We start from the raw sequence: 57671 nt of genomic DNA, 5'->3' as shown, positions 1-57671 counted from the left end.
GTCGCTGCGCCACGCGCTGCCCGTGATCGGCAGCGGCTGGCCGCCCCATTCGTTGAGCTTGCGCACCGCGTCGATGGCGTTCATCTCGAATTGCAGCGTGAGTTCGGCGAACGGCTGCGGCAATACCTTCAGCGACACTTCCAGAATCAAGCCCAGCGTGCCGAGCGAGCCAGCGAGCATGCGTGAGACGTCGTAACCGGCGACGTTCTTCATGACCTGTCCGCCGAAATTCAGCACGTGTCCGCGACCGTCCATCAGCTTCGCGCCGAGCACGAAGTCGCGCACCGACCCGACGGCGCTGCGACGCGGGCCCGCAAGTCCGGCGGCAACGGCGCCACCAATGGTCGCGCCCGGACCGAAGTAGGGCGGCTCGAACGGCAGCAACTGATTACGTTCGGCAAGCGCGGCTTCGATCTCGGCCAATGAGGTGCCGCAACGCGCGGTGATGACCAGCTCGGCCGGGTCGTACGCGACGATGCCGCTATAAGCACGCGTGTCGAGGACTTCCCCCACACGCTGCTGGCCGTACCAGGCTTTGGTGCCGCCGCCGCGCAGCTGGAGCGGTGCGCGGCGTGCGGTGGCTTGTTCGATGACGGCGCGGAATTGCTCGATGGTGTCGGTCGTGTCGGTCATCAGCTCGGTTCGGGCGGCGGGGTGGAGTCAGTCTGGTAAGGTCCGAGTTCGCTGCCGCAATGCTTGCAGAAGCGTGCGTCGGGGTCGTGTCCTTCGGTCTGGCACTGGCGGCAGGTGCGCGTGGTCACGGTCGTGCGGCGCATGGCCGAATGAATCTCCGCACCCATGATGCCCGTGGGAATCGCAATCACGCTATAGCCGAGCAGCATCACGAAGCCGGTGATCGCTTTGCCCAGCCCGGTGACAGGCACGACGTCGCCGTAGCCGGTCGTCGTCAACGTCACGATGGCCCAGTAGATGCCGACCGGAATGCTGGTAAAGCCGTGTTCGGGGCCTTCGATGATGTGCATGAGCGTGCCGAAGATCACCACGATGATCGAGATGAACCCGAGAAACACGAGAATCTTGCGACGCGCGTTGTACAGCGCAATGCTCAGCACGCCCGCCTCGTTCACGTAGGCCGTGAGCTTCAGAATCCGGAAGGCGCGCATCAGTCGCAGCAGACGCACGTCGATCAGCCCATGCAGCTCCGGCACGAGAATCGCGAGATAGGTCGGCAGGATGGCGAGCAGATCGATGAGACCGTAGAACGACAGCGCGTAGCGCAATGGTCGGTGTGCGCTGACCAGTCGCGCAATGTACTCGGCCGTGAAGAGCAGCGTGAAGAACCATTCGAGAATGGCCATCGGCAGCGGCATCGCGGCCTGCACCGCCGGTACGCTGGACACCACGACCGTGAGCACCGACAGCACGATGGTGATCAGCAGGGCGATGTCGAACAGCTGACCTTCGCGCGTGTCGGCTTCGAAAATGATGATGTAAAGACGCTGCCGCCAATCGTGGGGCAGCCACTCCGACAGCGGACGCATGTCAGAACCTCGGCAGATCGGGGTGCGGCAGCAGACCCCCGCGCACATGCTGCTTGCCGTATTCGGCACAGCGCGCACGCGTGGGAATGCCCTTGTCCGGGTTGAGCAGCCCGACCGGATCGAACGCGCGCTTCACGCCGAAGAACGCATCGCGTTCCTGCGCCGAGAACTGCACGCACATCGAGTTGATCTTCTCGATGCCTACGCCGTGTTCACCCGTGATCGTGCCGCCAAGCTCGACGCACGCCTCGAGAATGTCGCAACCGAACGCCTCGGCGCGATGCCATTCGTCCAGATCGTTGCCGTTGAAAAGAATGAGTGGATGCATGTTGCCGTCTCCCGCGTGAAAGACGTTAATACAGCGCAACCCATATTGTTGTTCCAAACGCTCGATGCGTTTGAGTAATGTCCCAATCGCACGGCGTGGAATCGTGCCGTCCATACAGTAATAGTCAGGCGAGATGCGCCCTGCGGCGGGGAAGGCGTTCTTGCGCCCCGACCAGAAACGCAGGCGCTCTTCTTCGCTGCGCGAAATCTGCAAACGCGTCGCGCCCGAGGTGCGCAGCACGTGTGAGATGCGCAGGATCTCTTCGGTGACTTCTTCCGGCGTGCCGTCCGATTCGCAAAGCAGGATGGCAGCGGCATCCAGGTCGTACCCCGCGTGAACGAACTCCTCGACGGCTTGCGTGGCTGGCTTGTCCATCATCTCCAGTCCGGCAGGGATGATGCCTGCGGCGATGATCGCGGCGACGGCGTTGCCGCCGGTTTCCACGTCGTCGAAGCTCGCCATGATGACCTGCGCCGTCTGGGCTTTGGGTATCAGCTTGACGGTAATTTCGGTCACGACACCGAACATGCCCTCGCTGCCGATGAAGACCGAGAGCAGATCGAGTCCGGGCGCGTCGGGGCCGAGCGAGCCGAATTCGATGGCTTCTCCCGACATGGTGATGGCGCGCACTCTCAGCACGTTATGCACCGTCAGACCGTACTTCAGGCAGTGCACGCCGCCGGAGTTTTCCGCAACATTGCCGCCGATGGTGCAGGCGATCTGCGACGACGGATCGGGCGCGTAGTACAGCCCGTAGGGCGCAGCGGCTTCCGAGATCGCGAGATTGCGAACGCCCGGCTGCACCGTCGCCGTGCGTGCATACGGATCGACTTCGACGATTTTCTTGAACTTCGCGAGCGAGAGTACCAGGCCGTCCGAGATCGGCATCGCGCCGCCGGACAGGCTCGTGCCCGCACCGCGCGGCACGACCGGAATGCCGAGCTGATGGCACGCCTGCAAGATGCGCTGTACCTGCGATTCGGATTCCGGCAACACGACCGCGAGCGGCACGCGGCGATACGCGGCGAGGCCGTCGCACTCGTAAGGCGTGGTGTCCTCGCGACGATGGAGGATGCAATGCGGCGGCAGGATTCTGGCGAGCGCGTCGAGCAACTGGCGCTGACGTGCAGCCAGCGCTTCGGCGTCGACAGGCGCGATGCCCGCCGGGGTTTCACCGGACGGGTTGGGCTGGCCTTGCGGGGTCACGGGCGCGTTCATGCGGCGCTCAGCCCGCAGCACGCAACCGGAAAATCTTGCCCGGATTGAGCAGATTGTGTGGATCGAGCGATGTCTTGATCGCGCGCATGACGTCGATGGCGTCTTCGCCATGTTCCGTCACGAGGAAACCCATCTTGTGCAGACCGACACCATGTTCGCCGGTGCAGGTGCCACCCATGCGGATGGCGCGCTCGACAATGCGTTGATTCAGGCGCTCGGCTTCTTCGATGTCGGCCGGTTTGTCCGGATCGATGAGAATCGCGACGTGGAAATTGCCGTCGCCCACGTGGCCCACGATCGGGCACGTCAGATAGGAGCCTTTCAGGTCTTCTTCCGTCTCACCGACGCACTCGGCCAGACGCGAGATCGGCACGCAGACGTCCGTCGTCACCGCGCGGCTGCCCGGCTGAAGCTGGAGCATCGCGAAGTAGGCGCTGTGGCGCGCGCTCCACAGACGGTTGCGGTCTTCGGTGCGCGTGGCCCATTCGAAGCCGGTACCGCCGTTGTCCTTGGCCAGTTCCTCGACCGTCTGCGCCTGTTCTTGCACGCCCGCTTCGCTGCCGTGGAATTCGAAGAACAACGTCTGCGTTTCAGGGAGGTCCAGCTTGGAGTGCTTGTTGATGGCACGCACGGCCAGCGCGTCGACGAATTCGACGCGTGCGACCGGTACGCCCAATTGAATCGTCTGGATGGTGCAGTTCACGGCGTCCGTCATGCTCGGGAACGAGCAGATCGCCGCCGAGACGGCTTCCGGCTGCGGATAGAGTCGCACCGTCGCTTCGGTGATGATGCCCAGCGTGCCTTCGCTGCCCACGAACAGGCGCGTGAGGTCGTAGCCCGCCGACGACTTGCGTGCGCGCGTGCCGGTGTGGATGATGCGGCCGTCGGCGAGCACCACGGTCAGGGCCAGCACGTTCTCGCGCATCGTGCCGTAACGCACGGCGTTGGTGCCCGAGGCACGCGTGGCACACATGCCGCCGATGCTGGCGTCCGCACCCGGATCGATCGGGAAGAACAAGCCGGTGTCACGCAGCGCTTCGTTCAGCGCTTTGCGCGAAATGCCGGGCTGCGTGGTGACGGTCAGGTCCTCGGCGTTGATCGAGACGATCTGGTTCATCTCCGACAGATCGAGCGACAGACCGCCTTCGACCGCGAGCAGATGACCTTCGAGCGACGAACCCGCGCCGTAAGGGATGATGGGGACGTTGTGTTTCGCACAGAGTTTGACGATCTGCGAGACCTCTTCCGTGCTGTGCGCGAAGGCGACCGCATCGGGCAACATCGGGTCGAACGGAGACTCGTCCCGGCCGTGATGTTCGCGCAGCGCTTCCTTGGTGCTCACACGCTCGCCCAGCAGGGCTTGCAACTCGGTGAGCAGGGTGTCGGGGAACGGACGCTTGGCGGCGAACGGCAGATGGGGATGATTCACGGCTTTCTCCTTCGGGTCTCCGGACCGCCTTCGCCGGTGGGCGTGGGCGGACACCATATCGGGCGGGGTCTCGGGCGCGCGGTGCACGCCCTGACACCTCATGAGCGGGGATTTTACGCTGTGACGGCGTTTTTCCCCACACTTTGCGTCATATCATACGGACTTGCCGTGTATCAGCGTCATCGGAATTGCCTGAAAAATAGGCAGACGATGGCGGTGCGGTCAATTTCAATCAAAAAGGCAGGTCGTCCGGTGCCCGAACAGGCACCGGCGGGCAAGATGTGCCGCAAGGGGTGGGTGTCAGAAGATGGGGAATCGTTTGAGCAAGATCGTCACGCGTACCGGTGACGGTGGCAAGACCGGCCTGGGCGACGGCGCACGCGTCGACAAGTTCAGCCTGCGCATCGTCGCCATTGGCGAGATCGATGAGACCAATTCGCACATCGGCGTGTTGCTGTGCGAGGACCTGCCGCAGGACGTGCGGGCCATGCTGCTCGATATTCAGCACGACCTGTTCGATCTCGGTGGCGAGTTGAGCATGCCCCGTCACACATTGCTGACGGACGCGCAGGTGGCCAAGCTCGACGAGTGGCTGGCGCACTACAACGCCGAGCTGCCGCCGCTCAAGGAATTCATTCTGCCGGGCGGCACGCGCGCCGCAGCACTCGCGCACGTAGTGCGCACGGTGTCGCGTCGGGCCGAGCGGGCGATGGTGGCGTTGGGGGCCGACGAGACTGTCGCACCCGCCCCGCGCCAATACGTCAATCGCTTGTCGGATCTGATGTTCGTGCTGGCCCGTGTGCTCAATCGCGCAGGTGGCGGCAGCGACGTGCTCTGGCAACGTGAGCGTACGACGGGCGAAGCCGAGTAAGCGCGTCGGGCATTCACGCCGTTGACGGCATGCGCAGGATGCAAAAAGGGCGGCCGATGGTTCATCGGCCGCCCTTTGCTTGCTTACGACTTCGCTAACTGACGTCGATCAGTTGCCAGCGCCGCGTGCCACGCGGCGGGCACGCACGGCGTCGGCCAGCGTGTCGAGCACCTTCAGGCTGTCTTCCCAGTTGATGCAGGCGTCGGTAATGCTCTGACCGTAGGTCAGTTCCTTGCCCGGCACGTGGTCCTGACGACCGGCCACGAGGTGCGACTCGACCATCACGCCGATGATGCGATCGTCGCCACCGGCGATCTGGCGGGCGATGTCGTCGCACACCGGGATCTGGTTCTCGTGTTTCTTCTGGCTGTTGGCGTGCGATGCATCGATCATCACGCGCGCGGCCAGCCCCTGCTTGGCGATGTCGTCGCAGGCGATCTGCACGCTGGCGGCGTCGTAGTTCGGCGCTTTGCCGCCGCGCAGAATCAGGTGGCAGTCTTCATTGCCTGCGGTCGACACGATGGCCGAATGGCCGCCCTTCGTCACCGACAGGAAATGGTGCGGCTGCGATGCGGCCTTGATGGCGTCCACGGCAATCTTCACGTTACCGTCGGTGCCGTTCTTGAAGCCGACCGGGCACGACAGACCCGACGCGAGTTCGCGGTGCACCTGCGATTCCGTGGTGCGTGCGCCGATGGCGCCCCACGACACGAGATCGGCGATGTATTGCGGGCTGATCATGTCGAGGTATTCCGTGCCAGCGGGCAGGCCCATCTCGTTGATCTGGGCGAGCAGTTCGCGCGCCAGACGCAGACCGTCGTTGATCTTGAAGCTGTTGTCCATGTGCGGGTCGTTGATCAGACCCTTCCAGCCCACCGTCGTGCGCGGCTTCTCGAAGTACACGCGCATCACGATTTCCAGCTCGCCCTTCAGACGTTCGCGTTGCTCGACCAGACGCGCCGCGTATTCCAGCGCAGCCTTCGTGTCGTGAATCGAGCACGGGCCGATGATGACGACCAGACGGTCTTCCATGCCGTGCAGCACGCGATGAATGGCGCCACGCGAGCGATGGATGAGATCCGCGCTCTTTTCCGAGCACGGGTATTCGCGGATCAGGTGCGCCGGGGGCGTCAGTTCCTTGAGTTCGCGAATACGGACATCATCGGTGTTGTGGGGAGGCATGTTTTTTCTCCTGGGCAGTTCGGACTGCGGTTCGTTTCTCGGGATGCGGGTCAAAAAAAAACCGCCAGACTCGCTGGCGGTTTTTCAGGATTCGTTCGGTGCTTACTGCTGCAACTGTCCCTCTCCATCCGCCAGCGGTGTGAGATACGCAAAAAAGTAAAAGTAAAACTTATTGGCGGTCATGAAGGATGTCTTGGACATTGCTTTGCAGGCGGTTTGCCGTGCACAGAAACAACTTTATACGCCTAATCGAATGACGCTGCAACCGCGTGGGGCCGCTGATCGGCGGGAAAACGCGCGGAATTACCGTATTTTTGTGTGGCGTTTTGCGTCAATAAATCACGTTTTTTGAAAAGCATGCGAAAACGCCCGGTTTGACCCGGGCGCTTTGCTAAGCTTTACGCATTTTTTGCAGTGCGCAAACTGTATCGATCAGGCGGTACCGCCGACCGTCATGTTTTCGATGCGCAGCGTCGGCTGGCCCACGCCCACCGGCACGCTCTGGCCTTCCTTGCCGCATACGCCCACGCCCGAGTCCAGCGCCATGTCGTTGCCGATCATCGTCACGTCCTTGAGCGATTCCGGGCCGTTGCCGATGAGCGTCGCACCCTTGACCGGGTACGTGATCTTGCCGTCCTCGATCATGTACGCCTCGGACATCGAGAACACGAACTTGCCGTTGGTGATGTCGACCTGACCGCCGCCGAAGTTCACGGCGTACAGCCCGTGCTTGACCGACTTGATGATTTCCTCGGGGTCTTTGTCACCGCCGAGCATGTAAGTGTTGGTCATGCGCGGCATCGGCAGTGCGGCGTACGACTCGCGACGGCCGTTGCCCGTGACCGGCATCTTCATCAGGCGTGCATTCAGGCTGTCCTGCATATAGCCCTTGAGAATGCCGTCCTCGATGAGCGTGGTGCACTGCGTCGGGTTGCCTTCGTCGTCGATGTTCAGCGAGCCGCGGCGGTTCGACAGCGTGCCGTCGTCCACCACCGTGACGCCCTTGGCCGCCACGCGCTCGCCCAGACGTCCCGAGAATGCCGACGAGCCTTTGCGGTTGAAGTCGCCTTCCAGGCCGTGGCCGATGGCTTCGTGCAGCAGCACGCCAGGCCAGCCCGGGCCGAGCACGACGGTCATCGCACCGGCCGGTGCCGGGCGGGCGTCGAGCTTGACGATGGCGCCGTCTACAGCTTCCTTGACGTACTTTTCGAGCAGATCGTCGGTGAAGTAGGCGTAGTCGAGACGGGCACCGCCGCCGCTGTTACCGATTTCGCGACGGCCGTTGGATTCGACTATGACGGTGACGGACACGCGCACGAGCGGGCGCACGTCGGCGGCGATCACGCCGTCGCTGCGGGCCACGAGCACGACGTCGTACTCACCGGCCAGACCGGCCATGACCTGCGACACACGCGGATCGCGCGCACGGGCGAGCTTCTCGATACGTTCGAGCAGCGCGACCTTGCCATTGGCGTCGAGCGAGGCTAGCGGATCGGACGGCAGGTACAGCCCGTGGCCGGTGGCGCTGGCCAGCTTGCTGCCGACCTTCACGCGCCCGCGTCCGGCCGTGGCGATGCTGCGCGTGGCCGCTGCGGCATCCTTGAGCGCGATCTCGGAGATGTCGTCCGAGTACGCGAACGCGGTGCGGTCGCCCACGATGGCGCGCACGCCCACGCCCTGATCGATCGAGAACGAACCCGATTTGACGATGCCTTCCTCCAGACTCCACGCCTCGCTGCGGGTGTACTGGAAGTACAGATCCGCGTAATCCACGCGGTGCGTGAAGATGTCGCCGAGCGCGCGTTGCAGATGGCTTTCGTCGAGGCCGTACGGCGTGAGCAGCAGCTCGCGGGCCGTGGCCAGGTTCTGGATGCCGGTGTCGATGATTTTCATGCGGTGTCAGGCCAAGGAAATGTATTCGGTAGATGAGGGCGAATTCGTCGAAGTCAACATGGCGAAATCAACGCGACGCGGGGTGCAGGTGCGGGACATATCGGTCAGCCCTGCAGCACGCGGTGACGCCACGCGGGCAGACTCTGGCGAACGCCGGCCAGCCGGGCCGGATCGATCTCGCCCACGACCACGCCAGCGCCTTCCGCCTCGCGCTGGGCGACGATTTCGCCCCACGGGTCGATCAGCATGGAATGCCCCCAGGTGCGCCGCCCGTTCTCGTGGTGCCCGCCCTGCGCGGACGCCAGCACGTAGCACTGGTTCTCGACGGCCCGCGCGCGCAGCAGCAATTCCCAGTGCGCGCGGCCCGTGGTGTAGGTAAATGCGGCGGGTACGACCATGAGCGTACAGTCGCCCATCGCCCGGTACAACTCGGGAAAACGCAGGTCGTAGCACACTGACAGGCCCACACGCCCGAACGGCGCTTCAAACGTGCGTACGGCGTCGCCGGGACGAATGGTGCGTGCTTCGTCGTAGGCTTCCTCGCCTTTGACGAAGTTGAACAGGTGGATCTTGTCGTAGCGCGCGGCGGGGGCACCGTCCGGTGCGAAGACCAACGTCGTGTTGAGGACGCGCTCGGGCTCCGGTGCGGCCAGCGGCAGCGTGCCGCCGATCAGCCAGACGCCGTAGCGGCGCGCCGTTTCCGCCAGAAAGTCCTGAATCGGACCACTGCCCGGCGTTTCGCGCAGCGCGAGCTTGTCGGTGTCGCGCTGCCCCATGTAGCAGAAATACTCCGGCAACAGCACCAGCTCGGCCCCGGCGTCCGCTGCCTCGGCCACCAGACGGGCGGCTTCACGCAGGTTCCGGTCGACGTCGGGCGCGCTCACCATTTGCGCGGCAGCCACGCGAACGGGCGCGCCGGGCGCACCCGTCGGGTCGGGCTGGGCGGTTGACTTCGTATCGGGACTCGTCATGGATCGCTGATGTCGGGGGCGGTAATGGTTTTAGCTGGGTCGTGCGGGGTTGCAGTCGGTCTTCCGGGGGGCTCAGTTGCCGTGCATACCGGCCGGGGCGGCGACGCCCGAGGCGTTGTTGAGCGCTTCCGGCCGGGTTTCCGGGGATGCATCGATCTTACTCTTATTGCCGGAGGCCTGTCCGATGACCGGATTGTCCCAGGAGCCGGTGACGTGATACGTCGTCGAAAGCGTACGCGAGAGCTGATCGCTCAGTGCCAGTTGCGCGAAGAACGAGCCGATGCCCAGCGCCGGGTTGATGATCGCAAACGCCAGCGATGCCGACGCTGCGTTGATCTTCGGCAGCACCAGCGCGTTCAGGTCCTGCGTCTCGCGGGCGAGATCGGTGTGGCCGTCGATCTTGATGGTCGCCATGCTGGCGTTGATCGTCAGATCGTTTGTATTTGCCACGCCGCCCTGCATGGTGACGTTGCCGTTGATGCTGTCGAACGGCAGGCCGCTACCGATCACGCTGTTGAAGTCGAAGGTCAGGATCTTGGCGAGTGTCTGGACCGACAGAATGCCCAGCAGCTTCGCCAGCCCCGGATCGGCCTTCAGGATCTGCCCGCGCTTGAGTTCGATGGCTACGCGTCCGCCCAGCGTCGGGTAGTCGATGGCGTCGGGGCCGCCGCGCCAGCCGAAGCGACCGGAGACGGTGCCGGAGCCGTCCTTGAGCGTTTTGGGCAGGCCCAGACGGTCAAGCAGACCGCCAGCGTCCTTCACGTCGAGGTTGAAGTCGAGCACCGTGCGGCGCGGCACGTCGTCGTCGTCCTTGCCTGCTGCGGCGGTCACGGCGGCACGACGGCGCGACGTACGCCAGTTGCCCTTCACATCCAGCGTGGCGGCGCTGTTGCTCAGCGACAGCTTGGTGAGTTGCCAGACGGGCACGCCGTCCTCGATGTCGTTGTGTGCGTTGAGTTGCAGACGGCCGAGCGGCTTGTCACGCAGCACGAAATCGTTGGCGACGACGTCGATGGCGGGGAATTCGTCGCTCGGCTCGTCGAGCACTTGCGTGAGCACGTCGCTGCCGTGGTCTTCGCGCGGAATTACGAGCTTCGCGAGGCGTGCACGGATCGCGCCCGAAGGGTTCTTCTCGTCTGGCGCATGCCATTCGGCAAATCCGGAGACGAGTTCAGACGCGAGGCTCACCTGCCAGTCGCGGTCGTTACGCTGCGCGCCGACCACCAGTTCGGGCCACTGACGCGACAACAGGCGAACCTGCTTCGCATGCAGGGCGAGACGCGTCGGCAGGTACGGCGTGAGTGCACCGAATTCGTCGCGCGCGGCGGCGGCCGTCGTGGCAGGGGCGGGCGGCGTGCCCTGCGTGCCAGGCGTGACGGCAGTGCTGCTGAGCGACGCGATCACGCTGCGCCACGCATCCACGTCGAGCGTATCGAACTGGGCGCTCGCCTGCACACCTTCACGCGGGGCGGGCACGGGCTGGTTGATGCCGATGCCGCCGCGCAGCACTTCCACGCGTCCCCCCGTCGCACCGTTCGTCCCGTTCGTGGCGCTACGTTGCTGGACATAGTTGCCCTGCACGCTGCCCACGGCAAAGTCGAGCGTGTCGGTGCGGCGTCCGCCCGGATTCATCTGCGGACGCATCGTGAAGCGCGCAGGCAGCGACGTCTCTGCGCTCTTGCCCAGCGGCGCGGGCAGGTTCACGGCGAGACCGGCCAGCGTGGACTGTACCGCCAGATCCGTCATGCCCTGACGCACCGTCACCGTCGCCGTATAGGGTGTGCTGCCCGTCATGCGCTTGGCCAGTTGCGCCAGCGTGGCGTTCTCGCGATTCTCGCGCAGGCCTTGTGCGCTCATCTGACCGTTGACGTTCAGGACGATGGTGCCGTCATCGCGACTGCCGCCCGACGCACGGACGTCGCCGCCCAGGAATGTGCCGCGCAGGTTGTCGAGCGAGATGCCGCGCTCGGTGAACGCCAGTTCGCCGTCGACCGCGCCGAACATCGGTAGTCCGTTGATGAGCGTCACGTCGTTGCGCAGGAAGCGCGCGCGGCCGGTGACTTTTGAGCGGTCGGTGTGATCGAGCGGCATCGACAACTGCATGGCGAGCTGTGTGTTGCCGTTCGCGCGCGTCTCGTCGGTGAAGTCGCCGATCCAGTGCCCCACGGGGCTGGTGTTCAGATACTTGACGAAGTCCGCCGCCGGCCCGCGTGCATCGCCCTTGAGCGTGAGCGTGGAGTCGTCCTGCCCGATGTCGTTGATGTCGCCCTGCACCTGCGTAAGCGTCACGCCGTACACCGAGCCGCTGTCGATGGCGATGTGCAACTTGTCGGCGTCAAAGCGAAGATTGCCGCGCACCTTCTCGAACGCGGGCCAGACTTCGGTATGACCCGGGCGTAGCGGCGACGGATTGAACGTTACGTCCACGAGCGGGATGTCGATGCGGAACTTGCCGCCGCCCTTACCGTACGGGAAGTCTTCGAGATCGCCCTGCACCGCGAACGGCGCGTTCTGCACGGTCCCGGCCATCAGCGCGCGTTGCAGATAGTCGCGCACGCCCGCGCCGATATCGGTGGGCAGGTAGCGCGGCACGGCGTTGGCGTTCGCGCGCACGATATTGCCCTTCAGATCGACGATGCCGTTGCCCTTGCCGCCGTTCTGCCATGTACCGCTCACGTCGCCTGTCAGTTCGGCGTTTTGCAGATGCACGGCATCGACACGCACCTGCACGTTCGCCGGGGCGTCGCGCTTGGTGGCCGAGTGCGACACGCGCCATGACGTGCGTGCCGTGAGTGTATCGAGGTCGAGACGCGGCTGGTCGAAGCGGCCGGGGAAGTCCAGCGTGGCGTTCTTCGAATTGAGCGTGAGGCTGCCGCGCGACTGATCGGCGTCGATATGACCGCTCAGATTCGCGAAGCCGGGACGTCCTGCGTTAGGCGAGTTCGGCCGTGCGGGCGGATGCTGGCTCGGCGCACTGTCGATGCCGAGACTCTCGAAATCGGCGACGACACGGTAGCGGTCGCGCTCGGGCGGGAGTTGCTTGATGCCCGGCAGGTCGCGCCAATTGCCCGGCCCGTGCGGTTTAGGTGCCTGATAGCTGACGTCGAAACGGGCGAGTCGCCCGCGTGGACGGAAGCTGGCGAGCGTGTCGCGGGTTTGGGCGTCGATGGGCAGCGATGGCACGAGCGCCATTGCGGCACCGATGTCGAAGCGCTGACCGGTGATTGCGACTTGCAAGCTTTGGTCGTCGCTGGCAGGTATGTATTTGGCGCTCAGGTCCGGGACGTCGAGCGTCGGACGTCCGGCCGCCTGCAAGGTGAGTTCCCGTGCGTGCAGGTTCCAGCCTGCGTCAGCCTGCGCGCCGATACGGGTGACGTCGATACGACCTTGCGTGGCGTCAAAGGTCAGCGGCGGCAGGTTGTCCGCCAGTTGCGCCGACGTATTGGCACCGGCTGCGCGCAGCGTCGCGCCGGTGATGGCGCCGTTGTCGAAGTCGACCCAAGCGCGTGCCGCGACGCGGCCACGCGAGTCTTTGCCCGGCAGATCGACGTAACGCGCCAGCTCGGACAGGTCGAGCGTGCCGACCTCGCTGTAGATCTGGCCGCGCCAGCGTTTGACTTCGCCGGGGCGGGCGAACAGCGGATTGGTGAAGCGCGCGCGTATATCCAACGGTGCGACGATCCCGTGCGGCGGGTTCGCCTGCATCCCAAAGCGGTGTTCGAAGCCGCGATTGCGCAGCATGGCGTTGACCTGCGTGACGACCACCTCGGGCACGTCGCGCGTGGCGTCGCGCCAGCGCACGGTGCCGTTGCGGATCACGACGCGCGCCTGACGCATGATCCAGTCGGCCCCCTGGGTGTCGCTCGTCTTGCCGCTGCCCGTCACGGGCATCCCGGCGACGAGGATGGAGCCGTCGGCGCGGCGCTCGATGGTCAGATCCGGCTCGTGCAGCGTGAGGTTCGACAAACGCAGGTCGAAGTGGATGAGGCTGGTCCAGGACAGCACGGCATCGAGCCGGTGCAGCGTGAGGCTCGGTTCCACGGGCGGCGGCGCGCCCGGCGGGGCGTAGCTCACCGGCGGGTTGTCCGCGGCAGCGGTTGGGGCAGAGGAAGCCGTGGCGGCGCTGGCGGCCTTGCTCCGATGCAACGGGGCGACCACGCGGGCAATCGTCGATGCCTTGGGCGGGGTGCCTTGCGCCGGGGGCGTGATGCGTACGTCTTCCAGCGTCAGGTAGGGGTGCCAGCCGCGCCAGACGGCGTCGATGCGCCCGATCGTGACCGGCAAACCGATGGCGCGCGTGGCCGCCGCCTCGATTTGAGGGCGATAGTCTGACACACGGGGAAGGATGACGTACCGGGTCGCGAGGATGACTGCGCCAAGACCGAAATAGACGATGACGACGAGCGCCAGCAGCCATTCCAGACCCAGTCGCAAGCCACGCGGCAGTGACGAGAACCAGGACCGGGTCGCGGTGGGCGAGGCGGGCGGCTTACGGTCGGTCATGCTGCGCGTCTACGAGGGAATGTGGTAGTTTCTGTGGCAAAGACTGTAACACAAGCCCAAGGCCCTCCGATGGCCCGGCCGTAGGAGAAACAGACGTGTGATCCGGCGTTTCATCGCGTCCGGGTAAGCATGCGAAAGTCTCTTCATTCTCATTGCAGACCGGAACCCCGCCAGTGAGTTCATCCGAAATCCCCATCGATATTCAGTCCTACTCGCGATATGCCGCGCGCATGCTGGCGTCCCGCCCCGCGCTGGCCGAGGCATTGCCGACGCTCGCGGAGCACCCCGTCGACGCGCGCTGGCTCGCCCGCCGCTTCGAAGCCATCACCGGCACACTGCTGACGCCACCGGACCAGCCGTCCGGCGTTGCCGGTGTGGACGAGGCTGCGCTCGCACGCGCCTTGCGCATCCTGCGGGTCGAAGCGCTGTGCGCCGTTATGCAACGCGATCTCGACGGCCGTGCTGAGTTGTCCGAAGTGACGGAAGCCATGTCGGCGCTCGCCGAGTTCGCCGTGCAGGCGGGCATTGCGGTGCTGTCGCGCGACCTCGAAGCCATTCACGGTGTGCCGCGTAATGCGGAAGGGGAGCGTCAGACGCTTGGCGTCGTCGGCATGGGCAAGCTCGGCGGCCGCGAACTGAACGTCTCGTCCGACATCGATCTCATCTTCCTATATGAAGACGATGGCGACACAACCGCGCCTGACGGTGCCGATGCGGCCACCGCCGGTCGCCTGCGTCTGCTGTCCAATCACGAATTTTTCACGAAGCTCGGCCGCAAGCTGATCGGACTGATTTCGGAACTCACACCGGACGGCTACGTGTTCCGGGTGGACATGCGCCTGCGCCCCAACGGCGATTCGGGTCCGCTGGTGTGCAGTCTGCCGATGCTCGAAGAGTATTTCTATGTGCAGGGCCGCGAGTGGGAGCGCTATGCGTGGATCAAGGGGCGCCTCGTGTCCGAAGTCGCGAGCGAACCCGGCCGCCGGATCGAGCGACTGCTGACGTCGCTGGTGCAGCCGTTCGTGTTCCGTCGCTACCTCGATTACGGTGTGATCGGCGCGATTCGCGCGTTGCACGAGCAGATTCGCCATGAGGCGGAGCGTCGTGCGCGGGCCAAACCTGCGCGCATCAACGACATCAAGCTCGGACGCGGCGGGATTCGCGAAGTGGAATTCTCGGCGCAGGTCTTCCAGTTGATTCGCGGCGGACAGGAGCCGGAGCTGCGCGTGCGGCCGACGCTCGCCGTGTTGGGCGTGGCTGCCCGGCGCGGGTGGCTGGCGCAGAACGTGGCGGAAGAACTGTCGAATGCGTACGTCTTCCTGCGCAAGCTCGAACACCGCATTCAATATCTGGACGACGCGCAGACCCATATCCTGCCGTCTCCCGGCGACGACCGCCTCGCGGTGGCGCGCGCGATGGGCTTCCCGGACGAAGCGACCTTCATGACGGTGCTCGACGAGCATCGCGAATTCGTCGCCGGTCAGTTCGACGAGATTTTCGCGGACAAGGCCAACGGCAGCGGACAGAAGGGTGGAGCATCGGGCACGGGCGACTGCGAATGCCCGCCGGAGCTGTGGAGCGAATGTCTGGCCGACGAAGCGCAGACGGGCGACCTCGGCAATCAGCTCACGCGTCTGGGCTTCAACGACGCCGAAGGCGCGCTCGACCGGTTGCGCGCCGTGTGGACGTCCTCGCGCTACAAGGCGCTCGGCGAGATCAGTCGGCGGCGCTTCGATCAACTCGTGCAGCGCGCCGTGGAAGGTGCGGCAGGCACCGGCGAGCCGGACGCTGTCCTCGGCCGCATGCTCGATCTGCTCTCGACCATCAGCCGTCGCAGTTCGTATCTCGCGCTGCTCACAGAGTATCCGCGCGCGCTGGAGCGTGTGGTCAAAGTGCTCGCCGGATCACGCTGGGCGGCGGGTTATCTGATCAGCCATCCGCAACTGCTCGACGAACTGCTCGACGACGAAGCGCTTGCCGCGCCGTTCGACTGGCCGTCGTTCAAGACGCAATTGCTGCTGAGCCTGAACGCGGCGGGCGCGGCGGGCAACGTCGAAGTGCAGATGGATATTCTGCGTCGCGCGCACCACGCCGAAGTCTTCCGCATTCTGCTGCTCGATTTGCAGGGGACGTTGTCGGTGGAGGCCATCGGCGACCGTCTCTCGGAGCTGGCGGACATCATCGTCGACGTGACGATCTCGACGGTCTGGCCGCACGTGGCGACGCGTCATCGCGAGGTGCCGCGCTTCTCGGTCATCGCTTACGGCAAGCTGGGCGGCAAGGAACTGGGCTACGCGTCGGACCTCGATCTGATCTTCCTTTACGACGATGACGACGACCGTGCGCCGGACGCTTACGCCGCGCTCGCCCGCCGTTTCGTAACGTGGCTGACCACGCATACGGGCGCGGGCATGCTGTTCGATGTCGATCTGCGACTGCGCCCGAACGGCTTGTCGGGCCTGCTGGTCACGAACATCGAGAGCTTCCGTCAGTACCAGTTCCGCGAAGGCAATGCCAACACGGCGTGGGTCTGGGAGCATCAGGCCCTCACGCGTGCGCGTTTCTGTGCGGGCGACGAGACCATCGGCGCGACGTTCGAGAATATCCGTGCGCAGGTGCTGGCCACGCCCCGTGAGGCATCGGCGCTGGCACAGGAAATCGTGGCGATGCGTCGCAAGGTGCTCGAAGGGCATCCGAACGGGACGAAGCTGTTCGATCTGAAGCATGACCGGGGCGGCATGGTGGACATCGAATTCACTGTGCAGTATCTGGTGCTGCTGCACTCGGGCGCGCACCCGGCGCTGCTGCGAAATGCTGGCAACATCGCCTTGCTGCGCGAGGCGGCGCAGTTGGGGTTGATCGATACCAAGCTCGCGGAAGACGCAGCAGCGGCGTATCGCTTGTATCGCAAGCGTCAGCACAAGTTGCGTCTGGACGGCGTGGAAGCGGCGCGCGTGCCGGGCGCGGACGTCGAGGCGGAGCGTCAGGCCGTGATGGCGCTGTGGGATTCGGTGTTCGCAGACGCGGGGCCGGTTTGACGATCTGACGCGTGGACGTCGCTTGAACGCACACGCTTGAAAAACAACGGGCGGCCGATGATGGGCCGCCCGTTGTTTATTGGAGAATGTCGATGTTGTCGACGACGCTCAGAGCGCTAGCATCTCCCGCGCGTGCTTGCGCGTCGTCGCCGTAATCTCCACACCACCCAGCATCCGCGCGATTTCCTCGACGCGTTCGGTGCGTCCCAGCGGCTCGATCTCGCTCATCGTCGTATCGCCGTCGCTGCGTTTGCTCACCCGCAGATGCTGATGGCCGAGGGCGGCGACTTGCGGCAGGTGGGTCACGCACAGCACCTGACGTCCCTGACCCAATTCGCGAAGCAGGCGACCGACCACTTCGGCCACCGCGCCGCCAATCCCGGAATCGACTTCGTCGAAGATCAGTGTTGGCGTGAGACTCGCGCTGCTGGCGATCACCTGCAAGGCGAGGCTGATGCGGGCGAGTTCGCCGCCCGAGGCGACTTTGGCGAGCGGACGTGTCGGCACGCCCGGGTGTCCGGCGACGAGAAATTCGACCGTCTCCAGCCCGAACGACTGTGGCTCGGGCGTTGCCGTGAGCGCGACTTCGAAGCGTCCGCCCGGCATCGAGAGGTCCTGCATTGCCCGGGTCACTTCGCGCGAGAGCGAAGCCGCCGCTTTAGCGCGCGCCTTCGACAAGTCCTTCGCCAGCTTGAGAAATTCGGCCTGCGCCGCGTCGGCCGCAGCTTGCATGGCGGCCGTGTCGGCTGACGCCGTCAACTCTTCCAGTTGCGCGCGACGCTCCGCCAGCTCGGCGGGCAATTGCTCGGGCGTCACACGGAATTTGCGCGCGGCTGAATGCAGGGCATCGAGTCGTTGTTCGACAACCGCCAGACGCTCCGGATCGAGATCGATGCGTTGCGCGTAATGCGTGAGCGAATGGACCGCTTCGCGAAGCTGAATCTCAGCGGGTTCCAGTGCGGCGAGCGTGTCGGCCAGCCCGGCGTCGATCTCAGCGAGTTCGCGGATCTGATGCACGACATGCCCGAGCGACGGGACGATGGCCCCGTCGGCTTCGGCGAGTGCGTCGAGCGCACCTTGCACGCCGTTGATGAGACTCGCCGCGTGAGAGAGCCGCCGATGCTCGGCGCTCACGTCGTCCCATTCGCCTTCCTGCGGGCCCAGCTTGTCGAGTTCGGACGTCTGCCATTCGAGACGTTCGCGCTCCAGTTGCAGTTCGCGGTCGCGTCCGTGCGCTTCCTCGCAGCGCTTGACGAGACGTCGCCACTCCTTGTGAGCGGCAGCGGTATCGGCAGCGAGGGTGGTCGCGCCCGCGTGCGAGTCGAGCAGGCGGCGTTGCGCGTCCGGGCGCAGCAACTGCTGGTGCGCGTGCTGGCCGTGAATGTCGACGAGCATTTCGCCGAGTTCGCGCATTTGTGTGAGCGTGGCGGGTGTGCCGTTGATGAAGGCGCGTGAGCGACCGCCAGCGTCGAGCACACGGCGCAGCAGCACCCCGCCGTGTTCTTCGAGCGAGAGCGCCTGCGCTTGCAGCCAGGCTTCGAGATCGGGGCGTGCTTCGGCATCGGCGGCGAATTCAGCAGTGATGTCGGCGCGCGCTTGTCCGTTGCGCACCATGCTGGTGTCGCCGCGCTCGCCCATCGCGAGCGCCAGCGCATCGATCAGAATCGATTTGCCCGCGCCGGTCTCCCCCGAAAACACGGTGAAGCCGGCGGAGAATTCCAGATCGAGACGATCGACGATCACGAAATCGCGAATCGAGAGACTGCGTAGCATGGGATGTCGGGTGAGGCGTGGAGTCAGTTCTGCGGCGTATCTTCGTCGGAGATATGCTCGTTCCAGTGCAGCTTGCGGCGCAGCGTCGCGTAGTAGTTGTAGCCGACCGGGTGCAGAAACGTCACCTGATGCTGGGAGCGGCCGACCAGAATCTGGTCGCCCTGACGCAGTTCGGCAAACGACTGCATATCGAAATTGGCGCCGACTTCGCGACCGCCGGTAATCGTGATGACGATGTCGCTCGAATCCGGTAGCACGATCGGACGATTCGACAGCGCGTGCGGTGCGATCGGCACGAGCACCACGCCACCGAGGCGCGGATGCAGGATCGGGCCGCTCGCCGAGAGGGCGTAGGCCGTCGAGCCCGTGGGCGTCGCGACGATCAGGCCGTCGGAGCGCTGCTTGTACATGAAGCGGCCATCGACGTCGACACGCAACTCCACCATCCCCGAGATCCCCGAGCGGTTCACGACCACATCGTTGAACGCCAGCGTCTCGAAGAGCGTCTGGCCGTCGCGTTCGATGCGTGCGGCCAGCAGGGTGCGTTGTTCGGCTTCGAAGTGTCCTTCGAGCATGGCGGGCACGACCTGACGCATCTCGTCGAGCGGAATGTCGGTGATGAACCCGACGCGGCCGTGGTTCACGCCGATGAGCGGCACCTTCGAGGCGGCCAGCTGACGGCCGACGCCGAGCATCGTGCCGTCGCCGCCGACCACGACGGCCACGTCGGCTTGCGTGCCGATTTCCTGGATGTCGAGGGTGCGGTACGGATCGGCACCTGCGCCGATGTTATGCGCAGTGTCGCGCTCGAAGACGACATGATGCCCACGCTGGGCGATGCATGCCGCGAGCGTGAGCAATGGTTCGGCGACGCCGTCGGCGTGGTACTTCCCGACGAGCGCCACGGTCTTGAAGGGGCTCCCAGTTTTCATGCCGCCATTACACCATAAGTCGATGACAGCAACCATCGCCAACGCACGGCCTGCAACGGTTCCTCTGGCCAGGTAACGCGAGGCCCGATTTAGGGGGAACAGAGCCCACGTTTCGCGTTACAATTTTTGCCATGCTAGATCAACGTGCGCAAACGCTTCTCAAAACCCTGATCGAACGGTACATCGCAGATGGCCAGCCGGTCGGCTCGCGCACGCTCTCACGCTTCTCGGGCCTCGACCTGTCGCCCGCGACGATCCGCAACGTGATGTCCGATCTCGAAGCGATGGGTTTCGTGGCCAGCCCGCATACGTCGGCCGGTCGCGTGCCGACGCCGCGGGCGTACCGTCTGTTCGTCGACACGATGCTGTCGGTGCGCCCGCTCGAAGAGGCCGTGCACCAACTGGCGACGCAGGTGCAGACTAGTCTGCAACCGGCAGGCCCGCAACAGTTGATCGCCTCCGCCGCACAGGTGCTCTCGCATCTGTCGCAGTTCGCGGGCGTGGTGCTCACACCGCGCCGCAGCCAGACCTTCCGTCATATCGAATTCCTGCGTCTGTCCGATAAGCGCGTGCTGCTCATCATCGTCACGCCCGACGGCGACGTGCAGAACCGCATCATCCTGACGGAAAAGGATTATTCCCCAGCGCAACTGGTCGAAGCGGGGAACTACCTGAACGCCAACTTCGGTGGTCATAGCTTCGACGACGTGCGCACTTACTTGCGTGGCGAACTCGATGCGCTGCGCTCGGACATGAGCGCGCTGATGCAGGCCGCCGTGCAGGCAGGCAGCGACGCCATGGCCGACACTACGCGCGAGAGCGTGCTGATTTCGGGCGAGCGCAACCTGCTGGGCGTGGAGGATCTGTCGTCGAACATGGAGCGTCTGCGCAAGCTGTTCGACGTGTTCGAGTCCAAGACCGGCCTGCTGCAACTGCTCGACGTGTCGAGCCGCGCACAAGGGGTGCAGATCTTCATCGGCGGCGAGTCGAGCCTCGTGCCGATCGAGGAGATGACGGTCGTCACGGCCCCTTACGAAGTCGACGGCGAAGTCGTCGGTACGCTCGGCGTGATCGGACCGACGCGCATGGCGTACGAGCGTGTCATCCCCATCGTCGACATCACCGCCAAGCTGCTCTCCAACGCGCTCAGTCATCACTGAGCGGCAGGCTGGCGCGTTCGCGCAGTGGCCGATTCGTCCATTCCCGGTTACAACCCCGTAGCATTCCTTTACACGCTGTCACACACGGCAGGCTTAGGCTTGAAGCGTCACTTGCGGCGAGGTCGTTCGAGTTTGTCATCGGACTCGCCGGAGGATTCGGACAGAACAACAAGGTGGCTGATCGCCAACGCCTGCAAGCCGCGCACGGCATGCCCACCGAAAGGGCCCGGAGTGTTTATGAAATCCCTGATCTCCTGGCGGACGACGGTCCGCTCCCTTGGCGTCGGGCTGGCGCTGGGTCTGCTGGGCGCCGTCGGTGCGCCAGGACTGGCACAAGCGCAGAGCGCCGATCCGCCGGGGCGCGTCGCGCGTCTCTCCGAGTTCGACGGCACCGTCACCTACGCCCCCGCAGGCACGAGCGAGTGGCGCTATGCGGACCGCAACCGTCCGCTTACGACGGGCGATGCCATCTGGGTCGACCGCAACAGCCGGGCCGAGATGCACGTGGGCGGCACGGCGGTGCGTATGGGCGCGTCGACCAGCCTGACGCTGTCCGCCGTCACCGACCAGAATGTGCAACTGAACGTAACGCAGGGCACCGTCGGTGTGCGCCTGCGCAGCTTCGATCCGAATCAACCCTACGAGATCGATACGCCGAATCTGGCGTTCGTGCCGCAACAGGCCGGTGAATATCGTGTGGACGTCGATCCGAACGGCGTCACGACGGTGAGCGTCTCGCGCGGTGCGGGCACGGCGTACGGACAAGGGGCGTCGGTCCCGCTCCAGCAAGGGCAACGGGTCGCGTTCGTCGGTCAGAACCTGACACAGCAGCAGACCGGCCCGCTCACGGCCGACGCTTTCGATCAGTGGATGCGCGATCGCGACGCACGTGAAGACGCCTCCGTCTCCGCACGTTACGTGCCGCGCGACATGACCGGCTTCGAGAGTCTGGACGACTATGGCTCGTGGCAGGAAACGCCGAGCTACGGCGCCGTGTGGGTGCCGTCCAACATGCCGTCGGGCTGGGCGCCTTACCGCACGGGCCACTGGGTCTGGGTCGACCCGTGGGGCTGGACGTGGGTGGACGATGCGCCGTGGGGCTTCGCGCCGTATCACTACGGACGCTGGGCTTACGTGGATGCCCGCTGGTGCTGGGTGCCGGGGCCGGTGGCGGTGCGTCCGGTGTATGCCCCCGCGCTGGTTGGCTGGGTCAGCGGTAGCAGCGGCGGCAATCAGTGGGGGGTGTCGTTCGCGGCCGGGGGCGTGGGGCTCGCGTGGTTCGCGCTTGGGCCGCATGACCCGTACCGTCCGGCGTATCACGCCAGTTCGTCGTACATCACGAACATCAATCGCTCGACGAACATTCGTACGACCAATATCACCAACAACATCAACACCACCACCATCAACAACGTCTATGTGAACCGCAACGTGCGGGGCGCTGTGTCGACGATGCCCGCGCAGGCCTTCGTGCAGGGACGCCCCGTGGGCGCACCGACCGCGCTGGCAGCCCCGCGCGGTGCGCAGACGTGGCGCGTCGGCAATACGCCGGGCGTAGCCCCGGTGCAGCAAAGTGTGTTCGGTAACAGCCGTCCGGCAGCAGGGGCGCCGCCCGCAGGTGTGTTCAACCGGCAGGTGCTGGCGACGCGTGCGCCGGTCGCCCGCGGCATGCCGTCGCGTGAGCTGACGAGCCAGTTGCACGCCGTGCCGAACGCGGGCGGTGCGCCGCTGGTGTTCGGTCAGAACGGGCAGCAAGTGCGCAATCTTGGCGCGGGCGGTCCGAATGGAGCGAACGGGACGAATGCTCCGAATGGCCAGCCACGCATCGCGCCCCGTGTGACGGTCGTCAGCACGCATGGGCCGGTCGGTGCACCGATTGGCACGAACGGTGCGATGCCCGCGCAGCCTGCGCTGGGCGCGACCGGTGCCGCCGGGGCGACAGCAGGGCATGGCGGCTTGCCTGCGACCGGCGCTGTGCCGCCGATGCACGGCGCGCCGGGGGTGCCCGGACAGCCGGGTGTCCCGGGAGCACCGGGGCATGCTGGCGTACCGGGGCAGCCCGGTGTGCCGGGAACGCCGGGGGTTCCGGCGGAACCTGCCAATCCCGGCTATCCGGGACACGGCGTTTATCAGAATCGTCCGGGGCAATCGGCGGTGCAATCCCAACCCGCCGAGCGTCAGCCCGCGCCCTCAGGTGTTCCGCATCCGCCGGGTGTGAACGGTGCGATTCAGGGGCAGGGGCAGCCGTCGCCACGCGGCGAAGCGCCGCAAGCCGTCCCACAGCCGGGGCATGACGCCGCGCAGCGCGAGATGCAAATGCGTCGCCAATCACCGCAATCGCCCCAATCACCTACTGCACAGCCGGAAGCGCGCGGCGGACAAGCGACGCCCGCACCGCAACGTCAACAGCAACAACCGGAGGCGACCGAACCGGCCCGCCGTCCGCAGCAATGGCAGACGCAGCCGCGCCCGGAGCCGCAGCAGTTCCAGCAGCCACGGCCGCAACCGCAGGTGGAACGGGCGCAGCCGCGTCCCGAACCGCAGCCTCAGCAGCAGGCGCAACCGCAGCCACGTCCGCAGCCGCCGGTGGAGCATGCGCAACCCGCACCGCGTCCGCAACCTCAGCAGGAACGTCCTCAGGCGCAGCCGCACCCGCAACCCACGCAGCGTGAAGGCAAACCGGAAGGGGCGCGCGCGCCCGCGCATGAGGAACATCCGAGTGCCGAGCATCGGTCGTCTCACGACGACGAGCATCGGCACGGTTGATGGCCCACCTGCCCAGATGACCGTCATGCCCCTCCGTCCGGCTGTGGACTGGCCGACGGAGGGTGCATTCCGGCGGTATCGTCAGGCATGACAGACGCCGGATGCGCCCCGTGTTTGCGGTAAAGTACGTTCCATGCGCTTCGATCCCGAACCTATTTCGCATGGCCAGTCCGGCAAGACCGCCGTACTGCTGATCAACCTCGGTACGCCCGACGAGCCGCGTCCTGCGGCCGTACGCCGATACCTGCGCGAGTTCCTGTCGGACCCGCGCGTCGTGGAAATCCCGTCGCTGGTGTGGCAACCGTTGCTGCGGCTGGTGATTTTGCCCTTCCGCTCACGTCAGTCGGCGCAAAAATATGCGACGGTCTGGACCCGTGACGGCTCGCCGCTCAAGGTCAACACCGAGCATCAGACGAACGCCTTGCGCGCGCTGCTGCATGCGAACGACTATGACGTCGTGGTCGACTACGCGATGCGTTACGGCAATCCGTCGATTCCCGAGCGCATTCGTGCGTTGCGCCAGAACGGTGTCGAGCGGATTCTCGTCCTGCCGCTCTATCCGCAGTATTCGAGCAGCACCACCGCCACCGCGAGCGACGCCGTGTTCCGCGTGCTTGGCCGCCTGCGCAATCAGCCCGACGTGCGTACGGTGCGCGACTATCACGATCATCCCGCGTACATCGAGGCGTTGCGTCAGCAGGTCGAAGGCTATTGGCTGCAAAACGGTCGACCGGACTTTGCTGCCGGTGAGCGTCTGCTGCTGAGCTTCCACGGGGTGCCGCGCCGCACGCTCGATCTCGGCGATCCGTATCACGATCAGTGCGTGAAGACGGCGCGTCTGCTTGCCGCCGCCCTCGGTCTGGACGAGACCACGTGCCGTCTCACTTTCCAGTCGCGCTTCGGCAAGGCCGAATGGCTCCAGCCATACACGGCGCCGACGCTCGAAGAACTCGGCCGGGGTGGCACGCCGCGAGTCGATGTGTTCTGCCCGGGTTTCACGTCCGATTGTCTCGAGACGCTCGAAGAAATCAATATGGAAGGACGTCAGGCTTACCTGACGGCGGGCGGCAAGTTATTCCACTTCATTCCTTGCCTGAACGGTGCGAGCGCCTGGATTACGGCGCTCGGCGAGATCGCGGCGCGTCATCTGCAAGGCTGGCCGGTGCTCTCGCCTCAGGGCGAGGCCGATGCCTCGGCGGCTGCGGTGGCGTCGACGCGTCAGCGTCAGGTGGCGGCTGTGGCCGCGTTCGAGGAAGCCAGTGCGGCCGCTGCTGCCGCCGCGCAGGCGCAAATGCAGACCCAGGCGCAGACAGCCTCGCCGTCTGAAGGCGCGCACGGAGAAGCGGGAGCACGGTCGTGACGGTCAAGGTAGACGATTCTCCGCACGCCGCTACGCGGATCGACAAATGGCTGTGGGCGGCGCGTTTCTTCAAGACGCGCTCGCTCGCCACGCAGGCGGTCGACCGTGGCCGCGTGCTTTGCAACGAAGCCCGTGTGAAACCGGCGCGCGATGTGCGTCCCGGCGATGTCGTGTCGGTCGACAACGGCAGTACGCGCTGGGAAGTGAAGATCAAGGCGATTGCCGAGGTCCGTGGCTCCGCGCCGGTCGCGCAGTCGCTGTACGAAGAGACCGAAGCGAGCATTCGGGCGCGTGCCGACGAGAGCGAGCGCCGACGTCTGTTCCAGGAACCGGCGGCGCAGATGCACGGACGTCCGACCAAGCGCGACCGCCGTCGTCTCGGTGGTGTTGGCGAGTAAGGGGCGTCCGTCCCGTCCCTCAAGCTTTTCAACGCCTGAATGAACGCCGCCGCTGGCATATTGCACAGCGGCGGGCAGGGGGTGGAGCGTGAATCAGGTGTTCCGTCTCAGTCGACTCAGGCGAATCGAGCGACTCAGCTGGAACCGTCCGGGGAACGGCACCGAGCACGACCGCAAAGGATCGTGCACCCCGGGGGGCGATCAGCGTGTTGGGATTCCGGTATTCGAGTTCGACGAATGCCCCGTCAGGCCCGGCACTTCCACATAGTGATGCAGCACCGCCCGCACGCCACCGTACTCGGTGTCGCGCCGGGTGACTGCGCCGGACAGGCAAATCGTAATCGTTACCGTCGTCACCAACGCAAGGATGAAGACAACAGCCAGTGGCAGCTTCATGATGCGCTCCTTAAGAACACTTCACCGGACGGGGGGTGTCCGGTGAGCGGCCGGGTCCGTCGAATGGTCAATCGGATAGGCACATCCATTCGTCGGACCGTAATTCATGTTAGGTCGCAGCAACGGCCGATACAATAGAGGACTCGTAACGCGTGTAACCGGATATTTACCGGCACGCCGCGCGCACCGATGTGGCGCACAGAATGCCCGCCCGCTCTTGAAATCGGTGTGAACGCCCCTACTATCCAAAGGGATTTGAACCGGCGGCGCATCGTCGTGGTGCGCTGCAAGAACCTTTTGACGACTCAACTCATGACTGAACAGCAAAACACCCCCGACCAGCCGACTCCGTCCCAGGCCGAAGCGGCCCCGACCGACGCTGCGGGCGCGAACGACGCGCTGCCCTCGGTTGAGGCGCAACTCCAGGCGGCTCAGGCAGAAGCGGCGGCCATGCGCGACGAGGCGCTGCGCGCCCGCGCCGAGATGGAAAACATCCGCCGCCGTGCGGAAGAGGAAGTGTCGAAGGCGCGTAAGTTCGCCGTCGAAAGCTTTGCCGAGAACCTCCTGCCGGTCATCGACAGCCTCGAAGCGGCCGCCGCCGACAAGAGCGGCGATGTGGCCAAGCTGCAAGAGGGCGTGGCGCTGACGCTGCGTCAACTCGTGTCGGCGCTGGAGCGCAGCAAGGTGTCGGTCATCGACCCGACGGGCGCAAAGTTCGATCCGCATCAGCATCAGGCGATCTCGATGGTGCCGGCCGAACAGGAGCCGAACACGGTCGTGGCCGTGCTGCAAAAGGGTTACCTGATTGCCGACCGCGTGCTGCGCCCGGCATTGGTGACGGTCGCCGCAGGCAAGTAATTCGACGTCATCCGGCCGAGGCGGGTGATGTAACCATTCCATCATGGAAAGGTTGCTCGTCCGCCGTCGGGCCGTATGACCGGGCGCGGATAGCGGCGTCGGATGTGGCGGCGCTGCACGCGCAGAGGCATCGATTCAAAGGCTTACCATCATGGCAGGCGATCCTCCGGGCATGAAAGGGGTGGACGGCACGGCGTTCGAGGCGTTCTCGATGCATGAGCTGACCGCCGCGACGTTCGACGAAGGGCTACGCACGGCGGGGGACGACCTCGCCGTAGTGTTCTTCTGGGGCGTCGATTGTTTCAACTGCGAAGTCGCCAAGAAGACCATGCTCGCGCAGCGCGAGGCCATCGAAGCCCTCGGGCTGCGCTGGTTTCACGCCAACGTGTACGCCGATATGGCGCTGGGCCGCCGTTTCGCGCTGCACGGGGTGCCGACGTTTTTCTTCTTCCATGCAGGGAAGAAGCTTGGCCGGGCGACCGGCTGGCAGGGCCTGCCCCAGTTCCGGCTGGCGGTGGCCGCCGCACGCGAGAAGATCGTGGCGGCGGGGGGCAAAACCGGGCTGCAAGAAGGGTCTTGAAATGTTCCCGGCTGCACCCATATCCCGTGCAGATCAATGAATTGAATGGGCGACACGCCCGACGGAAAGACGCAAAGGACGCTAGGAGAAATTTAAATGGGCAAAATCATCGGTATCGACTTGGGCACCACGAACTCGTGCGTGGCCGTCATGGAAGGGAATCAGGTCAAGATCATCGAAAACGCGGAAGGTGCTCGCACCACGCCGTCGATCATCGCCTACATGGACGATGGCGAGATCCTGGTCGGTGCGCCGGCTAAGCGCCAGGCCGTGACCAACCCGAAGAACACGCTGTACGCCGTCAAGCGCCTGATCGGCCGCCGCTTCGAAGAAAAAGAAGTGCAGAAGGACATCGCGCTGATGCCCTACAAGATCGTCAAGGCCGATAACGGCGACGCCTGGGTTGAGGCACGCAACGAAAAGCTGGCCCCGCCGCAGATTTCCGCCGAAGTGCTGCGCAAGATGAAGAAGACCGCCGAGGACTACCTGGGCGAGCCGGTCACGGAAGCCGTGATCACGGTGCCGGCCTACTTCAACGACAGCCAGCGCCAGGCCACGAAGGACGCAGGCCGCATCGCCGGTCTGGAAGTCAAGCGCATCATCAACGAGCCGACCGCTGCCGCACTGGCTTTCGGTCTGGACAAGAAGGAAGGCGGCGACCGCAAGATCGCGGTGTATGACCTGGGTGGCGGCACGTTCGACATCTCGATCATCGAAATCGCGGATGTGGACGGCGAACACCAGTTCGAAGTGCTGTCGACCAACGGCGACACGTTCCTGGGCGGCGAAGACTTCGACCAGCGCATCATCGACTACATCATCGGCGAGTTCAAGAAGGAACAAGGCGTCGATCTGTCGAAGGACGTGCTCGCGCTGCAACGCCTGAAGGAAGCCGCTGAAAAGGCCAAGATCGAACTGTCGTCGAGCCAGCAGACCGAAATCAACCTGCCGTACATCACGGCGGATGCCTCGGGTCCGAAGCACTTGAACCTGAAGATCACGCGCGCCAAGCTCGAAGCGCTGGTCGAAGAGCTGATCACGCGCACGATCGAACCGTGCCGCACGGCGATCAAGGATGCCGGCGTCAAGGTCAGCGACATCGACGACGTGATTCTGGTCGGCGGTATGACGCGTATGCCGAAGGTGCAGGAGAAGGTGAAGGAGTTCTTCGGCAAGGACCCGCGCAAGGACGTGAACCCGGACGAAGCCGTGGCCGCAGGTGCCTCGATTCAGGGCTCGGTGCTGTCGGGCGACCGTAAGGACGTGCTGCTGCTCGACGTCACCCCGCTCTCGCTCGGTATCGAAACGCTGGGCGGCGTGATGACGAAGATGATCACGAAGAACACCACGATTCCGACGAAGCACTCGCAAGTGTTCTCGACGGCGGACGACAACCAGCCGGCCGTGACGATCAAGGTGTATCAGGGTGAGCGCGAGATGGCCGCCGGCAACAAGTCGCTGGGCGAGTTCAACCTCGAAGGCATTCCGCCGGCAGCACGCGGCACGCCGCAGATCGAAGTGACCTTCGACATCGACGCCAACGGCATTCTGCACGTCGGTGCGAAGGACAAGGCCACCGGTAAGGAAAACAAGATCGTCATCAAGGCGAACTCGGGCCTGTCGGATGCGGAGATCGAGCAAATGGTGAAGGACGCCGAGCTCAACGCCGAAGAAGACAAGAAGGCACGTGATCTGGCCGACTCCCGTAACCAGGGCGATGCGCTGGTGCACAGCACCCGCAAGGCGCTGACCGAGTACGGCGACAAGATCGAAGCTTCGGAGAAGGAAGCGATCGAATCGGCGATCACGGCACTGGAAGCATCGCTGCGCGGTTCGGACAAGGCCGACATCGATGCCAAGGTCGAAGCACTGGGTACGGCAAGCCAGAAGCTCGGCGAGAAGATGTATGCCGACATGCAGGCGCAAGCCGGTGCTGCGGGTGCCGCAGGTGCCGAGCAGGGCAAGTCGCATGACGACAACGTCGTCGACGCCGAAGTGAAGGAAGTCAACGACAAGAAGTAAAGCGTGCATGGCGCGCGGGGCATCGAAAGGTGCACCGCGTGTGGGCCGGGTATCGAGGTTCTCCGCAAGGGGAATGTCGACCCGGCTTTTTGCCTGATGGCGACATGCGCCAACATTGGAAAGAGTTATGGCCAAACGTGATTACTACGAAGTCCTTGGCGTCGCCAAGAACGCCTCGGACGAAGAGATCAAGAAGGCGTATCGCAAGCTGGCGATGAAGTACCACCCGGACCGCAATCCGGACAGCAAGGACGCCGAAGACAAGTTCAAAGAGGTCAAAGAGGCCTACGAGATGCTCTCCGAGCCGGAGAAGCGCGCGGCGTACGACCAGTACGGTCACGCGGGCGTCGACCCGAGCATGGGCGGCTTCGGCGGTGCGGGCGGTCAGGGCTTCGGCGGCTTCGCAGACGCGTTCGGCGACATCTTCGGCGATATCTTCGGTCAGGGCGGCCCCGGTGGCCGTGGTGGCCGCGGCGGTCCTCAGGTGTATCGCGGTGCCGATCTGCGCTACAACATGGAGATCACGCTGGAGCAGGCCGCGAACGGCTTCGACACGCAGATTCGCGTGCCGAGCTGGGACGAATGCGAGATCTGTCACGGCAACGGCGCAAAGCCGGGCACGAAGCCCGAGACCTGCCCGACCTGTAACGGGGCGGGTTCGGTGCGCATGTCGCAGGGTTTCTTCAGCGTTCAGCAGACCTGCCCGAAGTGCCACGGCACGGGCTCGTACATTCCTGAGCCCTGCACCAACTGCCACGGCTCGGGCAAGATCAAGAAGACCAAGACGCTGGAGATCAAGATCCCGGCGGGTATCGAAGACGGCATGCGCATTCGTTCGTCCGGCAACGGCGAACCGGGTGTGAATGGCGGTCCTGCGGGCGACCTGTATGTGGAAATCCACATCAAGGCGCACAACGTGTTCGAGCGCGATGGCGACGATCTGCACTGCCAGATGCCGATTTCGTTCGCGACGGCGGCGCTCGGCGGCGACATCGACGCACCGACGCTGCACGGCAAGGCCACCTTCGAAGTGCCCGAAGGCACGCAGACGGGCAAGACGTTCCGACTGCGTGGCAAGGGCATCAAGGGTCTGCGCGCGAGCTATCCGGGCGATCTGTACGTGCACGTGCAGGTGGAAACGCCGGTCAAGCTCAACGATGCGCAAAAGCAGATGCTGCGCGACTTTGACACTTCGCTGAAAGAAGGCGGTGCACGCCACAGCCCGCAGTCGAAGGGGTGGTTCGACCGCGTCAAGCAGTTCTTCGAGTAATTCCATGCAAAGTGAAGCGCCCCTGGCCGCGTTCGCGCTGTTGGACGACAGTGCGGATCCGGCCGGTGGGGCGCGTCTGTACACCGGGCTCGTGCGCGAGGTAACTTGCGACGAGCCCGTTGTGCTTTCCGACGCGCTCCGCGAAGTAGAAGACGCCACGCGTCACGGCCTGCACGCCGTGCTGCTGGCCGATTACGAATTCGGTGTGCGCCTCGGTGGCGTGCATACGGTCTCGACGCGCCGTGCGCCGGGCCAGTTCCGTGCCATGCTGTTCTCCGAGATGCAGCGGCTCGACGCCGCGCAGACGCAGACGTGGCTGGCGCGTCAGGAGTGGGTGGACGCCGGAGGCGATGCCGACGCCTGGCAGGACAACGGTGAAAGTGGTGTGCCCGCCGCCCCTGGCGTTGCAGGCATCGGCGCATTGCAGAGCGACGTGAGCGACGCCGCCTTCGACGACGCCATCGCCCGCATCCACGAATGGCTCGCACAAGGCGAGTGCTATCAGATCAACTACACGTACCGTCTGAATTTCGACGCGTTCGGCTCGCCGGTCGCGTTGTATCGCCGCTTGCGCGCGCGTCAGCCGGTGCCTTACGGCGCACTCGTGATGCTGCCCGGTGCGCGAGGCGTTGCGGGGCGTGCGATCCTTTCGTTGTCACCCGAGTTGTTCCTGCGGCATTCGCGCGGTCAGGTGGAGGCGCGTCCGATGAAGGGCACCGCACCGGCGTGCGGCGATGCCGCCATCGACGCGCAACGCAGCGCGGCGCTCGCCGCCGACGAAAAGAACCGCGCCGAGAACCTGATGATCGTGGACTTGCTGCGCAACGATCTCGGGCGTCTCGCGACATCCGGTTCGGTCAAAGTGCCGAAGCTGTTCGAAGTGACGCGCTTCGCCAGCGTCCTGCAAATGACGTCGACCGTCACCGCAACGTTGCCGGACACGACCTCGATGGCCGACGTGCTGCGCGCCTTGTTCCCTTGCGGTTCGATCACGGGCGCGCCGAAACATCGGACGATGCAGTTGATCGGTGCACTGGAAACATCGCCACGCGGTCTTTACACCGGCGCAATCGGCTGGCTCGACGCCCGCAGTGACGATCCCCAGGCGCTGGGCGACTTCTGCATGTCGGTCACGATTCGCACGCTCGAACTCGATGCGCCGGGCGCGAGCGGCATGCGTCGCGGACGTCTGGGCGTCGGCGCGGGGATCGTACTGGATAGCAAGGCGGATGAAGAACGCGACGAGTGCCGACTCAAGGCGCGCTTCCTGAGCGCGCTCGATCCCGGCTTTGAACTCTTCGAGACGATGCAGGCGACCCGCGCCTCCGGCGTCGCCCATCTCGCACGACACCTGTCGCGCTTGCAGAAGTCTGCGCAGTACTTCGGCTTCACGCTTGACGAAGCGGCATTGCGCGAACAACTCGATGCGGTGGTTGCAACGCTGAGCGAAGACGACATCCATCGGGTACGCCTCGCGTTGTCTCACAACGGCACGGCGGCGATCACGCACGGTGTGCTCACACCGCTGCATGGCGACACAGTGAAAGTGCTATTGGCCGATGCCTCTCAAACCACCCGCGCGGACGATCTGTTTCTACGCCACAAGACCACGGTGCGCGCGCGTTACGACGCCGCCTGGAGAACGGCCGAAGCGCAAGGTGCGTTCGACGTGCTGTTCTTCAACGACCGGGGCGAATTGACGGAAGGCGGGCGCAGCACGGTGTTCGTCAAACGCAATGGCATCTGGATGACGCCACCGTTGTCCTCTGGCGTGTTGCCCGGGGTGATGCGCAGCGTGCTGCTGGAAGATCCGTCGTGGGCCGCCGTCGAAGCTGTCATTACGCATGACGACTTGCGCTCGGCGCAAGCCATCGTCGTGTGCAATGCGCTGCGAGGTGCACTACCGGCGACGATCGTGGCCACGACCACCGCCTGACTCAGCGGCGCGTCAACACCTTCGACGCGCCGCGATCCCTCACTCCCTCAGCTTCCCTGACGCGCTGCCATCTGCGGCACGAACAGATCGCTCCACTTCGCCGGACGTGTCTTGATCGTGCCCGCGCGGCTCATGAACTCGACGTACTGCATCAGCCCGTTCGGCGTGGTCGTGAATTGCAGACCGGGGTCGGCCAGCATCTGCTCGATCTCCGCTTGCGGCAGGTTGATCTTGGACACGCGAAGGAAGGTCTGCGCTGCGCCCACGTGATCCTTGGCGATGTACGCCGCCGCCTCTTCCTGCGCCGCCAGAATGGCCTGCACCAGCTTCGGATTCTGGACGGTGAACTGCTTGGGCGCGAACACGACGTCGATGGTGATGTTACCCAGCACGTCCGTCGAATTCAGCACGCGCTTGATGCGCGGATCCTTCAGCTCCTGATACGAGAACGGCGGCGAAGTGAAGTGCGCCGTAATTTCCGTCTTGCCCGAGAGCAGCGCGCTCACGGCTTCCGGATGGCTCAGACTGACCGTCTGCGGATCGAGCTTCGCGTAGTTCTCGATGCCGAACGTCTTCGCCACAGCCATTTGCAGCAGCACGGCGGACAGCGACGTCTTGATGCCCGGAATCGCGATCTTGTCCTTCGACGTGAAGTCCTTGAGCGACTTGATGTTCGGATTGTTCGTATTGAGCCAGAGCGGACCGGTCGACAGCGCGGACAGGCCGATCACCTCCGAGCGCGGAATGCCGTGCGCCTTCGACCAGAGCGTGACGAAGCCCGGCGCGCCCGTGCCTGCGACGTCGAGGTTGCCCGCAAGCATCGCGTCGTTAATGACGTTGCCACCGTCGAGAATGGTCCACGTCGTCTTCACGTCGCCCAGCCCCAGTGCCTTCGCGTGTTTCTCCACGAGATGCTGATCGCGCATGACCATCAGCGGCAGATACAGAATGCCGTAGCCATGCGACAGGCGGACAGTGCTCGCTTCGGCGTGCGCCACGTTGCCGAGCGTTGACAGGGCGGTTGTCGCGGCGAGCGTGAGTGCGCTCGCCCAGCGGGCGAAATTGCGTCGGTTCATGATGTTGTCTCCGTGTTGTTCGAATTATTCATGCCCATGAAAAAGGGCGTCAATCGGAGCAGGCCGAAAATCCGGTCCGCTCCGAGTGTCAGTGCTGCATACCCCAGCGGTGCAACGTGCGCTTCTCGATACGGGCGAACAACAGGTTCTCGACGGCCAGCCCGATCAGGATCACGAAGAAGAGCCCGGCGAAGACGTTAGCCGTCTCCAGCGAGTTGCGGTTCTCGAAGATGTACCAGCCGAGGCCACCCGAGCCGGACGACACGCCGAACACGAGTTCGGCAGCGATCAGGGTGCGCCATGCGAACGCCCAGCCCACTTTCAGGCCCGTAAGAATGCTCGGGAATGCCGCCGGGATCAGCACGTGCTGTACCAGCGCGAAGCGCTTCAGCCCGTAGTTCTGGCCCACCATGCGCAGCGTTTTCGACACGCCCCGGAACCCGCTGTGCGTGTTGAGCGCCACGGCCCACAGCACCGAGTGCACGAGCACGAAGATCACGCTGCCGTTGCCCAGTCCGAACCAGATCAGCGCGAGCGGCAGCAAGGCGATGGCGGGCAGCGGGTTGAACATCGCGGTGAGCGTTTCCAGCAGATCGTTGCCGATCTTCGAGCTGATGGCGACAGTCGTCAGTACAGCAGCGAGTGCGATCCCGATGCCGTAGCCGATGAGCAGCGTCTTGAGCGAGACGACAGCGCGCAGCAGCAGCACGCCGCTCGTCAGACCGCTCGTGAACGCGGCGAGCGTGTCGGTGAAGCTCGGGAACAGGAGGGCGTTGTCGAGCCAGCGTCCGTAGATTTCCCAGATGATGGCCAGCACGCACAGAATCACGGTCTTGCGCAGCCAGCTCAGGCGATAAAGGGTCTCGAAGGTGGAGAGCGGTCGCTGGATGGACGACAGTTCGGCCTGCACCGGTTCGAGGACGAACTCCGGACGGTAGACGGGTTCGATCGGGGTAGGGGATGCCGACGTGGCGGATTGCGAAGGGATAGCATTCATGGCCGTCATCCTCAGTGGGTCGCGAACAGCAGTTGATCGATGCGGGTCTCAAGCTCGCTCTGATGCGCCGTGCCGAGTTGCTCGGGGGCGATGCTGTTGAGTTCTGCCTTGACCTGACCCGGATGCGGCGAGAGCAGCAGAATGCGCGTGCCGATGCGGATCGCTTCGTCGATGCCGTGCGTGACGAACAACACGGTGAAGCGCGTGTCGTCCCACAGACGCAGCAGTTCGTCCTGCATCTTGCGGCGGGTGAGGGCGTCGAGGGCGGCGAACGGCTCGTCCATGAGCAGGACGTCCGGCTCCATCGCCATGCCGCGTGCAATGGACACGCGTTGCTTCATGCCGCCGGAGAGCGTGTGCGGATAGCTGTCGATAAACTTCGCCAGACCGACTTTCTCGACGTAGTGGGCGGCCCGCTCGGCAGCTTCACGTCCCTTGAGGCGTCCGCTCGCCGTGAGCGCGAACTCCACGTTCTGGCGCACGGTTTTCCACGGCAGGAGCTGGTCGAACTCCTGGAACACCATCATGCGGTCCGGGCCGGGTTCGGTGATCGTGCGGCCTTTGAGGCGGATTTCGCCGTGAACCGGTGGCAGATAACCGCCGATAGCCTTGAGCAACGTCGACTTGCCGCAGCCGGACGGGCCGAGCAGCACGAAGCGGTCGCCCGGGTAGACGTTGAAGCTCACTTGCTGGGCGGCGGTGACGAGATAGTCGTCGGTCTTGTATTGCAGCGTGACGGCGTCGATTTCGAGCAATGGCGGCACTGCGGGCGAAGTCGTCCCCGCAGCGCCCGCATGGGGGGCGTTGTGCATTGCGTGTCTCCTGAAGAATGCGATAGTGCTTTTTTGTAGTCGGCTCGATACTAAGTAGCGAAGCTGTAGCGAACCTGACATCGCGCCGCGCCACGGCCCGAATTCAGGGGAAACACTGAGGTGGCCCGCAGGGATTTCCGAGACAATCGCACTCAGAAGACGAAAGCCTCAGAAAGATTAGGAGACGAGAAGACCATGCGCATCATGCTGGTGGAAGACACCGCCGATGTCGCCGAAGCGATCGCCACGCAATTGCGCAGGCTTGGCCACGCGCTCGATTGCGAGACGGACGGGGCGGTTGCCGCCGGGCGCATCGGCGACGATTACGACCTGCTGATCCTCGACGTCATGTTGCCGCACGTTGACGGATTCGAGTTGCTCAAGCGCGTGCGCGAGCGTGGCCTGTCGACGCGCGTGCTGATGCTCACCGCGTGTGCCGAGATCGAAGAGCGCGTGCGTGCGCTCGATCTCGGCGCGGACGATTACCTCACCAAGCCCTTCGATTTTCGCGAGCTGGAAGCGCGTGTGCGCGCGTTGATGCGCCGCACCGGGCAGGATGCGACCAATCGTCTGACCTGTGCCAATCTCACGCTCGATCGCAAGAGTCGCGGCGTCGAAGTGGACGGCCAGCCCATCGAACTCACGCGCCGTGAAGTCACGCTGCTGGAAATCCTCGCCGGACGCCCGGGGCGCATCTTCGGCAAAGACGAATTGATGGACCGTCTGTACGGCGATGAGCCCGCGCCGAACGCGAACGCCATCGAGCAGTACGTCGCCCGTCTGCGCAAGAAGCTGGCCAGCGCGCAATTCCAGATTCGCACGCTGCGCGGGCTGGGCTACCAACTCGTGCTGTCATGATCGTCCCCGGCCGTTCTCTTTACCTGCGTCTGGTGATCCGCATGGGCGCGGTGCTGGCGTTCGCGGTCGTTGCGGTGTTGCTGGGCATCTGGTTTTCGACGCGCTCGGCCGTCGACCGGGCCTACGACCGCTGGTTGCTCGGCAGTGCCTTGCAGGTGGCGGAGAACACCTGGTACCAGAACGGTGAAGTGAACGTGGATGTACCGCTTGCGGCCTTTTCTGCGCTCGCTCCCGGCGATCAGATCTTCTACACCGTGCTCGATCCGAACGGCCGCTCGGTGGCGGGTGATTCCGAATTCCGTCCCCCGATTCCGTGGGACAAGCTGGCCGACGGCCCCATCGTGGTCGACGGCACGTATCAGGAGATGCCGATCCGCATCGCTATCGTGGGACGGCGCATGCCGGTGACGTCACCTCATCCGTGGGCGGTGGTCGCGCTGGCACACACGCAGAATGCGCGCGAACGCTTCACGCGCGGGCTGGCCGACAACACCTTGCTCATCACGATTGCGACCGGTGTGCTGACGATGCTCGCTGCGTTGTGGACGCTACGTCAGGCGCTCGCACCGCTCAAGCAAATCGAAGGCGCAATACGCGCGCGCGATCCGAACGACCTCGCGCCCCTTGCTGTGACTGTGCCTGCGGAAACGCTGGCACTCGTTGGCGCGATCAACGACTTCATGCAGCGGCTGGCGACGTCGCGTGCGTTGATGCGCCGCGTGATCGGCGACGCTGCACATCAACTACGAACACCGGTGACTGCGCTCACGGCGCAAGCGGAAATGCTGACGCAGACGCAGGACGAGGCTGCGCGTCAGACACACATCGCTCGCATTCAGAAGCAGGCGCGCGGACTGGGCGGTCTGATCCATCAGTTGATCAATCACGCGATGGTGCAGCATCGGGCGGAGAGCGTCGCGCCGACCCCCGTCGATCTGAACGAGCTATTGCAGATGGCGATGCGCGAGACGTTGTCGTACGCGACGCGCGATATCGACGTCGCGTTGCATGCGCCAGACGAGCCGTGCATGATCGTCGGCGACGAATTGAGTCTGCGTGAAGCGATCAAGAACGTGCTGGTCAACGCGGTGGCTTATGGCGCACCGCATCGTCTGCATGTGGACGTGACACGTGTCGGCGATCAGTGGCGCTTGCGATTCTTCGACGACGGGCCGGGCATCCCCGAGCAGGAGTGGCAGCGGGTGCGAACCCCCTTCTCGTCGCGCGCCGACGGGCGCGAGGGCGCAAGTCTGGGGCTGGCAATGGTCGCGGAGGTCGTGCATGCCCACAGTGGGCACATGAGCTTCGAACGCGTGGATGGCGAGGGCTTTGCCGTCGTGCTGACGTTGCCGGTTGCGGCATAAAAAAAGCGGCTCATCGCTGAGCCGCTTTTCGTTCGTCCTCGTGGACGTTGCCTGCATCCGATCTCAGAAGCTATGTTCCAACGTCGGGAACGTGCCGTGCTTCACCGCCTGCACGTAAGCTTCGATGGCCGCCGCGATGCTCGGCTGACCGTCCATGAAGTTCTTCGAGAACTTCGGCGACTTGCCGGGGAATACGCCGAGCATGTCCTGAAGCACCAGCACCTGACCGTCGCAGTCGACACCCGCGCCGATACCGATGGTCGGCATCGTCGGCAGTTCCGGCGTCACGCGCGTGGCCAGCGCTGCGGGAATCGCTTCGAGCACCACCAGTTGAGCACCGGCCGCTTGCAACGCGCGTGCGTCTTCGAGCAGTTGCACCTGCGCCGCGTCTTCACGACCTTGCACCTTGAAGCCGCCGAACGCATGCACCGATTGCGGCGTCAGGCCCAGGTGGGCGCACACCGGAATGCTGCGCTCGACCAGAAAACGCACCGTCTCCGCAAGCCACGCACCGCCTTCGATCTTCACCATCTGCGCACCCGCTTGCATGACGGCGACGGCGCTTTGATATGCCTGTTCCTTCGTACCGAACGTGCCGAAGGGCAGATCGGCCAGCACGAGCGCCTTCTCGACGCTGCGCGCCACACATTCCGTGTGATAGCAGATGTCGCGCAGCGTGACGGGCAGCGTCGTGCGCTGACCCTGAATCACGTTGCCCAGCGAGTCGCCGATGAGAATGGCGTCGACGCCCACGCGGTCCAGCAACGCGGCGAAGCTTGCGTCATAAGCGGTGAGCATGGCGATCTTCTCGCCACGTGCGCGCATCTGGGCAAGTCCGGGAACGGTCACGGCCTTGCGGTTGGATTCTTGCAGATAACTCATGTCAGCCTCGGTTCAGGAGGGTTCGCGGGCAGCACAGATGCGACGGGTGCGCCAAAGGCGCAGCGGCAGGCGGCGCGTCAGAGGTCAGCGGTCAGAGGCGAGCGCCCTTGACGAAGACTTCCTTGCGCCCGCGCATCTGATCGATGCGTTCGACCAGCAGGGCGAAGTCGCTGTCGTCGTGCGCCGGGTCGAATTGTTCTGTGTCGACTGTCAACACCGGCGCAGCGGCGTAATGATAGAAGAATTCGCCGTAGATGTCGCACAGCGCGCGCAGATAGGTGTCCGGAATCTGCTGTTCCATCGGAATCGCCCGCTTCTGGATGCGAGAGAACAGCGTTTCGGGACTGGCTTGCAGATGAATCACGAGATCCGGCGCACGGTGCGGACGCTCGATGTGTGCAACGAGCTTGCGGTACAGATCCAGCTCGTCGGCAGACAGCGTGAGACGCGCAAACAGGCCGTCCTTCTCTGGCAGGAAGTCGGTAAAGATCGGCTTGCCGTCGATCTCGCGACGCGCAATCTCCGTCGCCTCGTCCACACGCTGCAAACAGAACGACAATTGCGCGGGCAACGCATAACGCGCGCTGTCGCGATAGAAACGTTCGAGGAAGGGATTGTGCGCCGGTTGTTCGAGCATCAGATCCGCACCGGCTGCGTCGGCCAGACGCTGCGCGAGCGACGTCTTGCCAACGCCGATCGGACCTTCGACGGCGAGATAGCGAAATCGCCCGAGCACCGGCGATCTCATGATGTGCACACCCGCTTGGTCGGGCAGCAGCCCTGTGCAACACGTTCGATGCGTTGATCGGCGACGTCGGGCAACAGGGCGCTGACGCGTCCCACGCCGGGAATGTCGAGTTCGGGAGCGATATCCGCGAGCGGATGCAGCACAAAGGCACGCAACGCGAGACGCGGATGCGGCACGATCAGATCGGGTTCGGCAATGCGTTCGTCGCCGTAGACCAGCAGATCGAGATCGAGCGTGCGCGGCGCATTTTTGTACGGCCGCTCACGTCCGAAATGCAACTCGATCTTCAGGCACAGGGCGAGTAGCTGGCGGGCACTCAGACTCGTCTCGACAGCGACAGCGCAGTTGAGATAGTCGTCGCCGCTCGACTCGATGGGGGCGGTGCGATACAGGTCGGATTTGCCGATGATCGTGACGCCGATCTGCTGCGCCAGGCAGACGATGGCGTCCTTAATCGCTTGGCGGGCGTCGCCGAGATTCGCGCCGAGCCCGATATAGGCAACAGTCATTAAGCACCTTCGGAACCATGCTGTCGCGATGATACCCGCTTGCCATGATTCTCGCTGGTAGCGTTCTCACTACCGCCGCCGCCCTCGTTACCACCGCCTTCGCCACCTTCACCGCCACGTCCGCCCGAGGGCTTGCGACGACGACGGCGACGCTTCGCGGCAGGCGTCGATCCCGAAGATCCGCTGCCTTGCGACAGCAGTTCGTCGCGCTTGACCGAGTCGCCTTCGAGGAAGTCCGTCCACCATTGACCCGCTTCGGCCGGGACTTCGCCCGACTCGCAACGCAGCAACAGGAAGTCGTAACCGGCACGCAGGCGCGGATGTTCGAGCAGACGCAACGGCGTACGGCCGACGCGCTTATCCAGACGCACCTGCAAGCCCCAGATCTCCTTCATGTCGGCGACGAAACGGCGCTGGATGGCCAGCTTGCCGGTTTGCGCGTCGAGCACGTCGTCCATGGCGAGATGCAGCGCCGGAATCGGATACTCGCCAGCGCTCTGATAGGCCTGCCACTTCTCAAGTACCAGATGCCACAGCAGCGCCGCGAACAGGAAGCCCGGCGACACCGGCTTGCCTGCGCGAATGCGTGCGTCGGTATTGGCGAGTGCGAGCGTGACGAATTTCTCGCCGAGCGGCTGCTCCAGTACCACGTCGAGCAACGGCAGCAGACCGTGATGCAGACCCTGCGAGCGCAGTTGCTGCACACACGCCCATGCGTGACCCGAGAGCAACAGCTTGAGCATTTCGTCGAACAGACGCGCCGCAGGCACGTTGTCGATCAGCGGCGCGAGATGCGGAATCGGCTCGGCGGTGGCTGCGTCGATCTTGAAACCGAGCTTGGCCGCGAAGCGCACCACGCGCAGCATGCGCACCGGGTCTTCGCGGTAACGCGTGGCCGGATCGCCGATCATGCGCAGTACGCGTTTCTGAATGTCTTCGAAGCCGCGGTGATAGTCGTGCACCGTCTGCGTCGCCGGGTCGTAGTACATGGCGTTGACGGTGAAATCGCGCCGGGCGGCGTCTTCGTCCTGCTCGCCCCACACGTTGTCGCGCAGCACTCGGCCCGATTCGTCGGTGACGTGCGTCTTGCGGTCGAGTTCACCCTTTTTCGGACGACGCGCACCGATTTGCTCGCTATCGACCGCCTCGACCAACGCCCGGAACGTAGAGGTCTCGATGATCTCCTGTCCGAATTGCACGTGAACGATCTGGAAGCGACGGCCGATGATGCGGGCGCGGCGGAACAGGCGCTGGACCTGTTCGGGCGTGGCGCTCGTGGCGACGTCGAAGTCTTTGGGCGCGATGCCGAGCAGCAGATCGCGTACCGCGCCGCCGACGACAAAGGCCTTGAACCCGGCTTGCTGCAACGTGTCGGTTACGCGCACGGCGTTCTTCGACAGCAGCGTCGGATCGATGCCGTGCACGGAAACGGGAATGACGACCGGCGTGCCGGGCGGCAGAGAACTCGTGCCGCTTTCGGTCTGGCCGTCTTTACCGAGCAGCTTCTTGATGAATTTGCGGATCACTGGAACAACTCGAGAATGGGCCAGCGACGCGCCAGTGCGATTTCGCGCAGCGCCTCATCGGGGTTCGTTGCCACCGGATGGTTCACCTTCTCCATCAGGGGGACGTCGTTGGCGGAATCGCTATAGAAAAAGGCGTGGTTGAAGTCGCCCCAGGTCTTGCCGAGGCTGGCGAGCCACGCTTCGGTGCGGGTGATCTTGCCTTCGCGGAAGCTCGGCGTGCCCACGTACTCGCCGGTGTAGCGCGCGTTCGGGTCGTCGCCGACGGTCGCCGGTTCGGTACCGATCAGATGGTCGACGCCGAAGGCCTTGGCGATGGGGCGGGTGACGAACGTGTTCGTCGCCGTCACGATAGCGCACAGATCGCCCGCCTTGCGGTGCATGTCGAGCAGTTCGAGCGCTTCCGGACGCACGTGCGGCAGGATCGACTCTTCCATGTACTGCGCATGCCAGGCGTCGAGCTGGTCACGCGGATAGCGTGCGAGCGGGGCGAGGCAGAAACGCAGATAGGCGGGCATGTCGAGTCGACCTGCACGGTAGTCCTGATAGAAGGCCTCGTTGGCCTGCGCGTATGAGTCGCGCTCGACCGCGCCCTGGCGCACGAGGAAACGGCCCCATTCCTTGTCGCTGTCGGTCGGCAGCAGGGTGTGATCGAGATCGAAGAGAGCTAAATTGGTCATTGCGCGAATTTTACCTGAAGCGAAGGGCCGTCTAATGTCGTTCGGTGATTGAGGGGGCTGGCACCTGCGCGGAACGGGTATCGAATGTTACCGAGAGGTACCTCATGTGATGTATCCGGTGATGTGTCCGATCGGTCACCGCTCAGGGTTTGCCGTCCGGCGAGGCCGGGTCGGTATGGGTGAGCATCTGGCGCAGCAACGGCAGCGTCACTGCCCGCTTTTGCTCCATCGAAAACCGGTCGAGCCGGTCGAGCAGGGCCATCAGGCTCGACATATCGCGCTCGAAGTGCGTGAGCAGATAGGCCGGAACGTCCGCCGCCAGTTGCAAACCCCGCTCGCGTGCGGCGTTTTGCAGGGCCTGTTTCTTGCCGTCGTCGTCCAATCCCACAATGTGAAATACGAGGCCCCAGCCGAGGCGGGTGCGCAGGTCTTCGCGCAGCGGCATGTCGACTGGTGGCTGTGAGCCAGCGGCCACGAATGCGCAATGCGGACGGGCGCGGGTCTCGTTGAACAGATTGAAGGCGGCGATTTGTTGCGTGGGCGAGAGGTTGTCGCTGTCGTCCACGCAGTAGACCGTGCTGGCGTCGTCGAACGTGAAAGCGGCCAGCGGGCTGTTGGGACGCAAATAACGCGCGCTCGGCCCCATGGCGTGGCACAGGGCCTCCATCAGATGGGTGCGGCCGGACCCGGCAGCTCCCCAGAGGTAGATGCCGCGGTCGCGCGCCGTGCCCGACGACAGTTCGGCGGGAAGGTCGGCAAGCGTCTGCGCCGCCTCGAGGTTGGGCCCGACAATAAAATTGTCGAACGTCGCGGGCGGCGGGGTGCCGAGGTCGAGATACAGTTGCTGAATCACGAACGAAGAAAACCGGCTAAAGGCCGGTAGAGTACGGTTGTGCAGGGCACGCCAGGCATTCCTGGCGTCCGATATCCGGTTTGCGTTCCGAAAGGACACGCGCATCGGGTAAAATCGCATTTTACCGAACCTTGATGCATTCCCGTCATGTCACACCCTAACGAAACTTCCGGCCTTTCCTATCGCGACGCTGGCGTCGACATCGAAGCGGGCGACGCATTGGTCGAAGCGATCAAGCCGTTTGCCAAAAAAACCCTGCGCGACGGCGTGCTGGGCGGCATTGGCGGCTTCGGCGCACTGTTCGAAGTGCCCAAGCGCTACAAGGAGCCGGTGCTCGTTTCGGGGACCGACGGCGTGGGCACCAAGCTCAAGCTGGCCTTCACGCTGAACAAGCACGACACGGTTGGCCAGGATCTGGTCGCCATGAGCGTGAACGACATTCTGGTGCAGGGCGCCGAGCCGCTGTTCTTCCTCGACTACTTCGCCTGCGGCAAGCTGGATGTGGCCACGGCCGCGACGGTCGTCAAGGGCATCGCTCAGGGTTGCGAGCTGTCCGGTTGCGCGCTGATCGGCGGTGAGACGGCGGAAATGCCGAGCATGTACCCGGACGGTGAGTACGATCTGGCCGGTTTCGCGGTCGGTGCGGTCGAAAAGAGCAAGATTATCGACGGCAAGTCGATCGTCCCGGGCGACGTGGTGCTGGGTCTGGCCTCGTCGGGTGCGCATTCGAACGGTTACTCGCTGGTTCGCAAGATCATCGAAGTCGCCAAGCCGGATCTGGACGCCGACTTCCACGGCCAGCCGCTGCGCGATGTGCTGATGGCTCCGACGCGTATCTACGTCAAGCCGCTGCTGGCGCTGATGGAGACGCTGACGGTCAAGGGCATGGCCCACATCACCGGTGGTGGCATTGTCGAGAACATCCCGCGCGTGTTGCAGGATCATCTGACGGCCGACATCAAACAGGACGCCTGGACGCTCCCGCCGCTGTTCCAGTGGCTGCAAGAGCACGGCAAGGTGGCCGACGCTGAAATGCACCGCGTGTTCAACTGCGGTATCGGCATGGCGGTGATCGTGTCGGCTGCCGACGCGGACGCTGCGGTCAAGCACCTCGAAGCCTCGGGCGAGACGGTCTACCGTCTGGGCACGATCCGCGAGCGCAAGGAAGGCGAAGCGCAAACGATCGTGTCGTAAGACACCTGTCGTCAGGAATGCGAAAAGCCCGCCGGAAACGGCGGGCTTTTGTTTTTTGGTGGATGCCACACCTGCGTGTGAATGCGGTCTAATCCGCATTCACACGCAGGAAGTCCCTGTTTTGGATATCAATCCCTGCTCGAGAAGATTTTTTAATGCCTGCAACGTTTGTTCAGAAGAAATATCGTCTCGACGTAATGTATCAACAATAACTTGTCCGCTTGCGACCTTGCAGTGCATAAGTGTGTCGAGGACACGTCTGCCCGTGGCAGACACGGTGTGGACGGCACCAAGGGCGAATATGCGGAAATGTTCCTGGCGGTGGTCTTCAGAACGGTCACGTTCTATGTCGATCACGTGAAACGACACCATCTTGAACTCGTCGTTTTCCGATGCATTGTTCAACTGAGGTAATGTTGGTCGAACCGTGAAGCCCGAGTAACGTGTGTGATGAAGTCCAACAAATTCAGCAACGGACTCAGGTGATACGGCTGCATTAAACAACGCTTTTGTGGCACACGCCGCATCTTCGAATTCGTGAGTTGATAGTCGAATGTCTCGATAGGGTGCCTGAAATCTGTTCTTGGACATCAACCATTCGATGTACTCCTTTACGCAAGGGTGAACGACGCTGACTGTGATATGCAAGCTTGGCTCGCCAACGGCTATGACGTCATGCCACGTGCCCTTAGGGATGTAAAGAACATCGCCTTCGCCCAACAGAATTTCCTCTGTGGCGAGAGTCGATGGAGGCGATTCGCAGTCGAGCACTGTCGCCTTGCATTTGTCTCCCTTACCCTCCCAAAATTGCCAGCGTTTGCGCCCTTCGATCTGTAGAACGATGACATCGTGGTCGTCGTTATGGACGCCGAATCCAGATGTCTTTCCAAACGAAAAGTAGGCATTTGCGGATACGCGCGCATACAAGCGCTGACTAACAGCCTCGGTCATTTCCCGGACATAGGGGTGGAGTTCATTGACGGCCTCAAGAACGCCCGTAGCCCCCAGTTCCAACTGAGCGTGAAAAGCGCTGATGGAAAAAGCGTCTGTGGAGCGTCCGAAACTATCCTTCACAGGCCGAAACACACTTTTATTTGGCGTTTGATGGTCGTGTTCTGTAGAGAGCCTAAGTCGATCATTTGTGATGCGGGCGCAGGTCAAGACTTGATTCAATTGCTGCCACGAAAATACGCACTTCAATCGAGAAGGGGGGATGGTTCCTATCCAGAAGTGTCGTCGCGCGATGCAGTCCTGCATCGCTTCAATGTTCAGGATTTCATCGACGACTTTATTGCCGATCATTGAGGGTCTCCGCGTTAATGTCTGATTTCCACGATCAGCTTTTCCTGACTAAGTGCGCCGAGCATTTTGTCGACCGCGATTCGATTGGCTTGATCTAAATTCGCGTCCCATTCATCAAGGAGCAAGACCTGAATGTCGGGCACGGATGACGCTTCCTCCAATTGCCTCAGCGCGCATTGGCCAGTAGACCCGGCGTCGTTCATGCGTTGCCAGACCAGATCGGATTGCTGGGCCGGGAGAAGGAGCGCACGGTCCCCGAATGTCCCCTTCAAGTAGTTCAGGAATGTTGATTTTCCCGCGCCGTTTTCCCCCCTGAGGGTGAACCGTCCGATGTTCTCGGACATTAGCATTTGCGCTGTTGTTGAATAGCTCGTTACCTGCTCACCATTCATGGTCATTTCGCCGACGGGGCCGGTCGGATATTCACGAGACTTCAGAAGGTCCTGCTCTGTAGCAAACAACACCTGAAGCCGAGCGTTCATCGAGGATAAATCCAGGACCTGATACACCAGGGCACTCAGCGAATTCAAGATGTGAAAGATCCTTGTGAGATTAACTATGATGGCGGCGACGAGTGCGGGGTCGGCATGCCCGCCTACGACCACTCTCCAGACAAGAAAAATGGTGGGGCCGAGGGATGTCAGTGCAAGCGCCAGATTGCCTACCTGCTTGAGGCACTGGAGTCGAAATGACGCGGTGTAGTACGACTCCGCACGACCATTTGTTTCATGAGACCACTTTTCGAAGTGATAACGGTTTCCCAGCGTGGTGTTGGCCCAGATTCGGGTGAGACTCTGGCCATAGGAAGCGAATTGCATCTCCGTTTCCGCAGATTTACGTGCAATGGTTGTGCGAAGCAGCACGATTACCGCAGCGCAGAGCGTGAGGGTCACGAGGTAGCCGGTAAGAAGATCCCCCGGAAGCAGAATGCCAAGTACCAGAATGCTTAGCGTGCTGTTGAGAAAGAAGCCGAGAAAGCCGTGTATGAATGTCAAATAGTCGCGGATGGCAAGGAATGAGCTTCTTGCAACGACGGATTCGGATAAGACTCGTAACTTGTCATCTCGATTGGCGCTGATCAAGCCATATGCCGTACAAGAGAATCGCTTCACAAACTCGTGATGTGCCCGATTGATCCAAGACTGAAGGGCGACAAAGGACGCGCAGCCGGGAACGTACGGGATCAGCATTGCCACTAAGTACAACAGCAAAAAAAGCTGGTACGGCCGTTGATGCTGGAATGCTTCGATCACACGTGTCAGGAAGAACGATGACGAGGCGATGATCGACTGATGAGTCAGAATCAGACAGAGCGTTATCCCCGCAGGAGCGTGAATGAAAATGCTCTTCCATTGCCGAAATGACCCTTTGACGGTAATGCCTTTGCCGACAGGGTTGATTGACTTCATTGACGCATATCTGCCGTGCCGGAAGTTATCTCCAACCCACCCACGGCTCGCCTTTTGAACAACGAGAGTAGTTGATGCTCAATGTTATTGAGAATTTCGTGACCGCGTGGCTTCAGCAATCCCTCCGATTCCGGATTGCTTAGCACTTGACGTATCGAGCTGACGCAGTCGTCCAACTGGTTGAGTAGGACGGTAGTCGGTGGATGCACTCGAGGGCGAACTGGGTGGCCGAGCGTTTGTTCGCGAAGGGCGAGTATTTCCATCGAGACAGCTGCGCTATGCAGTACCTTATCCAACGGTCGCATGGTGTTCAGAATTGCCGAGCGAGCCCACGAGGATTTGTCAATTAACGAGGCATAATCGTAGTGTCCGTGACATAGTTCGTCGATGAACAAGGCGTGATGTGTGAACTCGTGAACCAGAATTTCAATGGTGTCGTGAACTGTGTAATCGGGCTTTGGGTTTGCCCAGATGACGCCGATGGCTTGGGACGTCGAGCCAGCCTTTGCCACACGTGAGGGGAGGATAAGAACATCCGTAATGATCGTATGAAATAGGCGACTGTGCGACGTAGAGTAGAGTTCCAGTTCATGAAGCGCTCGAACAATCAGTTCGCGCTTCGTCGTTGCTTGGGGATCATTTTTCGCTTCGATGACCTGGTGTTGCGCCATATCGTCCAACAACGAGTCGTTGGAAAACAATGGGAGCAGGTCTCGGACCTCTTCATAACCCGTAGAGATTCGTATCTGCTCGGCGTTGGAATTGATTTCTCGGTCTTGAAGCCGAGAAAGAAGATTCCGATACTCGGTACGAACGTCTTCCAGCGTCGTGAGCGATTTTGCGACGGTCAGGTCTCCTGCACCAACAAGCGTTAGAACATTCTGGATTTGCGTATGAACGCCGGATTGCAACAGCATGAATCTTCCCTTTCCTCGATGCATTGTTGGGTTGCATGGAATTTTTCGTCCACGCAACCAGACGTCGAGACTTACTTCTGATCTTCGTAGGCAATCATATTGAGGGGCTGATTCATGTTCCAGGCGCGGCCGTTGAGTCGGCATTCGGTCTCGCTGGATGCGATTGCGACCTTATCATCCGAAAGGTTGACGGCAGCCGTTTTTACCAATGCGTCGAAGTCGATCTCTTTCATACTCATCTCCATAAAATTCATCAAGTTGATCGTGATCGAATCCTAAATTACATCGACATCCGAAGGATTTCAGAAATCAGCCAAAGCAACTTGGGAGACGTCAGTGAGTCGGTTCTTATTGAGGGATTTGCTGTCTTGGGCCGTCGTGGCGGACGTGACGAATGAGCCGGAATTGCGTATGTTCGTCGACCATTATTTGCGAATGGATGTTGTGAGCGTTGCGCGTCGTCACCGCTTCATCCGCGCTTCCACCGCCGCCATCACATCGTCCAGCGTCGTTTCCATCACGCGCACGAGATCGTCGAGTTGCGCGCTGGGGGCGGCGGCGCGCGGCGTAATGCGCAGGGTGTGAAAGGGCATTGACGGCTCGAAGCGTCGCAGTACGAGATCAGAATCGAGGAAGTCGTAGGCCGACACCGGATGCAGCAATCCGATACCGACGTTCTCCTTGACCATCGTGCCGATGTTGATCGAATAGCGCGCCGTGGCGACGACCTGCTCATGCAGATGACCATCGGCGAACAACTGATCCATGCCCCAGCGAATCATGTCCGTGGGCTCGTACGAGAGAATCGGCTGTCCCTTGAGATCGGCCAGACGAATCACCTTCTTGCGCGCGAGCGCATGACCCGCCGGTAGCGCGCAGATCGCGTCGAGTTTTGCAAAGGAAACGGCGTCCGTCGCGGCCACGTCGATGGTGTCGGTCACCAGCCCCAGCGCCAACTGATGCGTGACGACCTGATCGCGAATCAGGTCCGACGCGCCGGTCGTCAACGCCAGTTGCACGCTCGGATACAACGCGCGATACCCGGCCATCACGCGTGCCGAGAATCCCAGCCCGAACGACACGACCGACCCGACACGAATCACGGCCCGGTCGGGGTTGCGCAGATTGAGCGCGAATTCGCGGATGTTGTCGAGACCCGCATAACGGCGTTCGACTTCCTCGAACAGGGCGAACGCTTCCGCCGTCGGCTCAAGACGGCCCCGCGCACGGTCGAACAGCGTAAGACGTGTCGAGCGTTCGAGATCGGCGACGAGACGGCTCACCGCAGACTGCGACGTGCCGAGCACCTGTGCCGCTTTGGTGGTCGTGCGCGTGAGCATCAGCGCCCGAAAGGCGTCGATGTGCCGGAAATCCATCGATTCTCCACGGAAGGTTGGCGTGTGGGCAGACGCGTCAGGCCGCAGACCCAGGCGTGAGCGGCGACGCGCGAATTACCGAGGCGCGTCGCCTCCCCATCCGGTGCAGCCGCTGCCTTACAGCGCGAAAGCGTGGATTTTACCGCCCTTCATCACCATCGGAATTCGCTCCCCCTGCCCGAGCAGGCAGTCGAGCGACGCGAGCGGATTACCGTCGACGATCAGCACATCGGCATGCGCGCCGGGCACGATCTCACCCAGTTGCCCCGACTGTCCGAGCACCTCCGCGCCAACGACCGTCGCACTGCGCAGAATCTCCGCAGGCGACAGCACTTCAGCACGCAAACGGAATTCGTCGCTTTGCAGACGCTGCGACTCGCCGAGCAGGTCCGAGCCGTAACCCATCTTCACCCCGGCTTCGCGGAAGATCTCCAGCGAGCGCAGACCGGCCGCGTGCACGTCGGCAATCTTCGCGACGCTGTCGTCGGGCAGGCCGAGCGACTTGCCTTCGTTGGCGAGCGCGTCGTAAGTGACCAGCGTGGGCACGGCATACGCGCCTTGCTCCGCCATGAAGCGTGCGGTCGGGGCGTCGACAAGGTTGCCGTGCTCGATGGTGCGCACACCGCAACGCACGGCACGTTCGATGGCTGCCGCCGTGTACGCATGCGCGAGCACGTAGGTGCCACGCCCGCGCGCCTCGGCGACGATGGCTCGGATTTCGTCTTCCGAATAACCCCATGCGCCAACGGGATCGGTCGGCGACGCCACGCCGCCCGACGCCATGATCTTGATCTGGTCCGCGCCCATTTGCAGCTCTTCGCGCACAGCGCGGCGCACTTCGTCCACGCCGTCGGCCACGCGGGAGAGCGCGCCGACGCGCACGCAGCACGGGCACGGGCCGTCGGTGCCGATGTAGTCGGTGCGCGGGCGTCCGTCACCGTGTCCGCCGGTCTGGCTGATCGCGCGGCCCGACACGAACAGACGCGGGCCTTCGGCCAACCCGCTCTCGACGGCGTGCTTGATGGCGTGACCTGCGCCGCCTGCATCGCGCACCGTGGTGAAGCCGCGTCTGAGCATGCCTTGCAGAATCGGCACCGATTTGAGCGTGACGAGCACGTTCGGCAGATGCGCCTGCGCCGAGAGATTGAGCTGCGTGGCGTGCACATGCACGTGCAGATCGATGAGACCGGGCATGACGGTACGGCCGTGCGCGTCGATCTCGCGTGCGGACGCCGCGCGAATCGGTTTGTCGGAGACTTCCTTGATGCGTCCGTTTTCAATCAGCACAGCGTGATCTTCGCGAAGCTCGCCCTTGACAGGGTCCAGCAGCGCGCAGTTCGACAGCAGAATCGACTCCATGACTTCTCCTCCGGGATGTTTTTCTAAGCGGACGCCTGTGCATTGGCGTCCGCCTTCCGTTCTCAATCGATGGTCGCGTGGGCGAGCGTTCGCGGGGTCTGGGTGAGCATGATCGGTGTGTCGCCGGTGACGACCGAGTCGTCCAGACGGAAGCCGCCCAGCCCGTAGACGTAGATGCCCGGCTCGGCCGAATACACTTCGTTCGCCAGCAGCGGGCGATGATTGAACGCCATATCGTCCGGATACTCGTGACCGATGATGCCCATGCCGTGACCGGTGCGATGGCGGATGTACTCGCCGCAACCGGCTTTCTCGATGACAGCCTGCGCAGCGGCGTCGATGCCGGACACGGGCTTGCCGGTGATCGCGGCCCCGACTGCAGCTTCGTTCGCCGCGCGCGCAACTTCGTAGAAGCGCGCCTGTTCGCTCGACGGTTTGCCGTAGAACCACGTCCGTTCGTTTTCGATGACGAGACCGTTCAGACGCGGGATCACGATATTTACCATGCCGTCGCCTTCGCTGATGCGCGCACCGCACGACGCGCCATCGCCATGCGGCGAGGCCGACGCCGGGCCGGAAAGCGTCCAGCAGCGCATGACTTCGAGGTTCTCGCCGGGAAAGCGTTTCGCACCTTCAGTGACCATCAATGCGGCCATCGAGTAGTCGAGTTCCTGCACCAGACGTCCGGGGCGAATGTTCTCGCGATACCGGTCCTGCACCCAGTCCGCCAACTCAGCGGCCGCGCGCATGATGGCGATCTCTTCGTCGTGCTTGACCCAACGCAGGCCGCGCATCTCTGCGAGCATCGGCACGAACTTCGCGTCGGGCAGCATGGCGCCCGCACGCGCGAGCGGACCGCCTGCGGCATCGACCCCGATACGCGACGTGGCGAGCCCGTTGGCGCGCAGCGTGTCCGCGATGAGCGCGGGCACTTCGGCAAGCAGCGGCTGACGTTGCGTGACGCGCGGATGCTCGGCATAAAGTGTCACGCGTTCCAGATCGAGCCACAGGTGATGACGCTCACGCGCCATCATCAGGTGATGCGTGGACAGTTCGTTCATCACGGCGAACGGCTCGCCGTTACGCGGCACGCAAATGGCGATGGGGCGCTCCCACGTCTGTACGTCTACGTGAAAGTTGGTCGCCCACTGGAAAAAGTCGGCGGCGGTGAACACGAGCGCATCGACACGCGTACGGTCCATCAGATCGTTCATCAGCGTGCGACGGTACTGACGTGTGGCATCGGAGAGAGTCGGCATGGGGAAATCCTTGTCTGCAAACGAGAGGCGAAGTGTCAGAGACATGCGCGCAGGGCAGGGCAGGCGGCGTCGGCGCGCATGAACGAAGTCAGGTCATCATCGTCTTCGCGTAACGGCGGTGAATGACCCAGTGAGAGGCGATGGCGAGTGCGAACGTCACGACCATCGACACGATGGACAGCACCGCACCGAACGGCCAGTTGTTCGCCTTGGCGATCTGATCGTAGATCGAAGGCGTCATCATCGTGATGCCGGTGCCGCCGAGTAGCACGGGGGTGGCATACGCGTTCATGCAAAGAATGAAGACGAGCATCGTGCCCGCCGCGATACCCGGTGCGGCCATCGGGAGGATCACGCGCGTGAGCGTCTGCCGGAAGGTCGCGCCGAGATTGCGCGCGGCTTCTTCGACGGAGAAGTCCATGCCTTCGAGCACGCTCTGCAACGTCAGAATCATGTAGGGCAGCACGACCGCCGTGGTGCCGATCACGACCGCGAACGGCGTGTACAGCAGACGAATCGGCTGCGGCACGATGCCCAGCGACACGAGCAGCGAGTTGACGAAGCCAGCGTTGCCGAGCATCACCATCCAGCCCGCCGCGCGCACGACGTTACCCACCAGCAACGGGAACACCAGCAGCATGACGAGCAGGCTCTTGAAACGGCTTTGCGTGCGCGCGAGCACATACGCGACGGGGAAGCCGAAGACGAGCGCGAGCACTGTGCACAGCGACGCGACCTTGATCGTCGTCCACAGCACCGACAGGTAGTACGGATCGGTGAAGAACTTGATGTAGTTCGCGCCGGTGAGGGCCGCCTGCATCATGTCGACGGGGTCGAACCGGTTGAAGCTGTAGCGCACCAGTTGCAGGCCAGGCAGCACGATCACCAGCAGCACGACGAGCGTGGCGGGGGCCGCGAGCGAGCCGCCGGTGAACGCGCCGCGCACCGCGCGTGCGGTGGCGGCCCGGGAGGCTTCGGTGGACGAGCGGGGCGACGTCATGGTTGCGTCTGGTGAGTTGGCGACGTTCACAGCCCCACCTTGAATTCCTTGTTCCAGAAGTCGAGCAGCGCGGGCTTGTCGGCGGTGAAGCGCGCATAGTCGAGCTTCACCATGCGGTCGAGTTCGGCGTTCGTGAAGCCCACGCTTTGTTGCAGCGACGGCGGCAGGTTCGCGTTCTTCACGGTCGGCGCGTAGCCCATCGTCTCGGCGAAACCGATCTGGGCGCGCGGGTCGAGCATCGCGTTCAGATAGTTGAAGCCGCACGGCTTGGACTGGGAGTTCTTCGGCACGGCGGCTTCGAACGTCACCGGCACCGCACCTTCCTTCGGCACCACGTAGTCGATAGGAACGCCCGCCTTCTTCCACTGAAGCGCGCGCGCCTTCCACATGCACGTGAACCAGATGTCACCGCTCTTGAGCGCCGAGGCCACGGCTTCGTTCGACGGATAAACCTTCGGCTGTTGGGTCTTGCGCAGCTCGCGCAGGAACTGCACGCCACCGGCCATATCGCCGTCCTTGTGACCGGCCGCGAGCGAACTGCTCACCACGTTGAAGTTGTAAAGAATGTCGGAGAAGCCGACCTTGCCCTTGAGCTTCGGATCGAGCGCGGCGGTGAACGAATCGGGCTTCGTGCCGAGCTTTTCCGGGTTGTAGACGATCACCATCGCGCTGAAGATGTGCGGGATCGAGTACGGACGACGCAGCGCTTCGAGCGTGTTGGCCAGATTCGGCACGAGCTTCGCGTCGACGGTCTCGAGGATCCCCGAGCGGTTGATGTCGTACATGTCGAGGTCGGCGAGACACGCAACGTCGAGCGAGCCGCGACGCGATGCCTTCTCGGCGCGCAGCTTCGTCATGCGCCCGACCTGATCGGCGGAGTCGTACGTCACCTTGCCGCCTGCGGCTTCGATGATCGGCTTACCGATGTTCTGTTCGAGCAGGTTCAGATAGTCGCCGCCCCAGGTGCCGACGACCACGTTCGGACACGCCTCGGCGGCGTACGCCGAGAGGGCATCGAGTCCGAGCGCGGGGGCAATCACCAGACCGGAAGCGGTCTTCAGGAACGTGCGGCGGTTCAGGGCGTGCGTCATGTCGTCATCCTTCTAAACGTCGGCCGTCGAGGGCCTTGGCATGGGGCGAAGCGTGCGTGAAATCTGCGTGGAATATGCGTGGAATGAGGGCTTTAGTCGTGCAACATCAGGCGTTGAAAAACAGGCAGTCGCTGCTCGCGAAGCACGCCTTGAGCGCGCTGCCCGGCACGTAAAGACGGGCGTCGTCGTGCGCCGTGTTCGGCACATGCGCTACGAGCATTTCGCCTTGTGGGCTCTTCAGCCGAAGCTCCAGCGTCGAGCCGAGATAGATCGTCTGATCGACGGTGACGGGCAGGGCGGTTTCGTGTTGCGCCGGTGCATCGGTCAGGCGCAGGCGTTCGGGGCGGATGCCGAGCGTCTTCGCGTCGGGTGTTGCGCCTGCCAGCGCAAGGCGCTCCCCTTTCGCGGTGACGAACTGGCCCGCGTCCATCTGCCCGGCGAGGAAATTCATCTTGCCGAGGAAGTTGGCGACAAAGGGGTTTGCCGGGCGTTCATACAGCGCGTCGGCTGTGCCGATCTGCTGCACGCAGCCGTCGTGCATCACGGCCAGACGGTCGGCAATCGCGAGCGCTTCTTCCTGATCGTGCGTGACGAAGATCGTCGTGAGGCCAAGACGGCGTTGCAGCGCGCGGATTTCTTCGCGCACTTCGGTGCGCAGCTTTGCGTCGAGGTTCGAGAGCGGTTCGTCGAGCAGGAAGACGTCGGGGCGGATCGCGAGCGCGCGGGCGATGGCCACACGTTGCTGCTGACCGCCCGAGAGCTGACGCGGATAGCGGTCGGCGAGCGACGTGAGACGCACCATGTCGAGCGCTTCGCGAATACGTGTCGCGCGGTCTGCGGCCGATACGCGTCGCATCTCCAGCCCGAACGCCACGTTCTCGGCGACCGTCATGTGCGGGAACAGGGCGTAGCGCTGAAACACCATGCCGGTGTTTCGACGGTGCGGCGGCAGTCGTGACACTTCTTTGCCGCCGATCCAGATTTCTCCGGCGGTCGGCTCCACAAAGCCCGCGACCATGCGCAACGTGGTGGTCTTGCCGCAGCCGCTGGGGCCGAGGAAGGCCACGAGTTCGCCTTCGGCGATGTCGAGTGAGAAGTCGGCGACGGCAGCGGCGTTGCCGTACTGCTTGCGCAGCGAGCGAAGCGAAACGTTGGCCATGTCAGATCACCTGGCTGAGTTTGACGAAGCGATCGGTGATCAGCATGACGATGCCGAGCAGCACGATCTGCGCCGCAGACACGGCGGCAATCGTCGGATCGAGGTTGAATTCGAGGTACTGCATGATCGCGATGGGAAGCGTGGTCTTGCCCGGGCCCACGAGTGGCAACGTGAGTTCGAGGTTCTCGAACGACACGATGAAACTGAACAGCACAGCCGCGACGATGGCAGGACGCAGCATCGGCAACGTCACGCGCCAGAGCGTGCGCCACGGACCCGCGCCGAGGTTGCGTGCGGCTTCTTCGATGGTGCCGTCGATCTGCGCGAGGCTTGCACCCACGAGGCGCATCGTCCACGGAATCGTCAGACAGATGTGGGCGATCACGAGACCGCCGAACGTGCCGACGATGTCCACGTCGAGTGCGTTCTCAGCGCGCAGATAGAACAGATAGGTCGCAATGCCTGCGACGATGCCCGGCACGACGAGCGGCAATAGCAGAACGTTGCCCAGCGTGCGACGTCCGGGGAAGCGGTAGCGGGCGAGCGCGAGCGAGGCGGCCACGCCGAGGATGACGCCGCCGATGGCCGCGCACGCAGCGAGTTGCAGGGAGAGCAGGAAACCGTTGGCGAATGCAGCGTTGCGCCACGCGTTGACGTACCACGACACGGTATAGCCGCTCGGCGGGAACGTGATGATCGCGTCTTTGAAGAAGCTCAGCCAGACGACGAAGATCAGCGGGCTCAGCATGAACAGGTAGATCAATGCGATCCCTGCACGCACCGCCCATTTAGCGACCGGCACGCGCCTCGGGCTGCCTGTCGGCAGTCTCAGCACATCGCCCGTCACCCCACTCGGCTCCATCGAAGTCTGCGTCATTGGCACCCTTCCCGGTATCGTGGATTCGATGCAAATTTGCATTGCTCGAAACGTTGATATGCAAATTAGCATATCAAAATCGACATGCAAACCGGAAAGCTGTCAGGGTTTCAACGGATGCGCTGACCGCCGCCATCATCCACTTCGGGGGAAGAAAACTGGCGCCTGCGTTTCGGCCCACTCGCGTCTGGATCGATGAAATGTTTGCCAAGCACGCTGAAACGCGCGGCGTGTTTCTCAACCGCATTCTGCGGCCATTACCCGGTATGTATTGAGTGTTTTCCCATATCAAATCGCGAGCGATTAGCCTAAAGTCCGCGTGGACTCCATCTGACAGAACGGGAATCCCCGTCGGCCGAATCGCGCTTGGCGTTGCTGCGCAACACGCCCAAGTGTCGCTGCTTTTTGGATCAGAACGTTATTTGAGATCGATTAGCCAGAGGTATACCTCCCAGAGGAGATCCCTTCTAGCGTGAAAGGAGATCACTTTGCGGCACCAAAGCGTCTTGATGATCTCAAGGGTTTGCGAACCCCATCCGAGCAAGAATTCTTGTCCTGCGATGATTCAATCCGCCCCACCGAACTTTCCAAATAGGCCTAAATGGAAGAATCGCGACTCTCATCGAAATATTACGGCTGGATCGCCTCTATCGCCATTTCGGCATTGTTTTCTAGCAACGCCACTGCCGATATTTCCGGTGCCCAGGCAGAGGCTATGGCAGGTGCCATTGCAGGCCAGGTGACGGCGTTTGCTATTGGGGCAATGAGCGCTTGCGTTGCTACTTATCCGGAAATGCGAAATGACGCCGTTCGCTCCATGGAGCACATGGTGCCGCAGCTCGCTTCGAAGCCTGCCGTTGCAGATCAGTGGATCCAGTCCGTCGACCGTTGCATGGACAAAAAGCACACATTGACTAGAGCGCAGTGTGACCGGTTGAATTCCGGCCAACTTGATCCGGAGGGCGCTGACATGAAACAAATATTTGTGGCGGCTTCCGCCATGTTGGAACCTTGCATGAACGCCCGCTAGTGTTGGCGCGGCGACATTGGAAATTGATGAGTATTAGGAGGATGTTGAGGAAATGGGTAGCTTCAGAATACTAAGAGCTGGCGGCGTAGTCGCACTTTTTGTCTCGTTAGCGGCATGCACAACCGTTGAGCGCGTCGTACCGCAAGCGCCCACGACTGATCCGGTAAGCTCATCGAGAGGGACTGATTCTGTAGAGTTCGGCGTACCGTCAACGTTTGTCTTACTGGACACCGTGACTGACAAGCCTAAAGCGAATACCCCCTATCGCATCATGCTGGGGACGGCGAAAATTCTGCGCGCGGATGGTGATGTACGAGTTCTGAGCAGGCAGGTTGCCGAAGGAGTGACCGATGGCAAGGGCCACACCGGAACTCTTTACCTGGATCGGGAGGAACTCGATGCACTTTCGCTGGTGGAAAAGGTTGGCACAGGTGCTTATGGGACAGTTTTCCTGTTGCGCTCCGCCCTTGGACCCGCCATCCGCGATTGGTATGAAATTCAAACTTGTCCAGGCAGTGTTCCGTATCGAGGCTTTAGCGACCAACAAGGCTCAACGGCCTACGTAACTTCGGATAAGCCTTGCAAGGCCAGACTTCGTGTCGGACATCAATATGAGCCGAATTCGGCTCAAGATTCTGCATCTGCGCGTCGCTGATCGGTAAAGAACGACCGATGAACGATCCAGCGCTGTTGGGTGAATTCATTAGCGCGAGAGCGATTGTTGATGTAGCGATGACGAGTTGGAGGAAAAATCTGATGTGCAACGGGGGAGCGGCAAATCATTGAAGCGGCCTTCGACGCTGGTTCCGTTGTCGCGCCTCTTGTGCCGACGGAGCAGCGACTTGCTGAAAGGTCTTGTGCAACGCATATTGCGGAGCTTCGTCGAGAAGAATTGGGGGTATTCCCATGCATGGCTGCAGGAGATTGGCCTAAAGTCTGCGTGGACTCCACCACATGGAACGGGACTCCCCCTCGACCGAATCGCGCATGCTTGCTTCCGAAGCCCCAGC

47 protein-coding genes (1 of these 47 running past the window's edge) are annotated in these 57671 nt (G+C 63.2%); 16 read left to right on the top strand and 31 right to left on the bottom strand.

Translation table 11 applies throughout. The features are described from left to right. The 4 genes in view from glcE to ACIQWO_RS20780 are tightly spaced (at most 7 nt apart) and all read right to left on the bottom strand, a layout consistent with a single transcriptional unit that may run on beyond the window. Positions 1–633, bottom strand: the 5' portion of a protein-coding gene (gene glcE / locus ACIQWO_RS20795; RefSeq protein WP_402828399.1) for a glycolate oxidase subunit GlcE. Its footprint begins 450 nt before the window's first position; 633 of the gene's 1083 nt are visible here — the first part of the coding sequence; it begins with the start codon at positions 631–633; the stop codon falls past the left edge of the window. Further along, positions 633–1502, bottom strand: a complete 870-nt coding sequence (locus tag ACIQWO_RS20790) for an ion transporter (protein WP_402828396.1) — start codon at positions 1500–1502, stop codon at positions 633–635. The genes glcE and ACIQWO_RS20790 overlap by 1 nt, the downstream gene beginning before the upstream one ends. 1 nt (position 1503) lies before the next feature. Beyond that, complete coding sequence (locus ACIQWO_RS20785; protein WP_402828393.1) at positions 1504–3048, bottom strand: FAD-linked oxidase C-terminal domain-containing protein; 1545 nt, start codon at positions 3046–3048, stop codon at positions 1504–1506. 7 nt (positions 3049–3055) lie between these two features. Further along, positions 3056–4477, bottom strand: coding sequence for an FAD-binding oxidoreductase (locus ACIQWO_RS20780; RefSeq protein ID WP_402828390.1), 1422 nt, complete (start codon positions 4475–4477; stop codon positions 3056–3058). A 307-nt stretch (positions 4478–4784) separates the two neighbouring features. Here ACIQWO_RS20780 and ACIQWO_RS20775 point away from each other — a divergent pair, with 307 nt between their 5' ends. Continuing rightward, positions 4785–5348 carry a cob(I)yrinic acid a,c-diamide adenosyltransferase gene (locus ACIQWO_RS20775; protein ID WP_402828387.1) on the top strand — a complete coding sequence of 188 codons (564 nt, stop codon included), beginning with the start codon at positions 4785–4787 and terminating at the stop codon, positions 5346–5348. Between the two features lie 108 nt (positions 5349–5456). Here ACIQWO_RS20775 and aroG read toward each other — a convergent pair whose 3' ends face one another. The 4 genes from aroG to ACIQWO_RS20755 form a co-directional block, all read right to left on the bottom strand. After that, positions 5457–6530, bottom strand: coding sequence for a 3-deoxy-7-phosphoheptulonate synthase AroG (gene aroG / locus ACIQWO_RS20770; RefSeq protein WP_402828384.1), 1074 nt, complete (start codon positions 6528–6530; stop codon positions 5457–5459). Positions 6531–6962: 432 nt separating this feature from the next. Then, entirely contained in the window at positions 6963–8423 is a 1461-nt protein-coding gene (gene tldD, locus ACIQWO_RS20765; protein WP_150661735.1) for a metalloprotease TldD, read from the bottom strand. A 104-nt stretch (positions 8424–8527) separates the two neighbouring features. Next, positions 8528–9394, bottom strand: coding sequence for a carbon-nitrogen hydrolase family protein (locus tag ACIQWO_RS20760; protein WP_402828380.1), 867 nt, complete (start codon positions 9392–9394; stop codon positions 8528–8530). A gap of 72 nt (positions 9395–9466) precedes the next feature. Continuing rightward, positions 9467–13897 carry a YhdP family protein gene (locus ACIQWO_RS20755; protein ID WP_402828377.1) on the bottom strand — a complete coding sequence of 1477 codons (4431 nt, stop codon included), beginning with the start codon at positions 13895–13897 and terminating at the stop codon, positions 9467–9469. A gap of 173 nt (positions 13898–14070) precedes the next feature. Between ACIQWO_RS20755 and glnE the strand changes: the two genes are divergently transcribed. Further along, positions 14071–16935 (top strand): bifunctional [glutamate--ammonia ligase]-adenylyl-L-tyrosine phosphorylase/[glutamate--ammonia-ligase] adenylyltransferase, encoded by a 2865-nt coding sequence (gene glnE, locus ACIQWO_RS20750; RefSeq protein WP_402828374.1) that lies wholly within the window; start codon positions 14071–14073, stop codon positions 16933–16935. Positions 16936–17043: 108 nt separating this feature from the next. Here the strand turns inward: glnE and recN are convergent, their stop codons facing one another. Together recN and ACIQWO_RS20740 are read right to left on the bottom strand one after the other, a co-directional pair. After that, positions 17044–18708 (bottom strand): DNA repair protein RecN, encoded by a 1665-nt coding sequence (recN, locus tag ACIQWO_RS20745; protein WP_402828371.1) that lies wholly within the window; start codon positions 18706–18708, stop codon positions 17044–17046. Between the two features lie 23 nt (positions 18709–18731). Further along, complete coding sequence (locus ACIQWO_RS20740) at positions 18732–19676, bottom strand: NAD kinase (RefSeq protein ID WP_052652600.1); 945 nt, start codon at positions 19674–19676, stop codon at positions 18732–18734. Between the two features lie 95 nt (positions 19677–19771). Between ACIQWO_RS20740 and hrcA the strand changes: the two genes are divergently transcribed. The 4 genes from hrcA to ACIQWO_RS20720 all read left to right on the top strand — a co-directional run bounded on the left by hrcA (position 19772) and on the right by ACIQWO_RS20720 (position 25324). Beyond that, complete coding sequence (gene hrcA / locus ACIQWO_RS20735; RefSeq protein ID WP_402828366.1) at positions 19772–20800, top strand: heat-inducible transcriptional repressor HrcA; 1029 nt, start codon at positions 19772–19774, stop codon at positions 20798–20800. 237 nt (positions 20801–21037) lie between these two features. Then, complete coding sequence (locus tag ACIQWO_RS20730; protein ID WP_402828363.1) at positions 21038–23566, top strand: DUF6600 domain-containing protein; 2529 nt, start codon at positions 21038–21040, stop codon at positions 23564–23566. 133 nt (positions 23567–23699) lie between these two features. Beyond that, entirely contained in the window at positions 23700–24926 is a 1227-nt protein-coding gene (hemH, locus tag ACIQWO_RS20725; protein ID WP_402828360.1) for a ferrochelatase, read from the top strand. Then, positions 24923–25324 carry an RNA-binding S4 domain-containing protein gene (locus ACIQWO_RS20720; RefSeq protein ID WP_402828357.1) on the top strand — a complete coding sequence of 134 codons (402 nt, stop codon included), beginning with the start codon at positions 24923–24925 and terminating at the stop codon, positions 25322–25324. The genes hemH and ACIQWO_RS20720 overlap by 4 nt, the downstream gene beginning before the upstream one ends. A gap of 201 nt (positions 25325–25525) precedes the next feature. On the opposite strand, the gene ACIQWO_RS20715 is transcribed toward ACIQWO_RS20720, so the two are convergent. Continuing rightward, positions 25526–25720, bottom strand: a complete 195-nt coding sequence (locus ACIQWO_RS20715; RefSeq protein WP_267919884.1) for a hypothetical protein — start codon at positions 25718–25720, stop codon at positions 25526–25528. Between the two features lie 312 nt (positions 25721–26032). Here ACIQWO_RS20715 and grpE point away from each other — a divergent pair, with 312 nt between their 5' ends. The 5 genes from grpE to ACIQWO_RS20690 all read left to right on the top strand — a co-directional run bounded on the left by grpE (position 26033) and on the right by ACIQWO_RS20690 (position 32386). Beyond that, complete coding sequence (gene grpE / locus ACIQWO_RS20710; RefSeq protein ID WP_402828352.1) at positions 26033–26578, top strand: nucleotide exchange factor GrpE; 546 nt, start codon at positions 26033–26035, stop codon at positions 26576–26578. A gap of 151 nt (positions 26579–26729) precedes the next feature. Then, the gene (locus ACIQWO_RS20705; protein ID WP_402828349.1) at positions 26730–27158 is read left to right on the top strand and encodes a thioredoxin family protein; all 429 of its coding nucleotides are present in this window, start codon (positions 26730–26732) and stop codon (positions 27156–27158) included. A 96-nt stretch (positions 27159–27254) separates the two neighbouring features. Then, positions 27255–29180 (top strand): molecular chaperone DnaK, encoded by a 1926-nt coding sequence (dnaK, locus tag ACIQWO_RS20700; protein WP_402828346.1) that lies wholly within the window; start codon positions 27255–27257, stop codon positions 29178–29180. A gap of 127 nt (positions 29181–29307) precedes the next feature. Beyond that, on the top strand, positions 29308–30450 hold the full coding sequence (gene dnaJ / locus ACIQWO_RS20695; RefSeq protein ID WP_402828343.1) for a molecular chaperone DnaJ: 1143 nt from the start codon (positions 29308–29310) through the stop codon (positions 30448–30450). Between the two features lie 4 nt (positions 30451–30454). Next, on the top strand, positions 30455–32386 hold the full coding sequence (locus ACIQWO_RS20690) for a chorismate-binding protein (protein WP_402828340.1): 1932 nt from the start codon (positions 30455–30457) through the stop codon (positions 32384–32386). Positions 32387–32433: 47 nt separating this feature from the next. On the opposite strand, the gene ACIQWO_RS20685 is transcribed toward ACIQWO_RS20690, so the two are convergent. From ACIQWO_RS20685 to ACIQWO_RS20675, 3 genes are all read right to left on the bottom strand, one after another. After that, positions 32434–33462 carry an ABC transporter substrate-binding protein gene (locus ACIQWO_RS20685; RefSeq protein WP_150576199.1) on the bottom strand — a complete coding sequence of 343 codons (1029 nt, stop codon included), beginning with the start codon at positions 33460–33462 and terminating at the stop codon, positions 32434–32436. Between the two features lie 88 nt (positions 33463–33550). Then, the gene (locus tag ACIQWO_RS20680; protein ID WP_402828337.1) at positions 33551–34459 is read right to left on the bottom strand and encodes an ABC transporter permease; all 909 of its coding nucleotides are present in this window, start codon (positions 34457–34459) and stop codon (positions 33551–33553) included. An 11-nt stretch (positions 34460–34470) separates the two neighbouring features. Continuing rightward, positions 34471–35271, bottom strand: a complete 801-nt coding sequence (locus ACIQWO_RS20675) for an ABC transporter ATP-binding protein (RefSeq protein WP_402828334.1) — start codon at positions 35269–35271, stop codon at positions 34471–34473. 195 nt (positions 35272–35466) lie between these two features. On the opposite strand from ACIQWO_RS20675, the gene ACIQWO_RS20670 reads away from it, so the two are divergent. After that, entirely contained in the window at positions 35467–36129 is a 663-nt protein-coding gene (locus ACIQWO_RS20670; RefSeq protein ID WP_150576202.1) for a response regulator transcription factor, read from the top strand. Beyond that, the gene (locus ACIQWO_RS20665; RefSeq protein ID WP_402828331.1) at positions 36126–37493 is read left to right on the top strand and encodes a sensor histidine kinase; all 1368 of its coding nucleotides are present in this window, start codon (positions 36126–36128) and stop codon (positions 37491–37493) included. Before ACIQWO_RS20670 ends, ACIQWO_RS20665 begins: the two co-directional genes overlap by 4 nt. A 63-nt stretch (positions 37494–37556) precedes the next feature. On the opposite strand, the gene panB is transcribed toward ACIQWO_RS20665, so the two are convergent. The 6 genes from panB to hda all read right to left on the bottom strand — a co-directional run bounded on the left by panB (position 37557) and on the right by hda (position 42688). After that, entirely contained in the window at positions 37557–38375 is an 819-nt protein-coding gene (gene panB, locus ACIQWO_RS20660; protein WP_402828328.1) for a 3-methyl-2-oxobutanoate hydroxymethyltransferase, read from the bottom strand. 91 nt (positions 38376–38466) lie between these two features. Next, positions 38467–39123, bottom strand: a complete 657-nt coding sequence (locus ACIQWO_RS20655; protein WP_402828325.1) for a deoxynucleoside kinase — start codon at positions 39121–39123, stop codon at positions 38467–38469. Continuing rightward, positions 39120–39632 carry a 2-amino-4-hydroxy-6-hydroxymethyldihydropteridine diphosphokinase gene (gene folK, locus ACIQWO_RS20650; protein ID WP_402828322.1) on the bottom strand — a complete coding sequence of 171 codons (513 nt, stop codon included), beginning with the start codon at positions 39630–39632 and terminating at the stop codon, positions 39120–39122. Before folK ends, ACIQWO_RS20655 begins: the two co-directional genes overlap by 4 nt. Continuing rightward, on the bottom strand, positions 39632–41158 hold the full coding sequence (pcnB, locus tag ACIQWO_RS20645; protein WP_402828319.1) for a polynucleotide adenylyltransferase PcnB: 1527 nt from the start codon (positions 41156–41158) through the stop codon (positions 39632–39634). Before pcnB ends, folK begins: the two co-directional genes overlap by 1 nt. Next, a complete protein-coding gene (locus tag ACIQWO_RS20640) occupies positions 41155–41835 on the bottom strand; it encodes an HAD family phosphatase (protein ID WP_150664409.1) in 681 nt (226 codons plus the stop codon). The genes pcnB and ACIQWO_RS20640 overlap by 4 nt, the downstream gene beginning before the upstream one ends. 142 nt (positions 41836–41977) lie before the next feature. After that, on the bottom strand, positions 41978–42688 hold the full coding sequence (gene hda / locus ACIQWO_RS20635) for a DnaA regulatory inactivator Hda (protein WP_402829173.1): 711 nt from the start codon (positions 42686–42688) through the stop codon (positions 41978–41980). A 147-nt stretch (positions 42689–42835) separates the two neighbouring features. On the opposite strand from hda, the gene purM reads away from it, so the two are divergent. Continuing rightward, positions 42836–43882 (top strand): phosphoribosylformylglycinamidine cyclo-ligase, encoded by a 1047-nt coding sequence (gene purM / locus ACIQWO_RS20630; RefSeq protein WP_150576208.1) that lies wholly within the window; start codon positions 42836–42838, stop codon positions 43880–43882. Between the two features lie 99 nt (positions 43883–43981). Here purM and ACIQWO_RS20625 read toward each other — a convergent pair whose 3' ends face one another. The 11 genes from ACIQWO_RS20625 to ACIQWO_RS20575 all read right to left on the bottom strand — a co-directional run bounded on the left by ACIQWO_RS20625 (position 43982) and on the right by ACIQWO_RS20575 (position 55616). Beyond that, on the bottom strand, positions 43982–45184 hold the full coding sequence (locus tag ACIQWO_RS20625; RefSeq protein ID WP_402828314.1) for a JmjC domain-containing protein: 1203 nt from the start codon (positions 45182–45184) through the stop codon (positions 43982–43984). A 14-nt stretch (positions 45185–45198) separates the two neighbouring features. Then, positions 45199–46593, bottom strand: coding sequence for a hypothetical protein (locus tag ACIQWO_RS20620; RefSeq protein WP_402828311.1), 1395 nt, complete (start codon positions 46591–46593; stop codon positions 45199–45201). Continuing rightward, positions 46590–47510, bottom strand: coding sequence for an aKG-HExxH-type peptide beta-hydroxylase (locus ACIQWO_RS20615; RefSeq protein ID WP_402828308.1), 921 nt, complete (start codon positions 47508–47510; stop codon positions 46590–46592). Before ACIQWO_RS20615 ends, ACIQWO_RS20620 begins: the two co-directional genes overlap by 4 nt. A gap of 71 nt (positions 47511–47581) precedes the next feature. After that, entirely contained in the window at positions 47582–47743 is a 162-nt protein-coding gene (locus ACIQWO_RS20610; protein ID WP_402828305.1) for a hypothetical protein, read from the bottom strand. Between the two features lie 228 nt (positions 47744–47971). Continuing rightward, a complete protein-coding gene (locus ACIQWO_RS20605) occupies positions 47972–48886 on the bottom strand; it encodes a LysR substrate-binding domain-containing protein (RefSeq protein ID WP_150576210.1) in 915 nt (304 codons plus the stop codon). Positions 48887–49003: 117 nt separating this feature from the next. Beyond that, positions 49004–50245, bottom strand: coding sequence for an amidohydrolase family protein (locus ACIQWO_RS20600; RefSeq protein WP_402828301.1), 1242 nt, complete (start codon positions 50243–50245; stop codon positions 49004–49006). A gap of 62 nt (positions 50246–50307) precedes the next feature. After that, complete coding sequence (locus ACIQWO_RS20595; RefSeq protein WP_402828298.1) at positions 50308–51504, bottom strand: M24 family metallopeptidase; 1197 nt, start codon at positions 51502–51504, stop codon at positions 50308–50310. An 88-nt stretch (positions 51505–51592) separates the two neighbouring features. Beyond that, positions 51593–52504 (bottom strand): ABC transporter permease, encoded by a 912-nt coding sequence (locus ACIQWO_RS20590; RefSeq protein WP_402828295.1) that lies wholly within the window; start codon positions 52502–52504, stop codon positions 51593–51595. A 26-nt stretch (positions 52505–52530) separates the two neighbouring features. Continuing rightward, positions 52531–53595 carry an extracellular solute-binding protein gene (locus ACIQWO_RS20585; protein ID WP_402828292.1) on the bottom strand — a complete coding sequence of 355 codons (1065 nt, stop codon included), beginning with the start codon at positions 53593–53595 and terminating at the stop codon, positions 52531–52533. 106 nt (positions 53596–53701) lie between these two features. After that, positions 53702–54754 (bottom strand): ABC transporter ATP-binding protein, encoded by a 1053-nt coding sequence (locus ACIQWO_RS20580; protein ID WP_402828289.1) that lies wholly within the window; start codon positions 54752–54754, stop codon positions 53702–53704. Position 54755: 1 nt separating this feature from the next. Then, on the bottom strand, positions 54756–55616 hold the full coding sequence (locus ACIQWO_RS20575; RefSeq protein WP_402829171.1) for an ABC transporter permease: 861 nt from the start codon (positions 55614–55616) through the stop codon (positions 54756–54758). 616 nt (positions 55617–56232) lie between these two features. Here ACIQWO_RS20575 and ACIQWO_RS20570 point away from each other — a divergent pair. Further along, on the top strand, positions 56233–56661 hold the full coding sequence (locus ACIQWO_RS20570) for a hypothetical protein (protein ID WP_402828286.1): 429 nt from the start codon (positions 56233–56235) through the stop codon (positions 56659–56661). A gap of 232 nt (positions 56662–56893) precedes the next feature. Continuing rightward, complete coding sequence (locus ACIQWO_RS20565) at positions 56894–57316, top strand: hypothetical protein (protein WP_402828283.1); 423 nt, start codon at positions 56894–56896, stop codon at positions 57314–57316. Positions 57317–57671 lie beyond the last annotated feature (355 nt).

The sequence above is a fragment of the Pandoraea sp. NPDC090278 genome, assembly GCF_044772185.1.
GTDB lineage: Bacteria > Pseudomonadota > Gammaproteobacteria > Burkholderiales > Burkholderiaceae > Pandoraea.
This window is presented reverse-complemented; position numbering and strand designations above follow the sequence as displayed.

What these genes read in the sequence shown, in the direction of transcription:
- ACIQWO_RS20730 (WP_402828363.1), top strand. Translation starts at nt 21,038, where the DNA reads ATGAAATCCCTGATCTCCTGGCGGACGACGGTCCGCTCCCTTGGCGTC.
- ACIQWO_RS20575 (WP_402829171.1), bottom strand. Translation starts at nt 55,616, where the DNA reads ATGGAGCCGAGTGGGGTGACGGGCGATGTGCTGAGACTGCCGACAGGC.
- ACIQWO_RS20680 (WP_402828337.1), bottom strand. Translation starts at nt 34,459, where the DNA reads ATGAATGCTATCCCTTCGCAATCCGCCACGTCGGCATCCCCTACCCCG.
- ACIQWO_RS20600 (WP_402828301.1), bottom strand. Translation starts at nt 50,245, where the DNA reads ATGGAGTCGATTCTGCTGTCGAACTGCGCGCTGCTGGACCCTGTCAAG.
- ACIQWO_RS20610 (WP_402828305.1), bottom strand. Translation starts at nt 47,743, where the DNA reads ATGAAAGAGATCGACTTCGACGCATTGGTAAAAACGGCTGCCGTCAAC.
- ACIQWO_RS20640 (WP_150664409.1), bottom strand. Translation starts at nt 41,835, where the DNA reads ATGACCAATTTAGCTCTCTTCGATCTCGATCACACCCTGCTGCCGACC.
- ACIQWO_RS20760 (WP_402828380.1), bottom strand. Translation starts at nt 9,394, where the DNA reads ATGACGAGTCCCGATACGAAGTCAACCGCCCAGCCCGACCCGACGGGT.
- ACIQWO_RS20580 (WP_402828289.1), bottom strand. Translation starts at nt 54,754, where the DNA reads ATGGCCAACGTTTCGCTTCGCTCGCTGCGCAAGCAGTACGGCAACGCC.
- tldD (WP_150661735.1), bottom strand. Translation starts at nt 8,423, where the DNA reads ATGAAAATCATCGACACCGGCATCCAGAACCTGGCCACGGCCCGCGAG.
- recN (WP_402828371.1), bottom strand. Translation starts at nt 18,708, where the DNA reads ATGCTACGCAGTCTCTCGATTCGCGATTTCGTGATCGTCGATCGTCTC.
- purM (WP_150576208.1), top strand. Translation starts at nt 42,836, where the DNA reads ATGTCACACCCTAACGAAACTTCCGGCCTTTCCTATCGCGACGCTGGC.
- ACIQWO_RS20570 (WP_402828286.1), top strand. Translation starts at nt 56,233, where the DNA reads ATGGAAGAATCGCGACTCTCATCGAAATATTACGGCTGGATCGCCTCT.
- aroG (WP_402828384.1), bottom strand. Translation starts at nt 6,530, where the DNA reads ATGCCTCCCCACAACACCGATGATGTCCGTATTCGCGAACTCAAGGAA.
- dnaJ (WP_402828343.1), top strand. Translation starts at nt 29,308, where the DNA reads ATGGCCAAACGTGATTACTACGAAGTCCTTGGCGTCGCCAAGAACGCC.
- ACIQWO_RS20715 (WP_267919884.1), bottom strand. Translation starts at nt 25,720, where the DNA reads ATGAAGCTGCCACTGGCTGTTGTCTTCATCCTTGCGTTGGTGACGACG.
- ACIQWO_RS20690 (WP_402828340.1), top strand. Translation starts at nt 30,455, where the DNA reads ATGCAAAGTGAAGCGCCCCTGGCCGCGTTCGCGCTGTTGGACGACAGT.
- ACIQWO_RS20705 (WP_402828349.1), top strand. Translation starts at nt 26,730, where the DNA reads ATGGCAGGCGATCCTCCGGGCATGAAAGGGGTGGACGGCACGGCGTTC.
- ACIQWO_RS20790 (WP_402828396.1), bottom strand. Translation starts at nt 1,502, where the DNA reads ATGCGTCCGCTGTCGGAGTGGCTGCCCCACGATTGGCGGCAGCGTCTT.
- ACIQWO_RS20665 (WP_402828331.1), top strand. Translation starts at nt 36,126, where the DNA reads ATGATCGTCCCCGGCCGTTCTCTTTACCTGCGTCTGGTGATCCGCATG.
- ACIQWO_RS20670 (WP_150576202.1), top strand. Translation starts at nt 35,467, where the DNA reads ATGCGCATCATGCTGGTGGAAGACACCGCCGATGTCGCCGAAGCGATC.
- ACIQWO_RS20740 (WP_052652600.1), bottom strand. Translation starts at nt 19,676, where the DNA reads ATGGTTGCTGTCATCGACTTATGGTGTAATGGCGGCATGAAAACTGGG.
- ACIQWO_RS20620 (WP_402828311.1), bottom strand. Translation starts at nt 46,593, where the DNA reads ATGAAGTCAATCAACCCTGTCGGCAAAGGCATTACCGTCAAAGGGTCA.
- ACIQWO_RS20585 (WP_402828292.1), bottom strand. Translation starts at nt 53,595, where the DNA reads ATGACGCACGCCCTGAACCGCCGCACGTTCCTGAAGACCGCTTCCGGT.
- ACIQWO_RS20785 (WP_402828393.1), bottom strand. Translation starts at nt 3,048, where the DNA reads ATGAACGCGCCCGTGACCCCGCAAGGCCAGCCCAACCCGTCCGGTGAA.
- hemH (WP_402828360.1), top strand. Translation starts at nt 23,700, where the DNA reads ATGCGCTTCGATCCCGAACCTATTTCGCATGGCCAGTCCGGCAAGACC.
- ACIQWO_RS20775 (WP_402828387.1), top strand. Translation starts at nt 4,785, where the DNA reads ATGGGGAATCGTTTGAGCAAGATCGTCACGCGTACCGGTGACGGTGGC.
- ACIQWO_RS20625 (WP_402828314.1), bottom strand. Translation starts at nt 45,184, where the DNA reads ATGATCGGCAATAAAGTCGTCGATGAAATCCTGAACATTGAAGCGATG.
- ACIQWO_RS20675 (WP_402828334.1), bottom strand. Translation starts at nt 35,271, where the DNA reads ATGCACAACGCCCCCCATGCGGGCGCTGCGGGGACGACTTCGCCCGCA.
- hrcA (WP_402828366.1), top strand. Translation starts at nt 19,772, where the DNA reads ATGCTAGATCAACGTGCGCAAACGCTTCTCAAAACCCTGATCGAACGG.
- ACIQWO_RS20595 (WP_402828298.1), bottom strand. Translation starts at nt 51,504, where the DNA reads ATGCCGACTCTCTCCGATGCCACACGTCAGTACCGTCGCACGCTGATG.
- ACIQWO_RS20685 (WP_150576199.1), bottom strand. Translation starts at nt 33,462, where the DNA reads ATGAACCGACGCAATTTCGCCCGCTGGGCGAGCGCACTCACGCTCGCC.
- ACIQWO_RS20655 (WP_402828325.1), bottom strand. Translation starts at nt 39,123, where the DNA reads ATGAGATCGCCGGTGCTCGGGCGATTTCGCTATCTCGCCGTCGAAGGT.
- folK (WP_402828322.1), bottom strand. Translation starts at nt 39,632, where the DNA reads ATGACTGTTGCCTATATCGGGCTCGGCGCGAATCTCGGCGACGCCCGC.
- dnaK (WP_402828346.1), top strand. Translation starts at nt 27,255, where the DNA reads ATGGGCAAAATCATCGGTATCGACTTGGGCACCACGAACTCGTGCGTG.
- ACIQWO_RS20755 (WP_402828377.1), bottom strand. Translation starts at nt 13,897, where the DNA reads ATGACCGACCGTAAGCCGCCCGCCTCGCCCACCGCGACCCGGTCCTGG.
- panB (WP_402828328.1), bottom strand. Translation starts at nt 38,375, where the DNA reads ATGAGTTATCTGCAAGAATCCAACCGCAAGGCCGTGACCGTTCCCGGA.
- grpE (WP_402828352.1), top strand. Translation starts at nt 26,033, where the DNA reads ATGACTGAACAGCAAAACACCCCCGACCAGCCGACTCCGTCCCAGGCC.
- ACIQWO_RS20615 (WP_402828308.1), bottom strand. Translation starts at nt 47,510, where the DNA reads ATGCTGTTGCAATCCGGCGTTCATACGCAAATCCAGAATGTTCTAACG.
- ACIQWO_RS20590 (WP_402828295.1), bottom strand. Translation starts at nt 52,504, where the DNA reads ATGACGTCGCCCCGCTCGTCCACCGAAGCCTCCCGGGCCGCCACCGCA.
- ACIQWO_RS20605 (WP_150576210.1), bottom strand. Translation starts at nt 48,886, where the DNA reads ATGGATTTCCGGCACATCGACGCCTTTCGGGCGCTGATGCTCACGCGC.